The 54,887-nt window shown below is 67.8% G+C and carries 63 protein-coding genes and 1 pseudogene (2 of these 64 running past the window's edge); 10 read left to right on the forward strand and 54 right to left on the reverse strand.

Going from position 1 to position 54,887, the window contains the following annotated elements; genetic code table 11:
* The 13 genes from sppA to G6N25_RS05705 all read right to left on the reverse strand — a co-directional run.
* Nucleotides 1-884: the 5' end (the start) of a signal peptide peptidase SppA gene (sppA, locus tag G6N25_RS05645; protein ID WP_083073923.1), read on the reverse strand. 907 nt of this gene lie to the left of the window's left edge; the window shows 884 of its 1,791 coding nt (coding positions 1-884); the start codon lies at nucleotides 882-884; its stop codon lies beyond the left edge, outside the window.
* Between the two features lie 123 nt (nucleotides 885-1,007).
* Nucleotides 1,008-1,448 carry a 50S ribosomal protein L15 gene (rplO, locus tag G6N25_RS05650; protein ID WP_083073924.1) on the reverse strand — a complete coding sequence of 147 codons (441 nt, stop codon included), beginning with the start codon at nucleotides 1,446-1,448 and terminating at the stop codon, nucleotides 1,008-1,010.
* Nucleotides 1,445-1,627 carry a 50S ribosomal protein L30 gene (gene rpmD / locus G6N25_RS05655; protein WP_083073925.1) on the reverse strand — a complete coding sequence of 61 codons (183 nt, stop codon included), beginning with the start codon at nucleotides 1,625-1,627 and terminating at the stop codon, nucleotides 1,445-1,447. The genes rplO and rpmD overlap by 4 nt, the downstream gene beginning before the upstream one ends.
* Before the next feature lie 2 nt (nucleotides 1,628-1,629).
* Nucleotides 1,630-2,325 (reverse strand): 30S ribosomal protein S5, encoded by a 696-nt coding sequence (gene rpsE / locus G6N25_RS05660; protein WP_083073926.1) that lies wholly within the window; start codon nucleotides 2,323-2,325, stop codon nucleotides 1,630-1,632.
* A gap of 22 nt (nucleotides 2,326-2,347) precedes the next feature.
* Nucleotides 2,348-2,716 (reverse strand): 50S ribosomal protein L18, encoded by a 369-nt coding sequence (gene rplR, locus G6N25_RS05665; RefSeq protein ID WP_083073927.1) that lies wholly within the window; start codon nucleotides 2,714-2,716, stop codon nucleotides 2,348-2,350.
* A 2-nt stretch (nucleotides 2,717-2,718) separates the two neighbouring features.
* Nucleotides 2,719-3,258, reverse strand: coding sequence for a 50S ribosomal protein L6 (rplF, locus tag G6N25_RS05670; protein WP_083073928.1), 540 nt, complete (start codon nucleotides 3,256-3,258; stop codon nucleotides 2,719-2,721).
* Nucleotides 3,259-3,270: 12 nt separating this feature from the next.
* Entirely contained in the window at nucleotides 3,271-3,669 is a 399-nt protein-coding gene (gene rpsH, locus G6N25_RS05675; protein ID WP_083073929.1) for a 30S ribosomal protein S8, read from the reverse strand.
* A gap of 21 nt (nucleotides 3,670-3,690) precedes the next feature.
* Complete coding sequence (locus tag G6N25_RS05680; RefSeq protein WP_083073930.1) at nucleotides 3,691-3,876, reverse strand: type Z 30S ribosomal protein S14; 186 nt, start codon at nucleotides 3,874-3,876, stop codon at nucleotides 3,691-3,693.
* Nucleotides 3,877-3,880: 4 nt separating this feature from the next.
* Nucleotides 3,881-4,444: a 50S ribosomal protein L5 gene (gene rplE, locus G6N25_RS05685; RefSeq protein ID WP_083073931.1), complete on the reverse strand. Its 564-nt coding sequence runs from the start codon at nucleotides 4,442-4,444 to the stop codon at nucleotides 3,881-3,883.
* Nucleotides 4,444-4,761: a 50S ribosomal protein L24 gene (gene rplX / locus G6N25_RS05690; protein ID WP_083073932.1), complete on the reverse strand. Its 318-nt coding sequence runs from the start codon at nucleotides 4,759-4,761 to the stop codon at nucleotides 4,444-4,446. The genes rplE and rplX overlap by 1 nt, the downstream gene beginning before the upstream one ends.
* Nucleotides 4,762-5,130, reverse strand: coding sequence for a 50S ribosomal protein L14 (gene rplN, locus G6N25_RS05695; protein WP_003403649.1), 369 nt, complete (start codon nucleotides 5,128-5,130; stop codon nucleotides 4,762-4,764). It lies immediately after the preceding gene.
* A 194-nt stretch (nucleotides 5,131-5,324) separates the two neighbouring features.
* Nucleotides 5,325-5,909 carry a DinB family protein gene (locus G6N25_RS05700; RefSeq protein ID WP_083073933.1) on the reverse strand — a complete coding sequence of 195 codons (585 nt, stop codon included), beginning with the start codon at nucleotides 5,907-5,909 and terminating at the stop codon, nucleotides 5,325-5,327.
* 184 nt (nucleotides 5,910-6,093) lie between these two features.
* Nucleotides 6,094-6,360 (reverse strand): ribbon-helix-helix protein, CopG family, encoded by a 267-nt coding sequence (locus G6N25_RS05705; RefSeq protein WP_158084871.1) that lies wholly within the window; start codon nucleotides 6,358-6,360, stop codon nucleotides 6,094-6,096.
* Nucleotides 6,361-6,451: 91 nt separating this feature from the next.
* On the opposite strand from G6N25_RS05705, the gene G6N25_RS05710 reads away from it, so the two are divergent.
* Nucleotides 6,452-6,730 (forward strand): AbrB/MazE/SpoVT family DNA-binding domain-containing protein, encoded by a 279-nt coding sequence (locus G6N25_RS05710; RefSeq protein WP_232065703.1) that lies wholly within the window; start codon nucleotides 6,452-6,454, stop codon nucleotides 6,728-6,730.
* Nucleotides 6,730-7,041 (forward strand): hypothetical protein, encoded by a 312-nt coding sequence (locus G6N25_RS05715; RefSeq protein WP_083073936.1) that lies wholly within the window; start codon nucleotides 6,730-6,732, stop codon nucleotides 7,039-7,041. The genes G6N25_RS05710 and G6N25_RS05715 overlap by 1 nt, the downstream gene beginning before the upstream one ends.
* A 210-nt stretch (nucleotides 7,042-7,251) precedes the next feature.
* On the opposite strand, the gene G6N25_RS05720 is transcribed toward G6N25_RS05715, so the two are convergent.
* Both G6N25_RS05720 and G6N25_RS05725 read right to left on the reverse strand, forming a co-directional pair.
* A complete protein-coding gene (locus G6N25_RS05720) occupies nucleotides 7,252-7,569 on the reverse strand; it encodes a helix-turn-helix domain-containing protein (RefSeq protein ID WP_083073937.1) in 318 nt (105 codons plus the stop codon).
* Nucleotides 7,566-7,913, reverse strand: a complete 348-nt coding sequence (locus G6N25_RS05725) for a type II toxin-antitoxin system RelE/ParE family toxin (RefSeq protein WP_083073938.1) — start codon at nucleotides 7,911-7,913, stop codon at nucleotides 7,566-7,568. Before G6N25_RS05725 ends, G6N25_RS05720 begins: the two co-directional genes overlap by 4 nt.
* A gap of 405 nt (nucleotides 7,914-8,318) precedes the next feature.
* On the opposite strand from G6N25_RS05725, the gene G6N25_RS05730 reads away from it, so the two are divergent.
* The gene (locus G6N25_RS05730) at nucleotides 8,319-8,672 is read left to right on the forward strand and encodes a CopG family transcriptional regulator (protein WP_232065704.1); all 354 of its coding nucleotides are present in this window, start codon (nucleotides 8,319-8,321) and stop codon (nucleotides 8,670-8,672) included.
* 84 nt (nucleotides 8,673-8,756) lie between these two features.
* Here the strand turns inward: G6N25_RS05730 and G6N25_RS05735 are convergent, their stop codons facing one another.
* From G6N25_RS05735 to rpsJ, 14 genes are all read right to left on the reverse strand, one after another.
* Entirely contained in the window at nucleotides 8,757-9,641 is an 885-nt protein-coding gene (locus tag G6N25_RS05735; RefSeq protein WP_083074023.1) for a formylglycine-generating enzyme family protein, read from the reverse strand.
* Between the two features lie 34 nt (nucleotides 9,642-9,675).
* On the reverse strand, nucleotides 9,676-10,599 hold the full coding sequence (locus tag G6N25_RS05740) for a DUF4436 domain-containing protein (RefSeq protein ID WP_083073940.1): 924 nt from the start codon (nucleotides 10,597-10,599) through the stop codon (nucleotides 9,676-9,678).
* Nucleotides 10,600-10,687: 88 nt separating this feature from the next.
* Nucleotides 10,688-13,048 (reverse strand): arylsulfatase, encoded by a 2,361-nt coding sequence (locus tag G6N25_RS05745; protein WP_083073941.1) that lies wholly within the window; start codon nucleotides 13,046-13,048, stop codon nucleotides 10,688-10,690.
* Between the two features lie 157 nt (nucleotides 13,049-13,205).
* On the reverse strand, nucleotides 13,206-13,580 hold the full coding sequence (gene rpsQ / locus G6N25_RS05750; RefSeq protein WP_142272615.1) for a 30S ribosomal protein S17: 375 nt from the start codon (nucleotides 13,578-13,580) through the stop codon (nucleotides 13,206-13,208).
* Nucleotides 13,577-13,822, reverse strand: coding sequence for a 50S ribosomal protein L29 (gene rpmC / locus G6N25_RS05755; RefSeq protein WP_083073943.1), 246 nt, complete (start codon nucleotides 13,820-13,822; stop codon nucleotides 13,577-13,579). Before rpmC ends, rpsQ begins: the two co-directional genes overlap by 4 nt.
* The gene (gene rplP / locus G6N25_RS05760; RefSeq protein ID WP_083073944.1) at nucleotides 13,822-14,238 is read right to left on the reverse strand and encodes a 50S ribosomal protein L16; all 417 of its coding nucleotides are present in this window, start codon (nucleotides 14,236-14,238) and stop codon (nucleotides 13,822-13,824) included. Before rplP ends, rpmC begins: the two co-directional genes overlap by 1 nt.
* Nucleotides 14,239-14,241: 3 nt before the next feature.
* Nucleotides 14,242-15,072, reverse strand: coding sequence for a 30S ribosomal protein S3 (gene rpsC, locus G6N25_RS05765; protein WP_083073945.1), 831 nt, complete (start codon nucleotides 15,070-15,072; stop codon nucleotides 14,242-14,244).
* Complete coding sequence (gene rplV, locus G6N25_RS05770; protein ID WP_083073946.1) at nucleotides 15,072-15,614, reverse strand: 50S ribosomal protein L22; 543 nt, start codon at nucleotides 15,612-15,614, stop codon at nucleotides 15,072-15,074. The genes rpsC and rplV overlap by 1 nt, the downstream gene beginning before the upstream one ends.
* Nucleotides 15,611-15,892, reverse strand: a complete 282-nt coding sequence (gene rpsS, locus G6N25_RS05775) for a 30S ribosomal protein S19 (RefSeq protein ID WP_006245110.1) — start codon at nucleotides 15,890-15,892, stop codon at nucleotides 15,611-15,613. The genes rplV and rpsS overlap by 4 nt, the downstream gene beginning before the upstream one ends.
* Nucleotides 15,893-15,907: 15 nt before the next feature.
* Nucleotides 15,908-16,750, reverse strand: coding sequence for a 50S ribosomal protein L2 (gene rplB / locus G6N25_RS05780; protein WP_083073947.1), 843 nt, complete (start codon nucleotides 16,748-16,750; stop codon nucleotides 15,908-15,910).
* Nucleotides 16,751-16,766: 16 nt separating this feature from the next.
* A complete protein-coding gene (rplW, locus tag G6N25_RS05785) occupies nucleotides 16,767-17,069 on the reverse strand; it encodes a 50S ribosomal protein L23 (RefSeq protein ID WP_083073948.1) in 303 nt (100 codons plus the stop codon).
* On the reverse strand, nucleotides 17,069-17,734 hold the full coding sequence (gene rplD, locus G6N25_RS05790) for a 50S ribosomal protein L4 (protein WP_083073949.1): 666 nt from the start codon (nucleotides 17,732-17,734) through the stop codon (nucleotides 17,069-17,071). Before rplD ends, rplW begins: the two co-directional genes overlap by 1 nt.
* Nucleotides 17,734-18,387: a 50S ribosomal protein L3 gene (gene rplC / locus G6N25_RS05795; RefSeq protein WP_083073950.1), complete on the reverse strand. Its 654-nt coding sequence runs from the start codon at nucleotides 18,385-18,387 to the stop codon at nucleotides 17,734-17,736. The genes rplD and rplC overlap by 1 nt, the downstream gene beginning before the upstream one ends.
* Nucleotides 18,388-18,401: 14 nt before the next feature.
* Nucleotides 18,402-18,707, reverse strand: coding sequence for a 30S ribosomal protein S10 (rpsJ, locus tag G6N25_RS05800; protein WP_003873519.1), 306 nt, complete (start codon nucleotides 18,705-18,707; stop codon nucleotides 18,402-18,404).
* 766 nt (nucleotides 18,708-19,473) lie between these two features.
* Here rpsJ and G6N25_RS24090 point away from each other — a divergent pair.
* The gene (locus G6N25_RS24090) at nucleotides 19,474-20,343 is read left to right on the forward strand and encodes a PE family protein (RefSeq protein ID WP_083073951.1); all 870 of its coding nucleotides are present in this window, start codon (nucleotides 19,474-19,476) and stop codon (nucleotides 20,341-20,343) included.
* Here the strand turns inward: G6N25_RS24090 and mftG are convergent.
* The 3 genes from mftG to mftE are packed head-to-tail and all read right to left on the reverse strand — an operon-like array spanning nucleotide 20,335 to nucleotide 23,932.
* Nucleotides 20,335-21,783 carry a mycofactocin dehydrogenase MftG gene (mftG, locus tag G6N25_RS05810; RefSeq protein ID WP_083073952.1) on the reverse strand — a complete coding sequence of 483 codons (1,449 nt, stop codon included), beginning with the start codon at nucleotides 21,781-21,783 and terminating at the stop codon, nucleotides 20,335-20,337. The genes G6N25_RS24090 and mftG overlap by 9 nt on opposite strands.
* Before the next feature lie 8 nt (nucleotides 21,784-21,791).
* Nucleotides 21,792-23,204 (reverse strand): mycofactocin biosynthesis glycosyltransferase MftF, encoded by a 1,413-nt coding sequence (gene mftF, locus G6N25_RS05815; protein WP_083073953.1) that lies wholly within the window; start codon nucleotides 23,202-23,204, stop codon nucleotides 21,792-21,794.
* Nucleotides 23,201-23,932 carry a mycofactocin biosynthesis peptidyl-dipeptidase MftE gene (gene mftE, locus G6N25_RS05820; protein WP_083073954.1) on the reverse strand — a complete coding sequence of 244 codons (732 nt, stop codon included), beginning with the start codon at nucleotides 23,930-23,932 and terminating at the stop codon, nucleotides 23,201-23,203. Before mftE ends, mftF begins: the two co-directional genes overlap by 4 nt.
* Nucleotides 23,933-24,172: 240 nt before the next feature.
* On the opposite strand from mftE, the gene G6N25_RS05825 reads away from it, so the two are divergent.
* A complete protein-coding gene (locus G6N25_RS05825) occupies nucleotides 24,173-25,750 on the forward strand; it encodes an HNH endonuclease signature motif containing protein (protein ID WP_083073955.1) in 1,578 nt (525 codons plus the stop codon).
* Here the strand turns inward: G6N25_RS05825 and mftD are convergent.
* Genes mftD through mftA form a run of 4 tightly spaced genes read right to left on the reverse strand, consistent with a single transcriptional unit; the run spans nucleotide 25,690 to nucleotide 28,446 of the window.
* Nucleotides 25,690-26,856, reverse strand: a complete 1,167-nt coding sequence (gene mftD / locus G6N25_RS05830; protein ID WP_083073956.1) for a pre-mycofactocin synthase MftD — start codon at nucleotides 26,854-26,856, stop codon at nucleotides 25,690-25,692. The two genes, G6N25_RS05825 and mftD, sit on opposite strands and share 61 nt — an antisense overlap.
* A 2-nt stretch (nucleotides 26,857-26,858) precedes the next feature.
* Nucleotides 26,859-28,052 (reverse strand): mycofactocin radical SAM maturase, encoded by a 1,194-nt coding sequence (mftC, locus tag G6N25_RS05835; protein ID WP_083073957.1) that lies wholly within the window; start codon nucleotides 28,050-28,052, stop codon nucleotides 26,859-26,861.
* Nucleotides 28,049-28,372 carry a mycofactocin biosynthesis chaperone MftB gene (mftB, locus tag G6N25_RS05840; protein WP_197745669.1) on the reverse strand — a complete coding sequence of 108 codons (324 nt, stop codon included), beginning with the start codon at nucleotides 28,370-28,372 and terminating at the stop codon, nucleotides 28,049-28,051. The genes mftC and mftB overlap by 4 nt, the downstream gene beginning before the upstream one ends.
* On the reverse strand, nucleotides 28,357-28,446 hold the full coding sequence (gene mftA, locus G6N25_RS05845; RefSeq protein WP_071509421.1) for a mycofactocin precursor MftA: 90 nt from the start codon (nucleotides 28,444-28,446) through the stop codon (nucleotides 28,357-28,359). The genes mftB and mftA overlap by 16 nt, the downstream gene beginning before the upstream one ends.
* 91 nt (nucleotides 28,447-28,537) lie before the next feature.
* Between mftA and mftR the strand changes: the two genes are divergently transcribed.
* From mftR to G6N25_RS05860, 3 genes are read left to right on the forward strand one after another with little or no spacing between them, the layout of a single operon-like run.
* Nucleotides 28,538-29,134, forward strand: coding sequence for a mycofactocin system transcriptional regulator (mftR, locus tag G6N25_RS05850; RefSeq protein WP_163672580.1), 597 nt, complete (start codon nucleotides 28,538-28,540; stop codon nucleotides 29,132-29,134).
* Nucleotides 29,135-29,171: 37 nt separating this feature from the next.
* Nucleotides 29,172-29,705 carry an RNA polymerase sigma factor gene (locus G6N25_RS05855; protein WP_083073959.1) on the forward strand — a complete coding sequence of 178 codons (534 nt, stop codon included), beginning with the start codon at nucleotides 29,172-29,174 and terminating at the stop codon, nucleotides 29,703-29,705.
* Complete coding sequence (locus G6N25_RS05860) at nucleotides 29,702-30,916, forward strand: VOC family protein (RefSeq protein ID WP_083073960.1); 1,215 nt, start codon at nucleotides 29,702-29,704, stop codon at nucleotides 30,914-30,916. Before G6N25_RS05855 ends, G6N25_RS05860 begins: the two co-directional genes overlap by 4 nt.
* Here G6N25_RS05860 and G6N25_RS05865 read toward each other — a convergent pair.
* The 10 genes and pseudogenes from G6N25_RS05865 to G6N25_RS05910 form a co-directional block, all read right to left on the reverse strand.
* Nucleotides 30,913-31,884 carry a D-2-hydroxyacid dehydrogenase family protein gene (locus tag G6N25_RS05865; protein WP_083073961.1) on the reverse strand — a complete coding sequence of 324 codons (972 nt, stop codon included), beginning with the start codon at nucleotides 31,882-31,884 and terminating at the stop codon, nucleotides 30,913-30,915. The two genes, G6N25_RS05860 and G6N25_RS05865, sit on opposite strands and share 4 nt — an antisense overlap.
* Nucleotides 31,885-31,891: 7 nt before the next feature.
* A complete protein-coding gene (locus G6N25_RS05870) occupies nucleotides 31,892-33,064 on the reverse strand; it encodes an NAD(P)/FAD-dependent oxidoreductase (RefSeq protein WP_083073962.1) in 1,173 nt (390 codons plus the stop codon).
* Between the two features lie 25 nt (nucleotides 33,065-33,089).
* Nucleotides 33,090-33,917 carry a mycofactocin-coupled SDR family oxidoreductase gene (locus tag G6N25_RS05875; protein WP_083073963.1) on the reverse strand — a complete coding sequence of 276 codons (828 nt, stop codon included), beginning with the start codon at nucleotides 33,915-33,917 and terminating at the stop codon, nucleotides 33,090-33,092.
* 101 nt (nucleotides 33,918-34,018) lie between these two features.
* Entirely contained in the window at nucleotides 34,019-34,819 is an 801-nt protein-coding gene (locus tag G6N25_RS05880) for an SHOCT domain-containing protein (RefSeq protein WP_083073964.1), read from the reverse strand.
* Nucleotides 34,820-34,891: 72 nt separating this feature from the next.
* Nucleotides 34,892-35,236: pseudogene (locus G6N25_RS05885) on the reverse strand (PE family protein); the annotation flags it as partial.
* Between the two features lie 164 nt (nucleotides 35,237-35,400).
* Entirely contained in the window at nucleotides 35,401-36,591 is a 1,191-nt protein-coding gene (gene tuf, locus G6N25_RS05890; RefSeq protein ID WP_083073965.1) for an elongation factor Tu, read from the reverse strand.
* 100 nt (nucleotides 36,592-36,691) lie between these two features.
* Entirely contained in the window at nucleotides 36,692-38,797 is a 2,106-nt protein-coding gene (gene fusA / locus G6N25_RS05895) for an elongation factor G (protein WP_083073966.1), read from the reverse strand.
* An 85-nt stretch (nucleotides 38,798-38,882) separates the two neighbouring features.
* Nucleotides 38,883-39,353: a 30S ribosomal protein S7 gene (gene rpsG, locus G6N25_RS05900; protein WP_083073967.1), complete on the reverse strand. Its 471-nt coding sequence runs from the start codon at nucleotides 39,351-39,353 to the stop codon at nucleotides 38,883-38,885.
* Nucleotides 39,353-39,727, reverse strand: coding sequence for a 30S ribosomal protein S12 (rpsL, locus tag G6N25_RS05905; protein WP_003879423.1), 375 nt, complete (start codon nucleotides 39,725-39,727; stop codon nucleotides 39,353-39,355). The genes rpsG and rpsL overlap by 1 nt, the downstream gene beginning before the upstream one ends.
* 200 nt (nucleotides 39,728-39,927) lie before the next feature.
* Nucleotides 39,928-40,581, reverse strand: coding sequence for a TetR/AcrR family transcriptional regulator (locus tag G6N25_RS05910; RefSeq protein WP_083074026.1), 654 nt, complete (start codon nucleotides 40,579-40,581; stop codon nucleotides 39,928-39,930).
* Nucleotides 40,582-40,802: 221 nt separating this feature from the next.
* Between G6N25_RS05910 and G6N25_RS05915 the strand changes: the two genes are divergently transcribed.
* Together G6N25_RS05915 and G6N25_RS05920 are read left to right on the forward strand one after the other, a co-directional pair.
* The gene (locus tag G6N25_RS05915; RefSeq protein WP_083073968.1) at nucleotides 40,803-41,177 is read left to right on the forward strand and encodes a DUF3060 domain-containing protein; all 375 of its coding nucleotides are present in this window, start codon (nucleotides 40,803-40,805) and stop codon (nucleotides 41,175-41,177) included.
* Between the two features lie 42 nt (nucleotides 41,178-41,219).
* A complete protein-coding gene (locus tag G6N25_RS05920; protein ID WP_083073969.1) occupies nucleotides 41,220-41,687 on the forward strand; it encodes a DUF3060 domain-containing protein in 468 nt (155 codons plus the stop codon).
* On the opposite strand, the gene G6N25_RS05925 is transcribed toward G6N25_RS05920, so the two are convergent.
* The 8 genes from G6N25_RS05925 to G6N25_RS05960 form a co-directional block, all read right to left on the reverse strand.
* Nucleotides 41,684-42,451 carry a crotonase/enoyl-CoA hydratase family protein gene (locus tag G6N25_RS05925; RefSeq protein ID WP_083073970.1) on the reverse strand — a complete coding sequence of 256 codons (768 nt, stop codon included), beginning with the start codon at nucleotides 42,449-42,451 and terminating at the stop codon, nucleotides 41,684-41,686. The two genes, G6N25_RS05920 and G6N25_RS05925, sit on opposite strands and share 4 nt — an antisense overlap.
* The gene (locus G6N25_RS05930) at nucleotides 42,448-43,170 is read right to left on the reverse strand and encodes a PaaX family transcriptional regulator C-terminal domain-containing protein (protein ID WP_083073971.1); all 723 of its coding nucleotides are present in this window, start codon (nucleotides 43,168-43,170) and stop codon (nucleotides 42,448-42,450) included. The genes G6N25_RS05925 and G6N25_RS05930 overlap by 4 nt, the downstream gene beginning before the upstream one ends.
* Nucleotides 43,171-43,174: 4 nt before the next feature.
* Nucleotides 43,175-44,113, reverse strand: coding sequence for a crotonase/enoyl-CoA hydratase family protein (locus tag G6N25_RS05935; protein WP_083073972.1), 939 nt, complete (start codon nucleotides 44,111-44,113; stop codon nucleotides 43,175-43,177).
* 8 nt (nucleotides 44,114-44,121) lie between these two features.
* A complete protein-coding gene (locus G6N25_RS05940; protein ID WP_083073973.1) occupies nucleotides 44,122-45,750 on the reverse strand; it encodes an acyl-CoA dehydrogenase family protein in 1,629 nt (542 codons plus the stop codon).
* 65 nt (nucleotides 45,751-45,815) lie between these two features.
* Complete coding sequence (locus G6N25_RS05945; RefSeq protein WP_083073974.1) at nucleotides 45,816-46,571, reverse strand: deoxyribonuclease IV; 756 nt, start codon at nucleotides 46,569-46,571, stop codon at nucleotides 45,816-45,818.
* An 83-nt stretch (nucleotides 46,572-46,654) separates the two neighbouring features.
* Nucleotides 46,655-50,605 (reverse strand): DNA-directed RNA polymerase subunit beta', encoded by a 3,951-nt coding sequence (locus tag G6N25_RS05950; protein ID WP_083073975.1) that lies wholly within the window; start codon nucleotides 50,603-50,605, stop codon nucleotides 46,655-46,657.
* A 69-nt stretch (nucleotides 50,606-50,674) separates the two neighbouring features.
* Nucleotides 50,675-54,214, reverse strand: coding sequence for a DNA-directed RNA polymerase subunit beta (gene rpoB, locus G6N25_RS05955; protein WP_142272617.1), 3,540 nt, complete (start codon nucleotides 54,212-54,214; stop codon nucleotides 50,675-50,677).
* Between the two features lie 432 nt (nucleotides 54,215-54,646).
* Nucleotides 54,647-54,887, reverse strand: partial view of an ABC transporter ATP-binding protein gene (locus G6N25_RS05960; protein WP_083073977.1) — the final stretch only. 770 nt of this gene lie beyond the right edge of the window; only the last 241 of its 1,011 coding nucleotides appear in the window; its start codon lies off the right edge, out of view — the gene reads right to left on this strand; its stop codon occupies nucleotides 54,647-54,649.

Genomic DNA, 54,887 nt, shown 5'->3' on the forward strand with positions numbered 1-54,887 from the left:
CGGCCGGGGATGGACGGCACGGGCGGGGTCAGTCGCGACCGGGCCGCACCGGCGTAGCGCGCCAGGTACAGCCGAGGCGGACGATCGTCCTCGTCCGAAACATCTTCCACGCCAACGAGTTCCGCCATCCGGGCGTAGGCTTGGTCGCGGAATCCGATCCGGTCGATCAAACCGGAGGCCACCGCGTCATCGCGGAGCAGCGGGGCGCGGTCGGCCAGCGCGTCGAGCGCATCCGGATCGATCTTGCGCGACTCGGCGACCGTTCGCCAAACCTGTTCTTGCAGGCTTTCCAGCATCCGGGTGACGGCCTCGCGGTGGGCCTCGGTGAAGCTCGCCTGAGTGAAAAGGTTTGCCGCCGACTTGTATTCGCCGCGCGCGACGAACTGGGCCTCGATCCCCGCCTTGTCGAGCGCGTCGCGCAGGAACGTGGCGTTGCTCGCGAAGCCGATCAGCCCGACGCTTCCCGACGGCTGCATCCAGACCTCGCCGAACGCCGAGGCCAGGTAGTAGGACAGCGTGCCCGGATACGTCTCGGCCCAGGCCAGCGACGGCTTGACGGCGCTGAAGGCCGCGACCGCCTCACGCAGCTCCTGGATCGCCGCGGGCGCCGCCGCCGCAAGCTGCACCCGGGCGATCAGCCCGGCGACCCGGGGGTCCTCGGCGGCGCGGTGGATCGCGGCGACGGTGTCGCGCAGCGACATCGGCCGGCTGCCGCCGGTGATGATCGCCAGCGGGTCGAAGCCCGTCGTCTCCGGCGGGGCCGAGCGCAGGTCGAACTCGAGCACACAGCCGTCGGGTACGCCGTGATGGCGGGCGGTATCGACCCGGCCCGCGAGGGCACGGACGTCGTCGATCCCGGGGAGGGAGGGCAGGAAACCAAACATACTATGCAGGGTACCGAGCGGGCCCCGCTCCCCCTCCGAGCAGACGCAGAATCGCACGAATCCGCGCAGCGGCGTGCGATTCTGCGTCTGCTCGCGGTACTACTGGCGGTGCTGCTCGCGGTACTAGAGCTCGGTGGCCGAGCCGCCCGCGGCGGTGATCTTCTCGCGTGCGCTGCCGCTGAACTTGTGCGCGGACACCTCGACCTTGACGGTCAGCTCGCCGTCGCCGAGGACCTTGACCAACGAGTTCTTGCGGACCGCGCCCTTGGCCACGAGGTCGTCCACCCCGATGGCACCGCCCTGGGGGAACAGCCGGTTGATGTCGCCGACGTTGACGATCTCGTACTCGGTGCGGAACCGGTTCCGGAATCCCTTGAGCTTGGGCAGCCGCATGTGGATCGGCATCTGCCCACCCTCGAAGGTCACCGGCACGTTCTTGCGCGCCTTGGTGCCCTTGGTGCCGCGGCCCGCGGTCTTGCCCTTGGAGCCTTCACCGCGACCGACGCGGGTACGGGGAGTCTTCGACCCGGGCGCGGGCTTCAGGTCGTGCAGTTTGATGGTCACTTGGCCTCCTCCACCTCAACGAGGTGGCTCACCACCGCGATCAGGCCGCGCGTCGCTGCGTTGTCCTCGCGGACCACCGAATGGCGGATCCGCCGCAGGCCCAGGGTGCGCAGGCTCTCGCGCTGCTTCCAGCGTGTGCCGATCGTGCTGCGCACCTGGGTGATCTTGAGCTGACTCATGGCTATGCCGTTCCTTCCCGAGCCGCGGCCCCGGCGGGAAGACTGGCGAGCGCGTCACTTTCGCGCCGCGCCTTCAGCATCCCGGCCGGCGCGACGTCCTCGATCGGCAGCCCGCGGCGAGCGGCCACCTCCTCGGGACGCTGCAGCAGCTTGAGTGCGGCGACGGTGGCGTGCACCACGTTGATCGCGTTGTCGCTGCCCAACGATTTGGCCAGGATGTCATGCACCCCAGCGCATTCCAGCACCGCGCGGGCCGCACCGCCGGCGATCACACCGGTACCCGGGCTGGCGGGGCGCAACAGCACCACGCCGGCGGCCGCCTCGCCCTGGACGGGGTGCGTGATGGTGCCCCCGATCAACGGGACCCGGAAGAAGCCCTTGCGCGCCTCTTCCACGCCCTTGGCGATCGCGGCCGGTACCTCCTTGGCCTTGCCGTAGCCGACGCCGACCATGCCGTTGCCGTCACCCACGATGACCAACGCGGTGAAGCTGAATCGCCGACCGCCCTTGACCACCTTGGAGACGCGGTTGATGGCGACGACCCGCTCCAGGTAGTTGCTCTTCTCGCCGTCCCGGTCCCGATCGCGGCCGCCACGGCCACTGTCGCGCCGGCCGCGGCTGTCGCGGCCGTCACCGCGCGCATCACGGCTGTCGCGGCTGTCCGGGGCGGCCTGGCCGCCGACCGACTGCTCCGCCATTATGCGGTCCTTCCAGTTGTCATCAGAAACTCAATCCGTTCTCGCGTGCGGCATCGGCCAGCGCCGCGATCCGTCCGCCGTAGGTGTATCCGCCACGGTCGAACACCACGGTGTCGATGCCGGCGGCCTTGCCACGCTCGGCGATCAGTTGGCCCACCCGCACGCTGCGGGCTTTCTTGTCGCCCTGCAGGCCGCGCACGTCGTCCTCGATCGACGACGCGGCGGCCAACGTGGTGCCGTTGTCGTCGTTGACCAGTTGCACGTGAATGTGCCGCGCGGACCGGTGCACCACCAGCCGCGGGCGCGCCGCGGTGCCCGCGATCTTCTTGCGCAGCCGCGAGTGCCTCCGCAGCCGGGACACCCGCCGAGTCGCGGAAATTGTTTGCGCCATAACTACTTACCCGTCTTTCCGACCTTGCGGCGGACCTGCTCGCCCTCATAGCGCACGCCCTTGCCCTTGTACGGGTCGGGGCGGCGCAGACGGCGGATGTTCGCCGAGATCTGGCCGACCTGCTGCTTGTCGATCCCGGAGACCGTGAACTTCGTCGGTGACTGGACCGCGAACGTGATGCCCTCGGGCGCCTCGATCACCACGGGATGGCTGTAGCCCAGCGCGAACTCGAGATTGGAGCCCTTGAGCTGGACGCGGTAACCGACCCCGAAGATCTCCATCTTGGTGGTGTAGCCCTGCGTGACGCCGGTGACCAGGTTAGACACCAGGGTGCGCGACAGCCCGTGCAGCGAGCGGTTGTGCCGCTCGTCGTCGGGCCGGGTAACCACGATCGCGCCATCCTCGTTGCGCGCCACCGTGATCGGCTCGGCGACCGTCAAATCCAGCACGCCCTTGGGCCCCTTCACCGAGACCTTCTGGCCGTCGATCGTCACGTCGACTCCGGCGGGAATCGGAATCGGCTGCTTACCAATGCGCGACATGGTTACTTCCTCTCACCAGACATAAGCGAGGACTTCGCCGCCCACGCCCTGCCTGGCCGCCTGACGGTCGGTGAGCAGGCCCGAGGACGTCGAGATGATCGCCACGCCGAGTCCGCCGAGCACCCGCGGCAGATTGGTCGATTTCGCGTACACCCGCAGCCCCGGCTTGGACACCCGGCGCAGGCCGGCGATGCTGCGCTCCCGGCTGGGCCCGTACTTGAGCTGGATGATCAGCGACTTGCCGACCCGAGCGTCTTCGGTTCGGTAGTCGGTGATGTAGCCCTCGCTCTTGAGGATCTCGGCGATGTTGGCCTTGATCTTGGAGTGCGGCAAACTCACCTCGTCGTGGTACGCCGAATTGGCGTTGCGCAGACGCGTCAAGAGGTCTGCGATCGGGTCCGTCATCGTCATGGTGTCTAGTCCTGTGTCCGGTTACCAGCTGCTCTTCTGCACGCCGGGCAGTTCACCCGCGTGGGCCATCTCGCGCAGGCAGATCCTGCACAGGCCGAACTTGCGGTAGACGGCGCGCGGGCGCCCGCACTTGCTGCAGCGCGTGTAGGAACGCACCGCGAACCGTGGTTTCCGAGCCGCCTTGTTGATCAGTGCCTTCTTAGCCATCTAGTCAGTTCTCCTTGAACGGAAAGCCGAGGGCCCGCAACAGCGCTCGCCCTTCGTCGTCGGTCGTCGCCGAGGTGACGACGTTGATGTCCATCCCGCGGACCCGGTCGATCTTGTCCACGTCGATCTCGTGGAATACCGACTGCTCGGCCAGCCCGAAGGTGTAGTTGCCGACACCGTCGAACTGCTTGGGCGAAAGCCCGCGAAAGTCACGGATGCGCGGGAGCGCGATCGACGTGAGCCGGTCGAGGAACTCCCACATCCGGTCCCCGCGCAGGGTGACCCGGACGCCGATCGGCATGCCCTCGCGCAACTTGAACTGCGCGATGGACTTGCGCGCCTTGCGAACCTCGGGTTTCTGCCCGGTGATCAGCGCCAGGTCGTTGACCGCGCCGTTGATCAGCTTGGCGTCGCGGGCCGCTTCACCGACGCCCATGTTGACGACGACCTTCGTCACGGTCGGGATCTGCATAACGTTGCCGTAGCCGAACTGCTGGTGCAACGAATCCCGAATCTCTTTGGCGTAGCGCTCCTTGAGGCGCGGCTGAACCTTTTCTGCAGTGCTCATCAGATGTCCTTGCCATTGCGCTTGGAGACGCGGACCCGCTTGCCGGTCTCCTCGTCGACCCGGTAACCGACGCGGGCGGGCTTGCCGTCCGAGTCGACGACCATCACGTTGGACACGTGGATCGGGGCCTCCTGGGTGACGATGCCGCCCGACTGCGCCCCGCGCTGGTTGGTCGAGATCGCGGTGTGCTTCTTGATCCGGTTGACGCCCTCGACCAGCACCCGGTCGCGTTCCGGGTACGCCTGCAAGACTTTGCCCTTGGCCCCTTTATCCTTGCCGGCGATCACCAGGACGGTGTCGCCCTTGCGGACCTTCATCTACAACACCTCCGGGGCCAGCGAGATGATCTTCATGAATCGCTTCTCACGCAGTTCGCGGCCGACTGGGCCGAAGATGCGCGTCCCGCGCGGGTCGTTGTCGGGCTTGATGATCACCGCGGCGTTTTCGTCGAACTTGATGTAGCTGCCGTCGGGCCGCCTGCGCTCCTTGACGGTGCGCACCACGACGGCCTTGACGACGTCGCCGCGCTTGACGTTGCCGCCGGGGATGGCGTCCTTGACGGTGGCGACGATGACGTCACCGATGCCCGCGTAGCGTCGCGACGAACCGCCGAGCACCCGGATGCACAAGATCTCCTTGGCCCCGGTGTTGTCGGCGACCTTCAGCCGCGATTCCTGCTGAATCACTCGATCTCCTGACCTGGTTCACGTGTGCACGGCAGGAGGGAGGCAAAGCCCACCAAAAACCCTGACATGCGCGGTGTTGAAACTTCTTTGTCGCCCAATTGCACGCGGGGCCGATTACACACCGGCCGAGGTCTGCCCAGGGCAACCCCTGAAGTCTAGGGGACGAGCAGCTCAGCGCCAAATTTCGGGCTTGGTCAGGGGTCTATAGCGGCTCTGCTGAGCCTTTCGCCGATCGTGCGGATATCGCCGAGATGGTGAACGCCCTCGTGCATTGCCTGGCGAACCAGCCAGCGTGCGGTGCGGTGTTCGCCTGGCAACCGGGTTGCGACACGGTCCCAGTCCGGCTCCCCCGTGCGGGCAATTTCTTCACAGAAACCCGCTGCGGCGGTCGCAACCTCGCTAAGCGTGGCGGCGAGGTCGCAGTCGTTGTACCGGAAACGACGCGCCCGCAAATCGTTGAACATTGGCTCCAAGGCGGGCTGGTATTCGGTCCGCGTGCGGTGCAATCGGATAGTGAAGGTGACGTAGACATCGCGGAGATGGCAGACATACTCGGCAACCGTCCACACGGTAGGACCGGGCCGCATCCTGCGCACGTCAGCCGGGATTGAGTGCACCGCCTCCCGGACAGCGCGCGGGATGCCGACGATGGAGTCGACCGCATCGCCGACGCTGATCTGCCGGTAAGTCAGCCCACAGACATCGCAGGTGTGATCCTCAGCGGCCAGCGCCGGTAGCGACTCGCGGCTCGAGTGGTTCTCTGCATCCGACGCGGCCACGGGAATATCCTCCGCCTAAAACGGTGTCGGGGTCGGGTGGGGCCGATCCGCCTCGGGCCAGACTCAGGCGCCGCCACAGCGACTGGCCGGCAGGATCGCGTGCATCGTTCTGACAACAGGCGCAGCTCAACATTTGGCCGCCGGGTAGACACGCTGAGCTTGACCGGGAACCATTGGGCCGCAGTCACTTCGCCGTTCTGACGATGGTGAGGTTGTGATCATGTAGCGCGGTGATAAGTGCGCGGGTCCCGTCGTCGTGTTGTGGCGCCAGTTCATGGGCGATGGCTGTGCGCACCACGGCCGATACCGGTAGGCCGCGTTCTGCGGCAGCGGCGCGTAGCCGGGTCATCTCATCGTCGGTGAGGCGCACGGTAAGGGTTTGGGCCTTTTCGCGGTTGGGTTGGGTGGCCGACGCGGTCGTGTATTCAGAGCTGTCGACGGCTTCCAGCATGTCACACGCCAAAGTCGTACGGGTAGGCCGCATTGCTGTATTACGGCATTCATGGAATGCTGTAACCATGTCATTTCATGGATATGTTGGAGTGCAGGCTCGAGGTGTAGTCGCCCTGCCCGCGGAGGTTCGGCGTCGGCTGCACCTAGATGAACCGGGTGCACAAGTAGAGATCACCGAGCGCGACGACGGTGTGCTCGAGCTGCGCCCATCGCTGCCTGTTCCCGCCGATCAGCGTTGGTTTTGGACCGAGCGCTGGCAGCAGAGTGAACGGGAGGTTGACGACCACGTGGCGGCGGGGCGGGTCACGGTGCACCAAGACGGCGATTCCTTGCTGGAGCACCTCGATCGGCTGGATGCCAGCCAATAGTGAAGTTTGAAACCACACCGGCATTCGACGCCGACTACCGTCGGCTCAAACGCGAGCACCGCGAAGCCTTCCGCCGGGTGCTCAAGACCAAGTTCATCCCGGCATGCGACGTGCTGGCAGTTAATCCATCCGAAACCTGGCCTAAATCGCTTCGCGTCAAGCCGGTCCAGGGGGCGCATGGGGTGCTCGAAATGACCTGGTCGTTCGCCAGCCCTGACGGTCGCGCCACCTTCGAGCTGGTCACGGTGGGCGGGGAACTCCGCTGCCGGTGGCGCCGCATCGGGGACCACTCTGTGTTCGCCTCTCCCTGACCCGCGAGCGAGCTGGTCGCACAAAGACAACAGCAGGTGACAATGTCACGAATATCGTTGCTTTCAGCCAAGATTCGTCGGCAAGCGGCAAACTAACCTGACCTTGGAGACAAGTCGGGAATCTACCTGCATCGGGTGCGCTCGGCCAGGCAGCATAGGGCCGCAAAATGGCGCACGGCGGCCGAGCACCGCGTCGGCCACGGCGTGCCGTCAGCTCCCCGAACCGACCGGGTGCGGTGCATCCGCGTCGGCGGTGATGACCAGCTGGGTGCGCAGCCCCACCCGCGCGGCGAGATTTACCAGTGTGTCCAGGGAGAACTTGCTGATCTTCCCGCAGATGAGATCGGACACACGCGGCTGGGTAATCCCGAGGTTGCGCGCCGCCGTGGTCTGCGACCAGCCGAACTCGGTGAGCCGACTCCCCACGGCGAGGATGAGGTCGGCGCGGGCACGCAGGTTGGCCGCCTCTTCGGGGGTGTCCGCGATAGCGTCCCACACGTTGGTGAAACTCTGCACTTCGTCACTCATGGTCTGTCTCCTTCCGTGTGTGCCGCGTCTTTGCGGGCCGCTTCCAATCGCTTCTTACAGAGGTCTTTCGCCGACTTCGGTGTCTTCTGGGTCTTCTTCGTGAAGCAGTGCAGGACGTAGACGCAGTTACCGATCACCGTCGTATACATGACGCGGAAGATGCCCTCGGCGGTTTTGACTCTGATCTCCCGGACTCCCATGGCGACCGTATTCATCGGCTTCCAGTCCTCCGGGTCCAGCCCCTGCTGTACGCGGTACAGCTCGACGCCGGAGTCATGCCTCGCCTGATCGGGGAACTCCCTCAGCTCATCGAGCGCCCGCCCTACGAACCTGATCTCCTTCACTGCCCAACTATACAGAATTTTGTATAGCGGTATACAGCGTTGCTGTAGCACTGCACGGGCCCCGGAGTCACATTTCCGGGGGGATCTCGATAACCGCGCACCGCCGCGGCGCTCCTCTCATCCTCTTCCGGAATGGCGCCTCAGCAATGCGCGCAGAGCACGCCGGACGGCGGCGGACAGTGAAGCCAGCACCTGAGCTGTAGTACAACTGTGTATTACACTTTGAGGGCATGGCGACCGACTGGTCGAAGCGCGGTGGGCCAAAAAGCGGTCGCCAGGTTCGCACCCTCGGCTACTCGCCCAGCGCTCGAGCTGTCCTGAGTGTCATCACCCTCGACAAGGGAGATGTCGTATGGGGCGTCAACGCATGGCAGTCCAACAGCTACTACCGCCAAGGAGGTCCAGATGAGTAAGAGCCTTGATGATTTGCTGGCCGAAATCGGCGACGAGGCCGAGGCCGCCGAAGCCGACCAGACTGACAGGCCGATTCCCCCGCACGTGAAGATCACCCGCGGCAACCCGCGTAGCAAAGTGCTGCAAGTCCGACTCAACCCAGAGGAACTGGAGTCGCTGGAACATATCGCCCGGCGCCGCGAGCTACCGGTGTCGACGATCGCCCGCGAGCAGTTGCTACGGCTCATCGCTGAAGACCACTTGGGAAGCCCGCACGCGCTGGCGCAACTGCGTGACAGGCTTGCCGGGGCTGCCGACACCATCCTCCAGGTGGCCGACACGATCGCTGGCGCACCTTCGGGTTGACCAGCCACCGACATCCCTTGCCGCGAGCGTGCGTGTCTGTGCAGGGACACGCCGCGGCGGTTGGCATTTTGCGCACGCTCGGAGCTATGCCGGCCCAACCACACACCGAAAGCCGATGTGGGTCGTCGCGGTGTCCTGCGATTGCGGTGACCGCGCGGCCGGCCGGTAGCGGTGGCAGTACTCCGGCGCGCACAGGTGCGAACCACCCTTCAACGTCTGGCTGACGCCCGGATCGGCGGGACCCGATGGGGCGCAACAGGCTTTCGGCGGCCGATCAAGCCGGTGGTGCGCGGAAAACTCGGTGGCGGTCCACTCCCAGACGTTGCCGATCATGTCGACCAGCCCGAACCCGTTGGCCGGAAAGGTGCCCACGGGCGACGTTCCCACCCAGCCGAGCGCGCCGTCGTTCCGATAGGGGAACTTGCCCTGCCAGGTGTTGGCCATCAGTTGACCGTCGGGGGCCGCCTCGTCGCCCCACGAGTAGGTGGTGGTGCTTCCGGCGCGGGCCGCATACTCCCATTCGGCCTCGGTCGGCAGCCGCCGCCCGGCCCAGCGCGCGTAGGCCGCGGCGTCGGGGTATGCCACCTGCACGACGGGGTGATCGGCGCGGTCCGCGACCTCGCTGTCCGGCCCGAACGGATGACGCCAGCTCGCGCCGGGTGCCCAGTCCCACCATTGCCGCCAGTCGCGCAGATCGACCGGGCCCGGCGTCGGGCGGAAGACCATAGCGCCCGGACACAGGCCTTCGGGATCCGCGCCGGGGTACAGCGCCGGGTCGATCGGTTGCTCGGCGACCGTCACATAGCCTGTGGCGGCGACGAATTCGGCGAACTGCGCATTGGTCACCGGGTGCCGCTCTATCGCGAACAGACCCACGGTCGCGGTATGGATCGGCGCCTCTTCCGGGTAGAAGCTCGTCGAACCCATGCGGAACGATCCGCCCGGCAGGTCGACCAACTCGGTAAGCACCACTTCAGGGTATGACGACCCGCGCGGCCCGGTATCAGGCCTTCTTCGGCTGCTTTCGATCTCGGTTTCGCCACCAGGCGACCAGGAACAGGGTCATCGCGGTGACGAGGCCGATCAACACCCACAGCACGACGGCCTGGTCGATCCACGAACCGAACGGCGGGCCGCCCGGGAGGATGTTGCGCAGCGGGACAATGGCGAACAGCATCGCGGCGTACCACGTGATGAACGGCGGCAGGAAGGACGTCCTGCCCAACGCCATCGGAATGGCCACCCACAACGCCAGCACGGGCAGGGCGATGAGGACCAGGCAGATTCCGAAGTCGAAGATCAGCGGGCCCTTGGACCTGTGCAGCGTGATGGTCACGTCGTCCTGGACATCCGGGTTGGAATCCTCGGAGTCGTGGACGCGGTTGACGGTAGCGTCCCAACCATCCAGCTTTCCGGTCACTTCGACGCGGGCGGGCACCTTTTCCCGGCTTTGGCCGGTACCGGTGAACACGTCGGCCGCGATCACCTGCGTTTTGTACGCGTCGAATGGCCAGTTACCGGGATCGCCCTGCGCCTCGATGGTGGTGCTGACTTGGGCCGGCGCCTTTCCGACCGGGTACTGCAGGTCGCCGAGGTCGTTCTCCGGATACAGGCGCACGGCCGCGTCGGTGGTGAGCACGCCGAAGTTCTTGTCGTACAGCGAATCCTTGGGATAGACAAGAACATTCACCGTCAGGCGGTTTGCGACGGTATCCAGCTTCTCGAGGCGCACCTGCACGACGCTGTCGTCGGCCTCGACCTTGCTGAGGTCGACGGCCGGCAGCGGCGGCGCCGACTTGGCCAGCAGGTGTACCGCGATCAGCGACAGGACATAGATGACGACGAGCGCCACTATGATGCCGAACGCGATCGCGATGCGCGGTCCTCGCGCCTCGGGCGGCGCCGGCGGCATAGCCTCGGTAGTCATTGGTCAACCTCCAGGCGTAGTCGGAAGCCTTAACGAAGCTGGGCTTAGATGCTAGCAGCGGGCGGCGGCCGGCAAACGCACCGCCAGCTCAGTCTCGTGAAAAAGCAAGCGCGAGTTCCCGTTCCACGTCTTCATAGGGCCTGCCCGAGAGGTCGATCGTGACCTGCGCGATGGTGCCCCCGGTGAATGTGAACGGGGCCTTATAGCGGCTCGACACTCCCGAACCGCCATTGCGCCCGATGGTGATACCGGCGCCCGCCAGCCCGAACGTTCCGGGATGGGTGGTCACCTCCGCCAGCGTGCCGACCACCGCGTCGTCGACGAACAGCGTGAGGTCACCGAGGGGGGTGTGGCTGTTTTCCACCGTGCCCGTCCGCGCATAGCGAACACCGAACACATGTCGGCCCAGCGGCACCGGGCCGGACGACGAGATCAGCTGCTGGCGCTCGCCGAGGAAGTTGTAGACGTAGTGCAAGCGTCCGTCCTGGATGAACAGTACGTGCCCGCCGTGAGCGCCACCCTGTTTGAACAGCACACCCTCGGCGCCGGTGGTATCCACGGTCACGTCGGCCAGCACGGTGAACGAGCGACCGCGGATCTCGGCGGCGGCGCCGATGCCGACGTCCGCGCAGTCGGGATAGTAAATGTAGCTTGGCCTTTCGCCGACCAGGTACGGCCGCGACCGCGTCAATGTCTCGATGAGGTTCAAGTCCGACAGCGGCAGACCGTTGTACTTGGCGGCCTCGGAAAACCACAGCGCCTTAAGCTCTTCCAGCTTTTCGGGTTGCTCGGCGGCCAAATCATGGCACTGGCTGCGGTCGGCTTCGATGTGGAAGAGCTCCCAGCGATCGGCCTCGAAGTGCGACCAACCCGCCGGCGTGGCCGCATGAATGGTGTTGGCGAACCAGCCCCGGTGCCAGATCCCGCGGGTACCCAGCATGGTGTAGAACTGGGTTTCCTTTCCGGTGTCGGCGCCCGGATCGGCAAGGGCCGCCTTGAAACTCACGCCATCCAGTGGCTTTTGCGCAATACCCTTGACGGTCCGCGGCGGCGTCAGGCCCAGCAGGTCGTAAACGGTCGGAGTGATATCGCAGACGTTGACGTAGTTGTCACGAACCTCGCCGTGCGCCGCAATGCCATTGGGCCACGAAATGATTGCCGTGTCGGCGATCCCGCCCTCGTGCGAGGCATAGCGCTTGTACAGCTTGTAGGGGGTGTTGAAGGCCATCGCCCATCCGATCGGGTAATGGTTGTAGGTCTCCGGACCGCCCAGGTGGTCGAATAGCTTCATGCTCTCTTCGACGGTGTCGATGTAACCGTTGAAGAACTTGCCCTCGTTCACCGATCCGTTGGGCCCGCCCTCGCCGCTGGCGCCGTTGTCGGAGATCACCACGATGATCGTGTCGTCGAGCTGGCCGGACTCCTCGAGATAATCCAGGATTCGGCCGATCTGGGCGTCGGTGTAGCTCAGGAAGCCGGCGAACACCTCGGCCATCCGGGAGAACAGCCTCTTCTCTTCGTCGTTGAGCGAGTCCCAGGGCCGCACGGTGTCCTGCAGGGGCCACGACTCGCCCCGCGGTCCTTTCACGTCCAAATACGGGTTCACCGGCGACAATTCGGTGTCCGGCGGCACGATCCCCAGCGACTTCTGCTTCTCCAGCACGATCTCGCGGTAGCGCTCGTAGCCCATGTCGAACCGGCCCGCGTACTTGTCCGCCCACTCCTTGAAGACGTGGTGCGGGGCATGCCCGGCGCCGGGGCACACGTAGCTGAACCACGGCTTGTCCGGCGCGATGACCTTGGCATCGCGAATGAATTCGATGGTCTTGTCGGCGAGGTCCTTCGACAGGTGATAACCGTCTTCCGGTGTGCCCGGGGGGTTTACGGGGTGGTTGTCGTATACCAGGTCGGGATACCACTGGTCGGTCTCGCCGCCCAGGAAACCGTAGAACCGCTCGAAGCCGCGCGAGGTCGGCCAGTGCCGCTTCGTCGACGCCATGTTCGACTCTTCGAGTGGCGTCAGGTGCCACTTGCCGACGCAGTAAGTGTTGTAACCGTGTTCGGCGAGCGCCTCGGAAATCAGCGCCGTGTCGGCCGGGATCCGCCCGTTGCAGTTCGGGAAACCGTCGGTGAACTCTTCGATGGTGGCCATGCCGACCGTGGTCGCGTTGCGCCCGGTCAGCAGGGACGCCCGGGTCGGCGAGCATAGCGCGGTGGTGTGAAATTGCGACAGTCGCACACCGCGTTCGGCTATCCGCGTCATGGCGGGCATCTCGACCAGGCCGCCGAAGCAATCCCAGGTGGCGATGCCGGTGTCGTCCCAGACCAGGTAGAGGATGTTCGGCGAGTTCTCCGGCGCGGTCGGTGCCGCGTACGGTCCCCAGTCCGGCTCCGAATCGCGGATATCCAGCTCGATCTTGCCCTGAAATTCCGTCGATTCTGCCGCCATCGCCAGCCTTCGTCTCGTCGTGGACGTCCAGCCGAACGTCGCGTGCAGATTACACCCGCGACCAAGGCCAAATAGCAAAATCGCCCGAAACCTCCTGGTTCCGGGCGATTTTTACCGCTCGAGGCTGCTGGCAGGCCACCTGGCCTTTGCTTGGCCTTTACTTGGCCTTTTCGAGGATCTCGACGAGCCGCCAGCGCTTGGTGGCCGACAGCGGGCGCGTTTCCATCAGCGAGACGCGATCGCCGATGCCCGCGGTGCTGTTCTCGTCGTGCGCCTTCACCTTCTTGGTGGTACGGATGATCTTGCCGTACAACGGGTGGCGCATGCGGTCTTCCAGCTCGACCACGATGGTCTTCTGCATCTTGTCACTCACGACATAACCGATGCGCACCTTGCGCCGGCCGCGCGTCGTGGGTGTGCGCGGAGTGTTCTTGGGGCCCTTGTCTTTCGACGCGGCATCCTTCGCGGCGGCCGCCTTGGGGGCGGCTTTCGCGGCCGTTTTCGGAGCTGCCTTCTTGGCTTCTGCCATCACGATTCCTTGTTTCCGTCGGTACCGTCGGGTCCGCTAGCCAGGCCCAGTTCTCGTTCCCGCAGCACGGTGTAGACGCGCGCGATTTCCTGACGCACGGTGCGGAGCCGGCGGTTGTTGTTCAGCTGCCCGGTCGCCATCTGGAAGCGCAGGTTGAACAGCTCCTCCTTGGATTCGCGCAGGCGCTCGGTCAGCTCCTCCTCGGTGAGCTCGCGCAGTTCTCCAGGCGAAATTCCCAGTGCCATCAGAACTGATCCTCTCGCGTCACGATGCGTGCCTTGATCGGCAACTTGTGGATCGCGCGGGTGAGCGCCGCGCGGGCCACCGATTCGTTGGGGTAGCTGAGCTCGAACAGCACCCGGCCCGGCTTGACGTTGACCACCCACCACTCCGGGGAGCCCTTGCCGGAACCCATCCGCGTTTCGGCGGGCTTCTTGGTCAGCGGGCGGTCGGGGAAGACATTGATCCACACCTTGCCGCCACGCTTGATGTGCCGGTTGATGGCGATACGGGCCGACTCGATCTGCCGGTTGGTGACGTAGGCGTGCTCCAGGGCCTGGATGCCGTAGTCACCGAAGTTCACCGCCGTGCCGCCGCTGGCGATTCCGCGCTGGCGGGGGTGGTGCTGCTTGCGGTGTTTAACCTTGCGGGGAATCAACATGATTCAGCTCTCCGTGCTCTGCGCTTCAACGGGCGCCGCGGCTTCCGGCGCGGCGGCCTGCTCCTCGCCACCGGCGGCCCGGCCGGCCTCCGTGCTGGTCGCGGTGGTGCCCGACGCGCCGCTGCGGCGCGGACGGGTGCCCGACGGCCGCTCGCGGCGCGGACGGTCGGCGCCCGCCGGCGCGGCGGCGGCCAATTCGCGCTTGCCGCCGACGATGTCGCCCTTGTAGATCCACACCTTCACGCCGATCCGGCCGAAGGTGGTCTTGGCCTCGTAGAGGCCGTAGTCGATGTCGGCGCGCAGCGTGTGCAGCGGCACCCGGCCCTCGCGGTAGAACTCCGAGCGGCTCATCTCGGCGCCGCCGAGGCGGCCCGAGCACTGCACGCGGATGCCCTTGACGTTGGGCTGACGCATCGCCGACTGGATGGCCTTGCGCATCGCGCGGCGGAACGCCACCCGGTTGCTCAGCTGCTCGGCGACGCCCTGGGCCACCAATTGTGCTTGCGACTCGGGGTTTTTGACCTCGAGGATGTTGAGCTGGACCTGCTTGCCGGTCAGCTTTTCCAGGTCGGCGCGGATCCGGTCGGCCTCGGTGCCACGGCGGCCGATGACGATGCCGGGACGGGCGGTGTGGATATCAACCCGAACCCTGTCCCGGGTCCTTTCGATCTCCACGTCGGCGATCCCGGCGCGCTCAAGGCCGCTGGACAGCAGCCGACGGATCGCGACGTCTTCCTTGACGTAGTCGGCGTACTGCTTGTCCGCGTACCAGCGCGACTTCCAGTCGGTCGTGATGCCCAGCCGGAAGCCGTGCGGATTGATCTTCTGGCCCACTAGTCTGAGCCTCCCTTCGCTTCCGAAGCCTCAGAAGTAGTTGCCTTCTTGGCCGGCGCCTTCTTCGCGGCCGCCGTCTTGGCGGGCGCCTTTTTGGCCGGCGCCTTTTTGGCGGGGGCTTTGGCCGCGGCCTTGCTGGCCTCGGCGCGACGGGCCCGCGCCGACTTCGCCGACCGCTCGTCCTTGGCCGGCCGGCTTTCCACCACGACCGTGATGTGGCTGGTGCGCCTGCGGATCCGGAACGCGCGGCCCTGGGCGCGCGGGCGGATGCGCTTGGCGGTCGGCCCCTCGTCGGCATAGACCGTGGCGACCACCAGGGTCGCCGGGTCCAGGCCGTCGTTGTTCTGGGCGTTGGCCGCGGCGCTGGCGATCACCTTGGCCACCGGCTCGCTGGCGGCCTGCGGCGCCCAGCGCAGGATGTCGAGCGCGTCGGCGACCGAGCGGCCGCGCACCAGGTCGATCACCCGGCGCGCCTTTCTCGGCGACACCCGTACGAACCGCGCCTTGGCGACCGCCGACGGATATTCGGTCGTGGTGGTCATCGCCGCTTGGCCTTCCGGTCGTCCTTGATGTGTCCCTTGAAGGTGCGCGTCGGCGCGAACTCACCGAGCTTGTGACCCACCATCGACTCGGTGACGAACACCGGGACATGCTTGCGCCCGTCGTGCACGGCAAAGGTGTGGCCGATGAAGTCCGGAATGATCGTGGACCTGCGCGACCAGGTCTTGATGACCTGCTTGGTGTTCTTCTCGTTCTGGACGTCGACCTTCTTGAGCAGGTGGTCGTCGACGAACGGGCCCTTCTTCAGGCTGCGTGGCATGGTGGGCTACTCCTCTTACCGCGAGTGCTTCTTGCCGGTGCGCCGGCGCCGGACGATGAGCTTGTTACTGGCCTTGTTGGGATGACGGGTGCGGCCCTCGGGCTTACCCCACGGGCTGACCGGGTGGCGGCCACCCGAGGTCTTACCCTCACCACCGCCGTGCGGGTGATCGACCGGGTTCATGACCACGCCGCGGACCGACGGGCGCTTGCCCTTCCACCGCATCCGACCGGCCTTGCCCCAGTTGATGTTTGCCTGCTCGGCGTTGCCCACCTCGCCGACGGTCGCGCGGCAGCGCACATCGACGCGGCGGATCTCCCCACTGGGCATCCGCAGCGACGCGTAGCTGCCCTCCTTGCCGAGCAGCTGGATGCTCGAGCCGGCCGATCGCGCGAGCTTGGCGCCGCCACCCGGCCGCAGCTCCACGGCGTGCACCAGGGTACCGGCCGGGATGTTGCGCAGCGGCAGGTTGTTGCCCGGCTTGATGTCGGCGTTGGCGCCCGACTCCACCACGTCACCCTGCGAGAGACCAAGCGGGGCAACGATGTAGCGCTTTTCGCCGTCCAGGTAGTGCAGCAGCGCGATGTTGGCGGTGCGGTTCGGGTCGTACTCGATGTGCGCGACCTTGGCGTTGACGCCGTCCTTGTCGTTGCGGCGGAAGTCGATCACCCGGTAGGCGCGCTTGTGCCCACCACCCTTGTGCCGGGTGGTGATCCTGCCGTGCGCGTTGCGCCCACCATGACCGTGCAGCGGGCGCACCAACGACTTCTCCGGTTCCGACCGGGTGATCTCGGCGAAATCGGACACGCTGGCGCCGCGGCGACCCGGGGTCGTCGGCTTGTACTTACGAATTGCCATGTCTAATCAGGTCTTTCTAGCTCGGTGCCCCGAAGAGGTCGATCGGCTTGCTTCCCGGCGCCAGGGTGACGATCGCGCGCTTGGTGCTCTTGCGCTTGCCGAATCCCGTCCGGGTGCGCTTGCGCTTGCCCTGCCGGTTCGCGGTGTTCACCGACGCGACCTTGACGGAGAAGATCTTCTCGACAGCGATCTTGATCTGCGTCTTGTTCGAGTCGGGGTGCACCACGAACGTGTAGACGTTGTCGTCGAGCAGCGCGTAGGACTTCTCGGAGATGACCGGCGCCAGGATGATGTCGCGGGGGTCAGCGATGGTCGCCATCAGGCCGAAACCTCCTCGGCGGTCGTCGTATTGGCCGCTATGTAGGCGCCCAGCGCCTCGACGCTGAACACCACGTCATCGGAGCGCAGCACGTCGTAGGTGTTGAGCTGGTCGGGCGCCAGGACGTGCACGCCGGGCAGGTTGCGCACGCTGTTCGCACCGGTCTCATCGGTGCGGCCGATGACCACCAGCACCTGCTTGCGATCGGTCAGCGTGCCCAGAAACGCCCTGGCGCTCTTGGTCGAAGGGGTCTGACCCGCGACCAACTCGGTAACCGCGTGGATGCGCCCGTTGCGCGCGCGGTCGGACAGCGCCCCACGCAGTGCCGCGGCGATCATCTTCTTCGGCGTGCGCTGGCTGTAGTCGCGCGGCTTGGGGCCGTGCACGACGCCACCGCCGGTGAACTGCGGGGCCCGCGTCGAACCCTGACGGGCGCGTCCGGTTCCCTTCTGCCGGTAGGGCTTGCGTCCGCCGCCGCTGACCTCGCCGCGCGTCTTGGTCGAGTGCGTACCCTGGCGGGCCGCCGCGCGCTGCGCGGTGACCACCTGATGCATCAGCGCGACATTGGCCTCGGCGTCGAACAACTCGGCCGGCAGCTCGATGGAACCGTCGACCTTGCCGTCCGGCGTCTTGACGTCAATCTTGAGGGCGTTCTTGGCTGCCATTACTTCTCACCTCGTTTGACCGCGTTGCGGACCATCACGAGTCCACCGGTGCGCCCGGGGACCGCGCCCTTGATCAGCAGCACGCCGTTCTCGGCATCGACCTTGTGCACCAACAGGTTCTGGACGGTCACCCGGTCGTTGCCCATCCGGCCGGCCATCCGGGTGCCCTTGAAGACCCGCGCCGGAGTGGCGCAGCCGCCGATCGAACCCGGGCGGCGGTGCACCGCCTGCGCGCCGTGGCTGGCGCCCTGCCCGCGAAAGCCGTGCCGCTTCATGGTGCCGGCGAAGCCCTTCCCCTTGGAGGTGCCGGTCACGTCGACATAGCTGCCGTCGGCGAAGATCTCGGCCGTCAGCTCCTGACCGACCTCGTATTCGGCCGCGGCGTCCGGGGTCTCCAGCCGCAACTCGGCCAGGTACCGGCGGGGGTTCACGCCCGCGGCGGCGTACTGGCCGGTCACCGGCTTGTTGACCTTGCGGGGGCTGATCTCGCCGTAGGCCAGCTGCACCGCGCTGTAGCCGTCACGCTCCGGGGTGCGGATGCGCGTCACCACGTTCGGCCCCGCCTTGACCACCGTCACCGGCACAACCCTGTTGTTCTCGTCGAATACCTGCGTCATGCCCAGCTTGGTGCCCAGCAGGCCTTGTCTTGCCATGAGTTCTGGATCTCCTACTGGATGTTGACGTCGACGCTGGCCGGAAGGTCGATGCGCATCAGCGCGTCAACGGTCTTCGGCGTGGGGTCCAGGATGTCGATCAACCGCTTGTGCGTGCGCATCTCGAAGTGCTCCCGCGAGTCCTTGTACTTATGCGGGGAGCGGATGACGCAATACACGTTCTTCTCGGTCGGCAGCGGCACCGGACCCACGACGCTGGCACCCGTGCGGACGACGGTCTCGACGATCTTGCGCGCCGACGCGTCGATGGCCTCATGGTCGTAGGCCTTAAGCCTGATGCGGATCTTCTGTCCCGCCACGCTTTCTCCTACCCTCACTCCTCTTGAAGCCCGGTACCCGGGCTTGGTGCCGCCGGCGCGCTGATCGGCCGGGCCAACCTCGGGCCGGTCGAGCGTCGCGCCGGATACTGCGCCGCTGTTTACCTGTCGTGGTCCACCGGCCCCCGCGGTCGGGCGTGTCACCCTGACGCAGCCTCGGTCGCGGCCGAAATTAGTCGCTCGCCAAGGATGGGACCGGACGCGCCCGTTTGGGCGCTGGTCGTATGCCCGACCAGGCGCAAACCCGGCGCAAGGCAACCTGAACAGTATGCCCTAGATCATGGCCTGAACAAAATTAAGGCCAAATCTCGGGCAAACATCGCCGGCGCGGTTTCGTCGGCCGGCTAATGCCGTGGTCAGGGGACTCCCGAGGCGTCGATCACGAACGCCGGGCCGGATGCCCGGCGGCGCTGAACGTGCAGGAAACCGTCGACCGCCGCGCGCGCACATTCGCGGTAGTCGATGGGGCGATCCCCTGGTCTGGGGCGGTCTCGTCGCCGGAGCGGTCCTCGCCGCGGTGTTCGGGGTATGGGCTACTCGCCCCTGATGACGGCGATGGCGTTCGGCCCTTTCATGGCCCCGGGACGCGACGGGCGGCAGCTGAGGCTGGTGCGGCGGATCGTCTCGAGCCGCTAGGCGAAAGTTCACCTGAAAACGCCTCGGCGGACCCGAGTGGGCGATAACATCCGCTTGAGCGGGGTCCGTCTTGGGGGAGACGGGCGACGTCGAGGCTAGCCGGGGGAGCGGAATGTCATATGTGATCGCAGCGCCGGAGTACGTGGCAGCCGCTGCAACAGATTTGGCGAATATCGGATCCACGATCAGCGCTGCCAATTCCGCCGCGTCGGGACCACTGTCAAGCGTGCTGCCCGCGGGCGCCGACGAGGTGTCGGCCGGCATCGCGACCCTGTTCGACGCGCACGCCCAGGCCTACCAGGCGCTCAGCGCCGCGGCGCAGGCGTTCCACGCCCAGTTTGTCCAGCTGATGAGCGCCGGCGGGGAGCAATATGCCCTCGCCGAGGCCGCCAACGCCTCGCCGCTGCAGACCGTCGGCCAGAGCGTGCTGGGCGGGAGTAATTCCCCCGGCCAGGCGATCGCGACGGCGCAACCGGTGGTGGGCGGCGCGGCATCGGCGGGTTCGGCGGTGGCGGGGGTGCCTGCGGCGACGGGCCTGGCCGGTGGTGCGACGCCGGCGGCGCCGGTCGCGGCGACGGTTGCGCCCGCGGCGACGGCACCCGTTGCCCTGGCACCGGCCGGTGCGCCGATCGCCGCGGCGCCGGCCGTGGCGCCGGCGGCCTCGGCGGCGTTGGCACCGGCCGGCACGCCGGCCGCCGCGGTGCCGGCGGCCGCGGTGCCCGCGGCGGACGTTTCTTCCGCGGCGGCCGTACCCGCATCGGCCGACGCGCCGGTGGCGACAGTTGAGGCGGAAACACCGGAACTCTCCGCAGCCTCGGCGACGCCGGCCATGCCCGTCACCACACCGCTGGCGGCGGCGCCGGCGACATCGGCGGCCTATTCCCCGGCCACGCCGCCCTACTCCCCCGCGACGGCGCCGCCCCCCAGGGAGCAACCCGCGACGGCGGTGGGGATGGACGAAATGGCGTCCTACTCAGGCTGATTCGCCGACGAACGCCGAGGCCCGGTGCCCGATCATCACGATGGTCGCGTGCGGCCCGCGGCTGGTGATCGCGGGCAGGACGGAACCGTCGATCACCCAGAGGTTTTCGATGCCATGGACCCGGCAGCGCGGGTCGACGACGGCGCGCGGGTCGTTGTCGTGGCCCATCGGGGCGGTGCCACACAGGTGCTGCGATGTCGACCACGCCGGCGGCCCGACATACGCTGCGGCACCGGCCAATTCGCAGGCCAATTCGGCGCCCTGACGCAGCGCCGCGACGTCGTCGGGCTCGCTGTCGTAACGGTGCTCGATTCGGGGCGGCACGTCCGGATCCGACGAGACCAGCGTGATGCGCCCGCGCGCCCGCGGCTGCATCAGCGCCACCCCAATGTGCGGCCAGTCGGGATGTCCCGCCGTGCCGTCACCGGTCATCGCGACGAATCCGCCCGTATACGGCCGTATCTCAAGGTTGTCGGCGGTGCTGAGCACCGCCTCCAGCACGGGCCGGGCCGGAGCCACCGTCCAATTCGTCGGCAGCACCCATTCGGGGTGGTCGCTGCAAGACGCCCCGACCGGTAGCGGCGCCAACACGGCGACGCCGGCCGCCCGCAACATCACTTCGTCTCCGACGCCGGACAGCATCAGCAGATGCGCGGACTCGATCGCGCCGGCGCACAACACGATTCGGCCGGCGGCCAGCGTCGTCGGGCCGTGCGGCCCGATCGCGTCGACACCCACCGCCGCGGTGCCGTCGAAACGCAATCGCACCGCCCGCGTCCGCGCCACCAATCTCAGATTCGGACGTTCCAGGGCCGGAATCAGATATCCGGCGCCGGACCCGACGCGCACGCCGTCGACGATGTTGAGCGGCACGGCGCCTATCCCCGAAACCGGCTCGGCGCCGCAGTCATTGAGGTCGGCGATCCACCCGAATCCGGCACGCTCGGCGGCGGCGATGAATCGCTGTGTGGTTCCGGTCATTTCGCGGGTTCGGCGAACCAGGATGGGACCGTCATCGCCATGGGCGGGGCCGTCGAAATCCAGGTCGGTCTCGATGGCACGGAAGCTGCCGATCACATCGGACCATGCCCATCCGGGCAGTGCGGCGCGATCGAAATCGCGCGGCAACGCGCGGCAGAAGTAGCCGCCGTTGATCGCGCCCGAACCACCGACCGTCGCGCCACGCACGATCGGGAACCGGCGGGCGGGCCGTTCGGTGAGCCGGGTCTGATAACGCCGCACCAGCGGGCTGTCGACCCCGATCGGCAATTGCAATCCGTTGGCGGTCAACCCCAGCAATCCCGGATCGGCCAGTGCGGGCCCCGCCTCGAGGACGGTCACGGCGCAGCCGGGGTCGGCGGAAAGACGTTCGGCAACAACCGATCCAGCGCTGCCGGCGCCCACGATCAGCACATCGCTGCGCGGCACGGCTTCGGTCAAGGCGGCGGCTAGCTCCGAATCTGCGGTTTGAGCGCGCGCACGTTGCGCTCGCGCACCACGCCCCGCCACAGCCCGAGGCCGTAGGCCAGGTCGTCGACGCGCTTGAGCACCAGGTAGGTCAGCAGCCCGATCGGCTCGGCATCGTCGCCGGTCGCATCGCGGCGGTGCAGCCAGTCCACCACCCCGTCCATGACGGCCGCCACCAGCACGACCCGTCTGCAGTGACGCGACAGGACGGCCGCGAGCAACGCCAGCGGCCAGTAATGGCGGCAGAGGGCCGACGCCAGCTGCATCGCCGCCGACCATAGACCGCGGGCCGCAATCACGACGACATCCCAGAGTGAGGTTTCGGCGCTTCGCATGGCCTTGGCGATCCGCCGGCCCGTCAGGAGGGCGATCATCAGGGAAGCGAGTCGGCTGAGGCTCGTCCCCAGGGCCACGAGAATCCAGGTCATCAGCGCCCAGCCGGAGATCACCACCGGCGCCGTCTTGTCCGGGTGGCGCGCGGACAGCGGAGCCGCCGAGCCGCCATAGAACGCCTTGCGCGCGAGCCAATCCCGTAATTCGGTGCGGTGGTCGTGGGCGACCTGGGCAATCGGCTCGTAGCGGAGCCGGGCGCCCGCCTCGATGAGCCGCCAGCACAGGTCGACGTCCTCACCGGATGGCATGGTCTCGTCGAACCCGCCGACGTCGCGGATGGCCGAGCAGCGACAGATGATGGCGGCGCTGGGAACGTAGGACACCGTGCTGTGGGGCAACACCGGGGCCTCGCGCTCCCCCAGGTCCAGCGACGAGTGCACCGCCTCATAACGCGCGACCACATTCTCGCTGTGCGACAGGCCGACGATGCGCGGTGCGACGAGGGCGACGGTGGGATCGCAGAAGTGACCGAGCAGGGCCTCGAGCCAGCCCCGGCGCGGCGTGACGTCGGAGTCCAGGAACGCGACGAACCCGGTCGTGCAGGCGGCCAGCCCGGTGTTGCGCGCCGCCCCCGGACCCTTGCTGCGGGAATGGCGCAGCACCTCGATGTCGCAGTGTGCGCCGACGAAGTCGTTGGGTTCAATCGGGGGAGACGAACCGTCGTCCACCACGATGACGCGCAATCCGCGCAGCGAGCTCACCAGCCGCCGCACGCCGGAAACGTTGTCGCGCACCGGGATTACCACGGTCACGTCGCGGTGCGACGGGCCGCCGGCCGGCCGGGGATGAGCCACGGTGGCGTCCAGCAGGGTGCGGGCCAGCTGCGCGCTGACGTCGTCGCGGACCTTCAGCCGGCCGTCGGACAACATGCTCTGGGCGGCGGGAGCCAACTTCAGCAGGCGCGTCGGTGACCCACCCAGCAGGGCCGAGCCGTCGCCGAGCACCCGCACGCGGCGGTCGACCTGGACGGCGAACCCGTCCGGTAGCCGGGGGGCGGTCATGTCAGCATCCCGTCGGGCCCGGGTGACCACCGGGCGACTCGACGGACGCATTCGTCGACCATCCCCGCGACGATGCGCGTGCCCTCGGCGGCGGTCGCGGTGGTCGGGTCTCCCAGCACGCCCACCCGGCTGACCGCCGCGACTCCCCCGCGACGCATCGACGGGAGCAATTCGGCCAACGGCGCCCGATTACCGGGGAGCCATCGATCAGTCAACACATCGGCCGGCGAGATATGCAGCAACACTGATGTTTCGGTATGGCCGGCGTGGGCGTCGCCGCCGGGGGCGACGCAGGGGCACCATCCGGCGTCCCGGCCTTCGGCGCGCAGTCGTCGCACCGCGGTGCCCAACGCGTCGACGTTGCCGCCGTGGCCGTTGACGAAGACCAGGCGCCGGGCCCAGCAGGCCGCCGACCTGCCGTACTCCACCAGGAGCATCGTCAGGGCTTCGGTGCCGATGGAGATCGTTCCGGCGAAGTCGTGGTGCTCGCCGCTGGCCCCGTAGGCGATGGCCGGTGCCACCAACCAGTCGTGCTCAAGGCGGGCCCTCGCCCCGCGGGCGACCGCGGTCGCGATCCGGGTGTCGGTGTCCAACGGCAGGTGCGGACCGTGTTGTTCGGTCGACCCCAGCGGGATCATTATCGACGGCGAGGCACTTGATAACTGGCTCGATGTCGCCGTTCCTAATTCGCCGAGTACGGGCACTGGCTGATGGTAGGACGAATTCACCTGGCGTGCACCAATTGTTGACCCTCCAAAGTAAATTTTTTTCTGGCTTGTTCATCGACGGGTCGAAATGCGGCTCGTCCGTCACGGTTGCCACGCGAGTACCAAATTTTTCCGACGGCTTTGGCGCCGTGACCCGGCACCCGTGACGATCTATCCACAAATCCCATTCCATCCACAGCTTCCCCGCCGGTTCCTCGTCGGGGCGACTGCCGTCATCCGAAAGCCATTAGGGTCGAAAGCATGTTCGAGAAGCTTGACGACGCCGCGATCGTCACGACCATAACCGACTCGGCCCGCGCCGAGAACCGGGCGTGCGCGCACCGGCTGGCGGCGATCGCCGAACTCTACGAACGGCGCCAGATCCCCGTCGAGGACGGTCAGGGCCGCGAGCTGTGGCGAATTGACCCCTGGGAATCGGTAGCCGCCGAAGTCGCGGCGGCACAAGGCATCACCGCCGCGGCGGCCGGTGCGCAGCTGCACAACGCGATCTGCCTGCACGAGCGGCTGCCCAAGGTGGCGGCGCTGTTCGCCACCGGCACGATCAACTACCGCACCGTCAGCATGATCGTGGCCCGCACCTTGCTGGCGCTCGAGCCCGATATCATGGCCGCGATCGACGCCGAACTGGCCGAAGCCCTCCTGACCTGGGGGCCGCTCTCGCTCCACAAGACCGAACAGGCCATCGACGCGCTGGTCGAGCGCCATGATCCGGCCGCCCGCCGGCGCACCGAGTCCGTCGTCCGGTCCCGCTACGTCGACGTCGAACAGCGCGGCGGCATCGCCTCGCTGTCGGGCGAGGTGTACTCCACCGATGCCACGCTGCTGGACCGCCGGCTCACCGCGCTGGCGCACACCGTCTGCGACGACGATCCGCGCACCGTCGATCAACGTCGCGCCGACGCGCTCGGGGCGCTGGCCGCCGGGCACACGACGCTGACCTGCGCCTGCGGCGGGTCCGATTGCCCCGCCGGTCAAACCCCCACGGCGGCATCGGTTGTGGTGCACGTCGTCGCCGAGGCGGCCGCTCTCGACGCCGCCAGCGCAGACCTGCACGGTGAACGACCCGGAGACGGTGGGCCCGAGATCGTGCGTGACCCCGAGCGGCTCGCCGAGCTCATTCGCGAGGCCACCGGTCCGGGGCCCTCTGACCGGCCCGGCCGCCCGCCCACGCGGCCGGTCCCCAACCCGGCCCTGGTGCTGGGCGGGCCGGTCATCCCCGCGCAGGTCCTGGCCGACCTGGCCGCGCGCGGCGCCGTGGACCTGCGGCCGCTGATCCACCCCGGCGACAGTCCACCCGAACCTCGTTACCGGCCCTCGGCGGCGTTGGCCGACTTCATCCGCTGCCGGGACATGACATGCCGGTTCCCGGGCTGCGACCGGCCCGCCGACGTGTCCGACATCGACCACACCATCCCGTATGGCCGCGGTGGCCCGACACATGCCTCCAACCTGAAGTGCCTTTGTCGAAAACACCATCTGCTCAAGACATTTTGGCCCGGCCCCGGCGGTTGGCGCGACGAGCAGCTGCCCGATGGCACGGTGATATGGACCTCGCCATCCGGCCACACCTACCGCACCGTGCCGGGCAGCAGGCTACTCGTGCCTGCGCTGAGCCTGCCCACCGCCGTGCTGCCGCCGCAACGTGGCGCCGGTGTGGGCCACGCCGAGCGCGGCGCGATGATGCCCAAACGCAGACGACCAAGGGCCACCGACCGGCTGCACCGAATCATGGCCGAGCGCAACAGGAACCAGCGCCATCAGCCCATCGGCCGGGTGAATCCGGCCGGCACCAGGATGTCGTCAGGGCTGAGGTCGTGAACCGACGCGCGCCCCAGGCCCATCAGCGCCGAGTCGATGCCCCCGCGCAGGATGTCGAGGACGTTTTCGACGCCGGCTTGGCCCGCCGCGGCCAGCCCCCACAGGTACGCGCGGCCGATCATCACCGCGCGGGCGCCCAGCGCCACCGCCTTGACGACGTCGCTCCCGCGCCGGATGCCACCGTCGAGCAACACCTCGACCTGATCGCCGACCGCCGCGGCCACCGCGGGCAACGCGCGGATCGACGCCGGCGTCCCGTCCAGGTTGTTGCCGCCGTGGTTGGACACCGAGATTGCCGAAACACCGGCGTCCACAGCCCTTTTGGCGTCATCGACGCGCATCACGCCCTTGAGCATGAACGGCCCGCCCCACAGCTCGCGCAGCCAGGCGATGTCGTCCCAGCTCGGCGGCGGCGTGCCCATCCACTCCCCGTACGCGGCGAAGAAGGGCGGGCCCGGCTCGCCGCGGCGGCCCTGGTTCGGCACCCGCAGCTCCGGGGGCCGCAGCGTCTTGCCGAACTTCCACAGCCAGCCCGGCCGGACGATCGCCTCCGGGGACAGCCGCAGGATGGTCCGCAGGTTCATCGCCTCGGGGATCTTGGGGCTACCCCAGTCCCGGCCGTGGGAGAACGTCCAGTCGGTGGTGACGATCAAGCCGACCGCGCCGGCCCGGCGGGCCCGTTCCACCCGCTCGGCGATCGCGTCGCGCCCGCCGAGCCAGTACACCTGGAAGAAGAGCTTGGGGTTCGCGGCGATGACCTCTTCGATCGGCTTGCTGGCGAAGGACGACAGCCCCATCGCCGTTCCCCGCGCCGCCGCGGCCCGCGCGACGGCCACCTCGCCGTCCGGGTCGACCGCCTGGACGCCGGTCGGCGAAATCACCACCGGCAGCGAAATATCCTGTCCCATAATGGTGGTCGACAAATCACGCTTTTCCTGGGCACCGATGACGTGGGGCGCAAAACCGAGTTCGCCGAATGCCTCGACATTGTCGGCGACGGTGATTCCCTTTTCGCTCGCCGAAATCAACGACGAATAGACCGATTTTGGCAGCCTCCGCTTGGCGCGTTGCTGCGCGATGGCGACCGTCTCGAACCACTCGGCCATGACTACACCGGGCTTTCGTTGCACAGGCGCGCGGGCGGCCGCATGCTCAGAGTGAGCGGCACGGGCTGGCGGGCCCGCGTGCCGTGGGAGTGGTCGACGCGGGGCCGCGGCGTCTCGCGATCCCGCGCCAGCGCCGGCGCACCATGACCCTGCACGCACTCGGGGTCCGGGCCGTCGAGCGGCAGGCCGGTGAAGAACTTGGCCGCCATGCAGCCGCCCCGGCAGCTGTCGTAGTGCCCGCAGCTGCCGCACGCTCCCGCGGACTGCGGCTCGCGCAGATCACGAAACAGCGGCGCGTTCTTCCAGACGTTGTCAAAACCGCCGTCGGACAGGACGTTTCCGGCCAGGAAGCGGTCGTGGATGGCGAACGGGCAGGCGTACACGTCGCCCACCGGGTCGATCAGGCACACCACCCGGCCCGCTCCGCACATGTTCAGGCCGGCCAGCGCGCCGGAGGAGCCGAGCGGTGCCAGGTGGAAGAAGGAGTCGCCGGTCAGCACCCGCTCCCCCTTGGCGACCAGCCAGTCGTAGAGCTGTACCTGCTGGGCGGCGGTGGGGTGCAGGTCTTCCCACACGTCCGCGCCCCGCCCCGACGGCCGCAGCCGGGTGATTCGCAGGGTGGCGCCGTAACGGCTTGCCAGCGCGGCGAATTCGTCGAGCTGGTCCACGTTGTGGCGGGTGGCCACGACGGAGATCTTGGCCCCTCCATTTTGAGCGAAGCCCGCACTGGCCAGGTTCTCCAGGGCGCGCACGGCCATGGCGAACGACCCGGCGCCGCGGACGGCGTCGTTGACCTCGGCGGTGGCGCCATCGAGCGAGATCTGAACATCGACGTAGTCGCTGGCGGCCAACCGGGCGGCGACCTCCGGAGTGATCCGGACCCCGTTGGTGGAGAACTTGACGCCGACGTGGTGCGCGGTGGCGTAGTCGACCAGTTCCCAAAAGTCCGGGCGCACCGTGGGCTCCCCGCCGCCGACGTTGACGTAGAACACCTGCATGCGTTCCAGCTCGTCGATGATGTCCATGCATTGGCGGGTGGACAGCTCGCGCGGATCGCGTTTGCCCGATGACGAAAGGCAGTGCACGCAGGCCAGATTGCACGCGTAGGTGAGCTCCCACGTCAGGCAGATGGGCGCGTCCAGGCCGCGCTCGAACTGTTCGACGAGCCGCGGTGTGCGCGCCATTGCGGCGGTCATCTCTCGCCCTCCTGAGGCACCAGCATGTGGGAATCGGCCAGTACGCCCAGCGCGTGCAAGTAGGGTTCCTGCCCCGAATCGTCCACCCCGGCGGCACGGCACGCGGACCGGACGTCGGGGTGGTCGGCCAGCGTCCGCACCACCGCCAGGATGGTCCTGTTCTTCAGGAAGGACAGCTTGCGGGTGCCGAAGTGGTAGAGCAGCGCGCCGAACGGCTCCGGTCGAACCGCCACCTGGGGGTGCAGCCGCCAGCCGCGACCCGGATCGAAGAGCCCCGACTCGGCCGGCGCGGGCGCAGTCACGGTCAGTAGACCCCGCACATGCCGTCGATGGACACCTCTTCGACCAGGGTCTCGGTGACGAGGTCGGTCTCGGTCTCGGTTTCGTGGTCCACGTGGATTACCTTTCGCCATAGGGGCTCGACAACGGGTCACAGCCGTGGCAAGAATATGGCATCGAGTGCCGAAATGGAAGGGCGGGGTCCGATGATGCCGCAGTCGCGGGTGGGCCGGCGCCGCTCGACGACGCCGGAGCACATCACCGACGTAGCCCTCGAGTTATTCACCGCCCGGGGATTCGCCGAGGTCAGCGTCGACGACGTCGCGCAGGCGGCCGGCATCGCCCGCCGCACGCTCTTTCGTTATTACGCGTCCAAGAACGCCATCCTCTGGGGCGATTTCGACGCCCACCTCGCGCACCTGCAGGAACTGCTCGACCGCGTCGACCCGAAGGTTCGGATGGGTGAGGCCCTGCGCGTGGCGCTGCTGGCGTTCAACACCTTCGACGAGTGCGAGACGGTGCGGCACCGTCAACGAATGCGGGTTATCTTGGAAACCGCCGAGCTGCAAGCCTATTCGATGACGATGTACGCCGGCTGGCGCGAGGTGATCGCGGGCTTCGTGGCCCACCGATTGAGCGTCACAACGACCGACCCACTGCCCCGGACCGTCGCCTGGACCATGCTGGGGGTCGCATTGAGCGCCTACGAGCACTGGCTCGGCGACGAATCCGTCACGCTGCCCGAAGCGCTCGGGAACGCATTCGACGTCGTCGGCGCCGGGCTGGGCAGGCTGGACCCGTGAACGTCGGATTTTCGGCCGCCGCGGCGACAATATAAGGGTGAGCGCCCAAGCGGACCACCAATCCGACGCTCGACGCGCGCTGCTGGCTCTCTACGACGGGGCGCTACCCGTGGTGTACGGGTACTTCGTCCGGCGCTGCGGCGATCGCGACACCGCGGAGGACCTGACGTCGGAGACCTTCCTCGCGGCGATGGACGCCGCGCGCAGGAGCGACCCGCCGCCGGTCTCGGTGCCGTGGCTGCTCGGCGTGGCACGCCACAAGCTGGCCGATCACTATCGGCGCGGTCAGCAGCGGTTCACCGTGCCGGTCGCCGAACCGCCGGAGCCGGCCCTCGAAGCGGCCGGGGCGGCCGACGGCTGGGACGCCGAGGTGGATCGCATGGTCGCCGAAGCCGTGCTGGCTCGGCTGGCCGAGCCACATCGCACGGTGCTGGTGCTGCGCTACATGGACGACTGCTCCGTCGGCCAATGCGCGGAGCTGATCGGGCGCAGCGTGCACGCCACCGAAGCGCTGTTGGTCCGGGCCCGCCGCGCCTTCAAACAGCAGTACCCGGAAGGAGGCACGCCATGAGTCGGCAAGACCGCTCGGATCCGCTCAGCGTGCTGCACACCGATGACCTTCCGGTCCAACCCGATCCGGCCTTCGCCGCGCGCCTGCGCCGGCGACTGGAATCCGCGTCCGCCCTCCCGGACGGCGACGACCCGCGGCCGGCGGCGCTGCCCTACCTGAGCGTGGCGAACGCGCGCGCGGCAATCGCCTGGTACGCCGACGCGTTCGACGCCGTGGTGGTCGGCGAGCCAATTGTGATGGCCGACGGCCGAATTGGCCACGCGGAAATCATGATCGCCGACGGCGTGCTGTACCTGGCCGACGAACACCCGGAAATCGGGCTCAGGGCTCCCGCGCCCAACGCCGTCTCGGTCAGCCTGATGCTGCACGTCGCCGACACCGATGCCGCCCTGGGGAAGGCGCGGGCACACGGCGCCACCGTCGAGCGTGAGAGCTACGAAAACTACGGAACCCGGAACGCGACCATCATCGACCCGTTCGGTCACCGCTGGATGCTCAGCGGCCCCACGGCCGCGCCTGCCGGAATACGCCACGGCGACATCGGATACGTGTCGGTGTGGACCCCGGATGCCGGGTGCGCGGCCGCGTTCTACGCCCACGTCCTGGGCTGGACATACGATCGCGTGTCGCATCGGGTCACCAATACCGAACTGCCGACGGGTATTTCGGCCAACGCCGGACCGCCCACGCTGTTCTGCTGCTACGCCGTCGACGACGTGCGGGCGGCTCGCGCCGCGATAGCGGGGGCGGGTGGCGTCCCCGGCGAAATCCGCCACACCGACCACGGCACCCTGCTCGACGCCACCGACCCGCACGGCGTCGCGTTCGCGGTGTTCGAGCCGCCGGCCGGGCGAAAGCGCCCGGAACTCAACGGGTCCGGGCCCGGGGAGCTGTCCTACGTCACCTACTGGGTGCCGGATTCCGCCGGCTTCCGCGATTTCTACGGCCGGGTGCTGGGATGGACCTTTGAGCCCGGCCAGATGGCCGACGGCTGGCAGGTGGTGGGGACCCACCCGATGGCCGGCGCCGCCGGCGGCAGCGAGCGCCCCACGACGGTGCCGATGTGGACCGTGTCGGACATCGACGCGGCCGTGGCGCGGGTCCGCGAGGCCGGCGGCACCGTGGCGGCCGGGCCGGCCCGCCAGCCGTATGGGGTGACCGCCGAATGCGCCGACGATCAGGGCGGGCGGTTCTATCTCGGCGAGTTCTAGGGATTGGCGATCCGGATGGGCGCCCCGTCCAGCCAGGCCACCACGGCCTCGACGGCGTCTTCATAGCAGGCGCTGAGCATTTCGCGGGTGACGTACCCCAGGTGCGGCGACAAGGTGACGTTCGGGAGGCTGCGCAACGGATGGTCGGGCGGAAGCGGTTCGACGTCAAAGACGTCGAGCCCCGCACCGGCGATGCGCCCGGCCCTGAGCGCGTCGATGAGGGCGGCCTCGTCGACGATCGGGCCGCGGGAGGTGTTGATCAGGTAGGCATGCGGCTTCATCAGGGCCAGCTCGGGCCGTCCGACCAGGCCGCGGGTGCGCTCGGAGAGCACCACGTGGACGGAGACCACGTCGGACTCGGAGAACAGCGTCGCCTTCTCGACCCGGCGGGCGCCGGCCGCCGCCGCGGCCTCCTCGGTCAGGTTCTGGCTCCACGCGATGGCGTCCATGCCAAAGGCTTTCGCGTATGCGGCCATGCGCCTGCCGACCCTGCCGAGACCGAGCAGTCCGAGCGTCTTGCCGGACAGCGTCATGCCGGTGGTGGCCTGCCATCCGCCGTCCCGCATCCGGCGGTGCTCTTCGGCCAGGTTGCGCACCGTCGCGATCATCAACCCCCACGCGAATTCCGGGGTGGCGTCGCGGGCCGACCTGAATCGCGGATGGGCGAAGTCCGAGTGGGCGACCAGGACGCCGCGCTCGCTGGCCGCGGCCATGTCCAGGTTCGGCAGGCTCCTGCCGACTATGGTGATCAGCCTCAGGTTCGGTAGCCGCTCGATGAGGGTGCGCGGCAACGCCATTCGCTCGCGCACGGTGCAGATCACATCGAACGGCCGCAGCGCGTCCGCGGCCTCCGCCTCCGACAGGTGGCGGTCGAAGACCGTTACCTCGCAGCGGTCCCGGACCGGCGACCAGTCGGCGAGGTCGAGGGCCGCGCCGGCGTAATCGTCGAGTATCGCCACCTTGGGCATCGAGGCCTCAGCCCAGCACCTCGGCGATGGGCGTGGCGGCGGCGATCTTGGCGCGCAGCTTCATGACCTTGCCGGGCATCCCGCCGCCGACCACGCCGACCAGCACCCCGTCGCGCTCGTAATAGGCCAGGAACTTGCGCCCGTCGTCCTCGACGAGGTGGACGACATCGGTGGCTTCCGGCTCCCCCAGGCACTGGATCTTGACGTCGTATTGGTCGCTCCAGAAGTACGGCACGACCACGGCCGACGGCACGTCCTGCCCGAGCATCGCCGGCACCACCACGCGGGCCTGGTCGGCGACGTTGCTCCAATGTTCCACGCGTGCTTGGTGTCCCGTCGTGTCGCGCCAGGACGCGACGTCGCCCAGCGCCCACACGTTCGGCGCGCTGGTGCGCCCGGCCTCGTCGCAGACGACGCCGTTGTCGACGCCGACGCCGCTGCCCTCGAGCCACCCGGTCGCCGGACGCGATCCGATGCCGATGAGGACCAGGTCGGCGGCCAGCTCGGTGCCGTCGCTCAGCACCACGGTGTCGACGTGCCCCCGGCCGCGAACTTCCGCCACGCCGACGCCCAGCCGGACGTCGACGCCCTCGTCGCGGTGCAGCCGCGCCACCAGCTGACCGATCCGCTCGCCGAGCACCGCGGCCAGCGGCGTGGGCTGCGGCTCGACCAGCACCACCTCCACGCCCAGGCTGCGCAGGCTGGCCGCCACCTCGCAGCCGATGAAGCCGGCGCCGATGACGACGGCTCGCCGCGCGGCGGACGCGTGCTCGCGCAGCGCCATGCTCTCGTCGAACGAGCGCAGCACCCGAATGCCCTCGAGGTCCGGCAACGCCGGAATGCGCCGCGGCACCAGCCCGGTGGCGATGACGAGTTCGTCGTAGCCGAGCTCGGTTCCGTCGTCGAGCATCACTACCTGCCGGGCCGTGTCGAGACCGGTGGCGGCCGAGCCCAGTCGCAGGGTGATGCCCTTCTCGTCGTACCACTCGCGCGGCTTGAGGGCCACGTCGTCGACCTCTTTGCGGAGCACCTCCTTGGACAGCGGCGGGCGGTCGTAGGGCAGATGCACCTCGTCGCTGACGATCGTGATGCGGCCGGCGTATTGCGATCGACGCAGTTGCTCGGCGGTGCGGGCGGCAGCGAGCCCGCCGCCGACGATCACGATGCCTTGTTCGGTCACGTGGTGTTCATACCACGATCGCCGGTCAGTACTTTAGGGCACCCTTATCCACGGGGATCTGCGTGCCCGACAGCGTGCCGGAGGCGTCACCGGCGAGCCAGACCACGACATCGGATACCTCATCGGGTGTCATAAATCCCGTGGGCTGCAACGGCATTGGCGGGAAGCTGTGCACAAAACTGGGGTGCTTGGCGAATATCTCCATCATCGCCTCCGGCTCGATCATCGGCGTGTCGACCGAGTAGGGGTGGATGGAGTTGACCCGGATGTTGTATTCGCCGAGTTCGATCGCCAGCGTGTTGGTGAGCGCGGTGAGCCCGTACTTGCTGGCCGCGTAGTGGCCGTTGCCCGGCGTGGCCTTCAGACCCGCCGACGAGCTGACGACCACGATGGAACCGCCGTTGCCGGCCTCGATCATCGCGGGCACGGCGGCGCGCAGGGTGCGCCAGGTGCCGGTCAGGTTGATCCCCACCACCGTGTCCCACTGCTCGTCGGTGAGCTCCCACACCCGGCCCCAGCCCAACACCCCGGCGTTGGCGACCAGGACGTCCAGCCGGCCGAACTGTTCGACGCCGTCGGCCACCAGCTGCCGCAGCGCGGCGTCGTCGCGGACGTCGGCCTCGCGGGCCAGGATCTTGCGGCCCTCGGCTTCCACCAGGCGCACGGTCTCGCTGAGATCCTCGGACGTGGCCGGCGTGTAGGTCAGGGTGTCGGAGGCCGGCGCGCAGATGTCGAGCGCGATGATGTCGGCGCCTTCCCGGGCGAGGCGCACCGCGTGCGACCGTCCCTGGGCCCGGGCAGCGCCGGTGATGAACGCCACCCGTCCTTGCAATGATCCAGCCTGTCCAGCCACACCGAGCCCCTTCGCCGCGTTATTGACGCCCTGTCGACGAAGCAAGGCTAGCAGCGGAACTGAAACGTGTTCTAACGCGCGGCGACGACGCGGTCCGCCGCCTAGATTTCGGAGATGATTTGGGCCCGTCGGCTGCCGTATTCCTGGTCGGTCAAAGCGCCGCTGGCGCGCAGCGTCTCCAGCTCCTGAAGTCGCTGGGCGATCGACTGCTGCGGCGGCGTGACGACCGGCGCCGGCGCCTGCTGTTCGGCCGCCCGGCGCACCACGGCCTGGATCTGCTGGCGCGGCGCCGGATTCGAGCGGATGTCGACCATCTGGTTGAGCGGAACGTTGTTGGCCTTGAGGATCTGCAGGATCTCCATCAGCGGGCCGGCTTGGCCGCTGAGGTCGTAGGTCTTGTTGTCCTCGGCCAGGGTGAACTGCGCCGGCACCAGCCCGTTGACCAACGCGCTTCGTTCCCAGTCGATTTGGTATTCCTGGGTGGTGGGGTTGACCAGGACCACCAGCTTGCGGGCGGTGAGGTTGCCCAGCCGGGTGACGCTGGCGATGACCCGGTCCTGGCTGTCGAACGGCACCAACCCCACCCCGGCGACGTGCAGGTTCACCTTCACCAGCGGCTGGTCGTTGATCCGGGTGCCCGTCTCGGTCAGCCCCGTGATCTGGGCGAGCGCCAACACCCCGTGCTGCTCGAGCTCGGCCGACTTGGCGGCCGACTTCGCGCCGTAGTTGGCCAGCGCGAGGGCGATCAGGACGTCGGCCACGGTGATCAGCAGGCCGACGTAGAGCATCCACTGCAGCAGGCTGCCGAGCCCCAGGACGAAGTAGACGACCAGGAAGATCGGCCCGACCAGGCCGCCGCACAGCAAAACGACTAACTGAGCCTTCAGGTAGCGTGCGAACACCCGTCTCTCCTCGCCTCACTCCTCGAGAGACTAGGCCGGCTCGGGCATCGCCGGAGAGTACGGCGCCGCCGGTGCCTGACCCGGCGCACCGACCCCGCCGGTCGCGCTTTGCGCCGCGGTCTGCAGCGGGGAGGCGTTCGCCGCCTCGGCGAGGGCATATTGCGTGGAGCCGCCATTCATGAGCTCCACAAACCGCTGATGGAACAACGCCGCCTGGGCGCTGAGTGCCTGATAGGCCTGAGCGTGCGCGCCGAACAGCGCCGCGATGGTGGCCGACACCTCGTCGGCGCCCGCGGCGGGCACGGCTGACGTCGGGGCCAGGGCCGCCGCGTTGGCGGAGGAAATCGACGAGCCGATGTTCGCCAAATCTGTCGCCGCAGCGGTCACATACTCAGGCGTGGCGAATACGAACGACATCCAAACCTCCCGGCCCGACCAGGGGCAGCTGACGTAGCGCCCGGTCATTGAACACAGGCGCAACCAGCTGAAATCGTAACGTGCCGGACGGAGTCCGCCAACACGTTGCCGATGGGGCCCGGGGGGACGCCCCGGGCCCCGCACCGACTCTGCGTCGAAGAGACCTACTTGATGATCTTGACGACCCGGCCGGCGCCGACGGTGCGGCCACCCTCGCGGATCGCGAACCGCAGACCCTCGTCCATGGCGACGGGCTGGATCAGCTTCACCGAGATGTTGGTGTTGTCACCGGGCATCACCATCTCCGTGCCCTCCGGCAGCGTCACCACACCGGTCACGTCGGTGGTGCGGAAGTAGAACTGCGGACGGTAGTTGTTGAAGAACGGCGTGTGCCGGCCGCCCTCGTCCTTGGACAGGATGTAGACCTGGCCCTCGAACTCGGTGTGCGGCGTGGTGGTGCCGGGCTTGACAACGACCTGACCGCGCTCGACGTCCTCGCGCTTGATGCCACGCAGCAGCAGACCGACGTTGTCGCCGGCCTGCCCCTGGTCGAGCAGCTTGCGGAACATCTCCACACCGGTGACTGTGGTCTTGGTGCTGGTGGGCTTGATGCCGACGATCTCGACTTCCTCGTTCACGTTGATCACGCCGCGCTCCACACGACCGGTGACCACGGTGCCGCGGCCGGTGATGGTGAAGACGTCCTCGACGGGCATCAGGAACGGCTTCTCGGTGTCACGGACCGGGTCCGGGATCGACTCGTCGACGGCGTTCATCAGCTCCTCGACGGACTCGACCCACTTCGCGTCGCCCTCGAGCGCCTTCAGGGCCGAGACCCGCACCACCGGGGCGTCCTCGTCGAACTCCTGGGCGGCCAGCAGCTCGCGGACCTCCAGCTCGACGAGCTCCAGCAGCTCCTCGTCGTCCACGGCGTCGGCCTTGTTCAGCGCGACCAGGATGTAGGGCACGCCGACCTGACGGGCGAGCAGCACGTGCTCGCGGGTCTGCGGCATCGGGCCGTCGGTCGCGGCGACCACCAGGATCGCGCCGTCCATCTGGGCCGCGCCGGTGATCATGTTCTTGATGTAGTCGGCGTGACCCGGGGCGTCGACGTGCGCGTAGTGACGCTTCTCGGTCTGGTACTCCACGTGGGAGATGTTGATCGTGATACCGCGCTGACGCTCCTCGGGCGCGTTGTCGATCTGGTCGAAGGCGCGCGACTCGTTCAGGGTGGGGTATTTGTCATGCAGGACCTTGGTAATCGCCGCGGTCAGCGTGGTCTTGCCGTGGTCAACGTGACCAATGGTCCCGATGTTGACGTGCGGCTTCGTCCGCTCGAACTTCGCCTTCGCCACTTCTGTGTCCTCCTGGACTGTTGGTGCTTATGAAAAGCAGTGTTGATGTTTTCAGTTGTGCCGCGGTTAGTGACCGGGCCAGGTTACTCCGGCTTGGTGTTTACTCACCCGTCGCCTTTGCGATGATCTCCTTCGACACGTTCGCCGGAACTTCGGCGTACGAGTCGAACACCATGGAGTAGTTCGCCCGGCCTTGAGTCTTGGACCGCAGGTCGCCGACGTAGCCGAACATCTCCGACAGCGGCACGTGCGCCTTCACGACGCGCGCACCCGCCCGCTCCTCCATGGCCTGGATCTGGCCACGGCGGGAGTTCAGGTCGCCGATCACGTCGCCCATGTAGTCCTCGGGCGTGGTGACCTCGACGGCCATGATGGGTTCCAGGATGACGGGTTGCGCTTGCTGCGCAGCCTTCTTCAGCACCTGGGAACCGGCGATCTTGAACGCCATTTCCGACGAGTCGACCTCGTGGAAGGCCCCGTCGAGCAAAGTCACTTTGAGGTTGACCAGCGGGTAGCCGGCCAGCACGCCGTACTGCATGGCGTCCTGCGCGCCGGCGTCCACCGACGGGATGTACTCCCGCGGGATGCGCCCACCGGTGACCTTGTTCTCGAACTCGTAGGTGGCGCCGTCCTCGCCGTGGAACGGCTCGAGGCTGATCAGCACCTTCGCGAACTGGCCGGAACCACCGGTCTGCTTCTTGTGGGTGAATTCGACCTTTTCCACCGTCCGCTTGATGGTCTCCTTGTAGGCGACCTGCGGCTTGCCGACGTTGGCCTCGACCTTGAACTCGCGGCGCATGCGGTCCACCAGGATGTCCAGATGCAACTCGCCCATGCCGCCGATCACGGTCTGACCCGTCTCCGCGTCCTGGTGAACCTTGAAGGTCGGGTCCTCCTCGGCGAGCTTCTGGATCGACAGGCTCAGCTTTTCCTGATCGCTCTTGGTCTTGGGCTCGATGGCCACCTCGATGACCGGGTCCGGGAAGGTCATCGACTCGAGCACGATCTGGTTGTTCGGGTCGCTCAGGGTGTCACCGGTGGTGGTGTCCTTGAGCCCGATGACCGCGTAGATGTGCCCCGCCGAGGCCGTCTCCACCGGGTTCTCCTTGTTGGAGTGCATCTGGAACAGCTTGCCCAGCCGCTCCTTCTTGCCCTTGGTGGCGTTGATGACCTGGCTGCCGGAGTCGACCTTGCCCGAATACACCCGGACGTAGGTCAGCTTCCCGAAGAACGGGTGCGTCGCGACCTTGAACGCCAGCGCGGAGAACGGCTCGTCGGTCGACGGCTTACGGGTGATCTCCTCGCCCTCCTTGCCCGGCGCGTGGCCGACGGCCGGCGGCACGTCCAGCGGCGAGGGCAGGTAGTCGATGACGGCGTCCAGCATCGGCTGCACGCCCTTGTTCTTGAACGCGCTGCCGCACAGCACCGGATACGCCTCCGAGCTGATGGTCAGCTTGCGGATCGCGGCCTTGATCTCGGCAACGGTGAGTTCCTCACCGCCGAGGTACTTCTCCAGCAGCGCCTCGTCGGTCTCCGCGACGGCCTCGAGCAGCTTGGTGCGGTACTCGGCCGCCTTCTCCTGCAGGTCGGCGGGGATCTCGATGGTGTCGTAGGTTTCGCCCAGCTTCGTCTCGCCGCGCCACACCTTGGCGTTCATCTCGACCAGGTCCACGACGCCCTCGAAGTCGCCTTCGAACCCGACGGGCAGCTGGATCGGAATGGCGTTGGCGCCCAAGCGCTCCTCCATGGTCTTCACGGAGAAGTAAAAGTCGGCGCCGATCTTGTCCATCTTGTTGACGAAGCAGATCCGCGGCACGTCGTACTTGTCGGCCTGCCGCCAGACCTGCTCGGACTGCGGCTCGACGCCTTCCTTGCCGTCGAACACCGCGACGGCGCCGTCCAGCACGCGCAGGCTGCGCTCCACCTCGACGGTGAAATCAACATGGCCAGGCGTGTCGATGATGTTGATCTGGTTGTCTTTCCAGAAGCAGGTCGTCGCCGCGGAGGTGATGGTGATCCCGCGCTCCTGCTCCTGCTCCATCCAGTCCATGGTTGCGGCGCCGTCGTGCACCTCACCGATCTTGTAGCTGATGCCGGTGTAGTAGAGGATGCGCTCGGTCGTCGTCGTCTTGCCGGCGTCGATGTGCGCCATGATGCCGATATTGCGGACCTTGGTGAGGTCGGTCAGCACGTCCTTCTGTGCCACAGAACTCTTCCCACTCTTTCGGTTGCGTAGTTAGTTCGCTGTCAGTCCGTGCCCGGCGCTCTGCCAGTTTGGCGCCGGGGCGCCTCTACCAGCGATAGTGCGCAAAGGCGCGGTTCGCCTCGGCCATCTTGTGGGTGTCCTCACGCCGCTTGACGGAGGCCCCGAGGCCGTTGCTGGCATCCAGAATCTCGTTTGCCAGCCGCTCGATCATGGTCTTCTCCCGGCGCTGCCGCGAGAAGCTGACAAGCCAGCGCAGCGCCAGCGTGGTGGACCGGTCCGGACGCACCTCGACGGGCACCTGGTAGGTCGCACCGCCGACGCGGCGGCTGCGCACTTCCAGGGCGGGCTTGACGTTGTCGAGAGCGCGCTTGAGCGTGATCACGGGGTCGGTACCCGTCTTTTCCCGGGCTTGCTCGAGCGCACCATAAACAATGCGTTCGGCGAGGGATTTCTTCCCCTTGAGCAGGATCTTGTTCACCAGCTGGGTGACGAGCTGCGATCCGTAGACAGGGTCGTTGACCAGCGGACGCTTGGGCGCGGGCCCCTTGCGCGGCATTAACTCTTCTCCTTCTTGGCGCCGTAACGGCTGCGAGCCTGCTTGCGGTTTTTGACGCCCTGGGTGTCGAGCGAACCGCGGATGATCTTGTAGCGCACACCGGGCAGGTCCTTGACCCGGCCGCCGCGCACCAGCACCATCGAGTGCTCCTGCAGGTTGTGACCCTCGCCGGGGATGTAGGCCGTGACCTCGACCTGGCTCGTCAGCTTCACGCGCGCGACCTTCCGAAGCGCCGAATTCGGCTTCTTCGGGGTGGTGGTGTACACGCGGGTGCATACGCCACGGCGCTGCGGGCTGCCCTTCAGAGCCGCGGTCTTGACCTTGCCGATCTTGTCCCGACGACCCTTGCGGACCAGCTGCTGAATGGTTGGCATCTACCGGCTTTCTGTGTTGGCGTTATGTGTCAAGTCTCTGGCGTGTCGCATGCGCCCGACACGGGATTCGATCCCGTTGCGTCGTGGACATGCGAATTAGCCCGGCATCCACTTCCTTACGTCAGGCGCCGTAAGCCGCCAGGCACGAGCTACCACGATACCCGTCGCCGGTCTCGCAGGTCAAAGCGGCCGCCGGTCGCCTAATTCGGCACGACACCGCCGGGGGCAGTGCGCCTGTTCAGACCCTCCAAACCCCGAGCCAGCCGCAGCACCATGTCGGTGAACAGCGCGTCGGTGTCGACGTCGTCCATGACGCCGGTCATCTCCAGCAACACGAAGCCGTGCAGCGCGGACCAGAATTCCAGCGCGGCGTGGAAGGCGTCCTCGCCGCCGAGGCCATAGGACGACAGCACCGAGATCACCGGCCGGGCCGCGCCCCTGGTGGCGGCGGCGTACTCGGGGTCGTCACCGCCCAGCGGCATCCGGGTGAACGCCGAGTACCGACCGGGATGGTGATGCGCGTAGCTGCGGTAGGCGCCGGCCATGACGAGCACCGCGTCGTCACGGGCGCGACCCTCGCCGACCCTGTTCAGCATCGTGATGATGTCGTCGATGACCCGGATCCGCACCGCGCGGCGCAGGTCCTCCAGGCTGTCGACGTGGTTGTACAACGACGGTCCCTTGGTCCCCAGCTGCGTGGCCAGCGCGTTGATGGTCAGCGAGTCCCAGCCCTCGCGGTCCAGGAACGTCAGCGCGCCGTCGACGATGCCGTCGCGGCTCAGTTTGCCCGGGCGGGAGGCGGATTTCCCCGCGCGCTGGCGCCCGATCGTCGGCGGCGGTCCCGGAGCTGCCATGGCGATTCGCCCTTCGATGATCGGGTTTTGCCACCGCGGCTTCGCGGTGGACATAGCGGTTAACTAATGACTCTAGTTGACGGGGGCCGCGAAACTACTGCACTATCGCGAGGCATTCGGGCCCGGTAATTACAAATAGGTCTGTCATCGGGCGGGCAAATGCACGTAGTCTCTTCCAAGGCTTATGCGAGCACATTCGCCCGTCTACAAGGAGGCGCGCAGTGAACTGGACAACCGTCGCCGGGCCGCTGGCAACCTGTGCCATCGTCATCGCTGCTACCGCCGCCGCCCCGCCGCCGTCCGCGCACGCCAAGAACGGCGACACCCACATCACCGGCCAGGGCATCGAGCAAACGCTGGACTGCAACGATGCGACCCTGATCGTCAACGGCACCGCGAACGTCATCACCGCCAAGGGCAACTGCTGGGCGGTGACGGTCATGGGCTCGTCCAACACCGTCATCGCCGACGCGGTCACGCACGACATCACGGCTTACGGCTGGGATCAGACCGTGTTCTACCGCGGCGGTTCGCCGTTCATCTGGGACCGCGGCCGTGAACTGGGCATGACCAACCGGCTCCAGCAGGTGGGCTGAGACGCGGGGACCGGCCACGACCGACCGAGGGGATCAGGAGCAATGCGCGCCCACATCACCGACCACCCGTCCCGGCTGACCGCGGTCGCCCTCGCGGCCCTGGTGCTGGCGGGCTGCAGTTCGACGGCCAACCCACCCGGCGGGTCGACGGCGACGACGAGCGGCACGACCGCGACCACGAGCGCCGGGGCCGCGCCAACGAGCACGGGCGGCGCCAGCACCACCGCGTCCGTCGAGATCGGGAACACGCTGAACTACGGGTCGATGGGAACCACGGCCACCCTTGATTGCGCCAACGGCAAATCGCTGAACGTGGGCGGCTCCAACAACACGCTGACCGTCACCGGCACCTGCGCGACGGCGACCATCGGCGGCGCGAACAACAAGATCACCTTCGACAAGGTCGACACGCGCATCAGCGTGGTGGGGCTCGACAACACCATCACCTACAAGGACGGCGACCCCAAGGTCGACAACCTCGGCTCGGGCAACACCATCAACAAGGGCTAATTCGCGGGCGCGCCGTGGCGGCCGGCGCCCGCGGCGAACCGCCCCGCCCCTTCCTGCGCCTCGGCGGCGACCCGTGAAATGCTGGCGAATTCGGCGTCGATGGCCTCCGGTTCCGGCATCCCCCACTGCCTTAGCGCCGACAGCCGATCCGACCGCATGCACTGCTGCGGCAGCGCCGCGAGCTGGGCCGCCAATTCCTCCGCCGCCTGGCGGGCTTGCCCTTTGGGCACCACCCGATTCGCCAGCCCCATCGCCAACGCCTCGTCGGCCGCCACGGCACGGCCGGTGAGAATCATGTCCATCGCGCGGCTCTGCCCGATCAGCCGCGGCAGCCGCACCGTGCCGCCGTCGATGAGCGGCACCCCCCAGCGGCGGCAGAACACCCCGAACACGGCGTCCTGTTCGGCGACTCGCAGATCGCACCACAACGCCAACTCCAGACCGCCCGCGACGGCGTGGCCGCTGACCGCGGCGATCACCGGTTTGGACAGCACCATCCGCGTCGGCCCCATCGGACCCGGGCCCGTCCGGTACACGGCGTTGGCATCGGGTGTGCCGAAGGCCTTCAAATCGGCTCCGGCGCAAAAGGTTCCGCCATCACCCCACAGCACGGCCACCGAGGCGCCGTCGTCGCGGTCGAACTCCTCGAACGCGGCGTACAGCGCCGCGGCCGTCGGGCCGTTGACGGCGTTGCGCGCCGCGGGCCGGTCGAGGATCACCGTGGTCACCGGGCCGTTGCGCTCCACACGCACCGGATCGCTCATGTCGCCTCCACGAGTCGGGTTGGTTCGCGTCGTTCGAGCAGTTCGGTCGCGAAGCCATGGTAGGCGGCGCGCAGCCGGGCGCCGGGCCAGTCGGCGGGCAACAGTTCGTCGGGCAGCACGGGGTCGGCGAGCAGGTGGCGCACCATCGCCGCGGCCACCACAAACCGGCCGGGAACGTCGGGGGCGGCCGGCATCTCGTCGAGCAGGCGGTGCCCGGTCTCGGCCCACGCCCGCAGATCCCAGAGCTCGCCGGCCAGCTGAGCGGGCGCCTCGTCGCGAGCCTTGAGCACCCGCACGCGGTCCGCGATGTCGGGGCCCAGGCCCGGGTCGAGGTTGTCGGGCCGCATCCACACGCCCTCGCGTAGCTCGCCAAAGCGCTTGTCGTGCAGGGTGGTTCGCAGTGCGGCCCGGGTACGGGCGTCGGTGCCCACGCTGGTGACGATCAGCACGATCCAGTCGCCGCGCCAGGCCCGGGTTCGCGGGTGCATGGCATCGTCCTGCCGACGCTGGCGCGCCAGCAGCCGGTCCGAGAGCCGGTAGCCGTCGGCGGAGCGGATCAGGTCGCCGGCACTGACCATGCGGGTCAGCGCGACCCGCAGCGCCGTTTCCTTGATGCCGAAATCGGCGGTCAGCCTGATCAATTCGCCGGCGGTGGCCCATGCCGGGTGGGCGCCGAGCAGCACGCTGAGCACCACCGACCGCGCCGTCATGCTGGGCATCGGTTTATACCTCCGACGCCCGGCGGCCGTAATCGCCGAACGGCTCGTCGCGGTGCCGGACCGCCTCCCGGAAGCCGTGCTCGACGGCGTCGGCGACGAAGGCGTGCCCCTCGGGCGTGTGCCGGGCGACACCGTCGAACAGGGTGCCGACCATCCTGCTGGTGGCCACGCCCTGTTGCAGCAGAGCGGAATTCAGCGCGAGCTTGACCATGATCAGCTGGTTGACCGGCACCGCCGCGATGCGCTGCACCAGCCGCTCGGTGCGCTCGTCGAGGTCCTCCGGGTCCGGCGCCTCGACCGCCAGGCCCCATTCGGCGGCCTGCGCGCCGGTGATGCAATCCCCGGTCAGCAGCAGGCGTTTGGCGCGCTGGTCGCCGAGCCGGTGCGCCCACAGCCCCGCCGCCGGGACGCCCCACACCCGGGTCGGCGGGTAGCCGATCTTGGCGTCGGCGGCGGCGATCACCTGGTCGGCGTGCAGCGCGATGTCGGTGCCGCCGGCCACGCAGTAGCCGTGGATCTTGACCACCGTCGGCTTGTCGGCGTGCATCAGGCTGGAGAACCCGCGCACGAACCGGCTCATCATCTGGTAGTCGATCATCGGGTCCCACGGCTGATTCGCGAAGTGGTTGATGGCCTGGGTCTTACCGTCCAGCACGGTGCCCTTGTATGCCCCGGTACCGCCGGCCGAGCCGGAGCCGTCGGCGTAGGCGGACAGGTCGAAGCCCGCGCAGAATCCCTCGCCACGGCCGGACACCAGGATGACGTGCACGTTGGGATCGAGGTCGGCACGCTCCACCAGCGCCGAGAGCTCCAGCGGGGTGTCCGCGACGATCGCGTTGCCCTTCTCCGGCCGGTTGAAAGTGATCCGCGCAACCCGGTCGGTGACCTCGTAGGTCATCGTTTTCAGGTTGTCGAAATCGACGGGCCTGATCGCGTGAGTCACGTTGGCGCTCAGCCCTTTACCAGGGCACGCTCGAGGATGGGCGCCAAGTCCAGCCCGGTCGGCATGGTGCCGAACGCCCCACCCCACCGGCCGTCGAGGCGGGTGGTCAGGAAGGCCTCGGCGACGGCGGGATGCCCGTGACGCACCAGCAGCGCTCCCTGCAGCGCCAGGCTGATGTCCTCGGCGACCTTGCGCGCGCGGTAGGCGATAGTGTCCAGGTCGGCCAGGTCGCGCCGCAGCCGCTCGACGTGTCCGCCCAGCCGCGGATCCTGGCCCGCGGCCTCGGCCAGCTCATCGAACAGCACGTCGACGCATTCGGGGCGAGTTGCCATGGCGCGCAAGGTATCCAGCGCGCTGACATTGCCCGAACCCTCCCAGATGCCCATCAGCGGCGCCTCGCGGAACAGCCGCGGCATGCCCGAGTCCTCGACATAGCCGTTGCCGCCCAGGCATTCCAGCGCCTCGGCGGCGTGCGGGGTGGCGCGCTTGCACACCCAGTACTTGCTGGCCGCCAGGCCGATGCGGCGCAGCAGCGCCTCCTTCTGGTCTCCGCGCAGCGCGTTGTCGGTGGCGCCGGCCATCCGCATCGCGACGATGGTCGCCGCCTCGGCCTCGACCGCCAGGTCGGCCAGCACGTTGCGCATCAGCGGCTGGTCGATCAGGTAGGCGCCGAAGGCCTTTCGGTGCTGGGCGTGGTGGATGGCGCGGGTCAGGCCGGTGCGCATGCTGGTGGCGCTGCCCAGGGTGCAGTCCAGCCGGGTGAGGTTGACCATCTCGATGATGGTCGGGACGCCGCGGCCCTCCTCGCCGACCAACCACGCTGTGGCGCCGTCGTATTCGACCTCGCTGGAGGCGTTGGCGTGGTTGCCGAGCTTGTCCTTGAGCCGCTGCAGGAACATTCGGTTGCGGGTGCCGTCGGGCAGGATCCGCGGCAGCAGGAAACAGGACAGCCCGCCCGGCGCCTGGGCGAGCACCAGGAAGATGTCGCACATCGGCGCCGAGGTGAACCACTTGTGGCCGGTCAGGCTGTAGCTGCCATCAGCGTTCGGGGTCGCCTGCGTGGTGCCGGCGCGCACGTCGGAGCCGCCCTGCTTCTCGGTCATCGACATGCCCGCGGTGATGCCGGCCTTCGCGGTGGCCGGCTTCAGCTCCGGGTCGTAGGTGCGGCTGGTCAGCAGCGGCTCGTAGACCTTTGCCAGTTCGGGGTTGAAGCGCAGCGCCGGGACGACGGCGTACGTCATCGAGATGGGGCAGGTGTGCCCGGGCTCGACGTTCCAGACCGACATCTTGGCGGCCCGCACCACGTGCGCACCCGGCCGGTCGTCGGCCCACGGCGCCGCGTGGATGCCATGGGCGATCGCCGCGCGCATCAGCTCGTGGTAGGCCGGGTCGTACTCCACCTCGTCGATGCGATGCCCGTAGCGGTCATGGGTGTGCAGGATGGGCCGGTTGCGGTCGGCGAGCTCACCCCACCGCTGGGCTTCGCGGGTGCCCGCAAGCGCCCCAACCTCATTCACCTCTTCGAGGCCCCACTGCCCGCCCTCGCGGATCAGGGCCTCGACGAGCACGGCGGATGTCGCGGGGTTGTAGTTCTCCAGCGGCGGAACCTGGTTGGTGACGACATGTGTATCTGGCATGGTGTCAATGTTACATTTTTTCGACAACCGCACAAGAGCTGTAACGCCGGTGCGGGTGCCCGGCCTCAGCCGCCGGTCTTTTCGCGCAGAAACGCGATGTCGTCCTTGCGGCCCTCGTCGGCGGTTTCGCAGATGACGGGCGCGTCGGCGGCCTCGACGACCGCGACGAGCAGCTCCGGATCGATCTGACCGGTGCCGAAGTTGGCGTGCCGGTCGGCGCCCGAGCCCGCCGCGTCCCTCGAGTCGTTGCAGTGCACCAGGTCGATGCGGCCGGTCAGGGCCTTGATCCGGTCGACCGCGTCGATCAGCTCCTCGCCCGCGGCCCACGCGTGGCAGGTGTCCAGGCAGAAGCCAATTCCCTTGTCGCCGATGTGATCCCAGAGCCTGCCGATGGTGTCGAAGTGGCGGGCCATCGCGTGGTCGCCGCCCGCGGTGTTCTCCAGATACACCCGCACATCGGTGTCGAGGTAGTCCAGCGCCTTGACCCAGCGTTCGAAGCCGGCGTCCATGTCGTTGTCGTCGGCGTGGCCGCCGTGCACGATCACCGCCGTCGCGGCGATGGCCGCGGCGGCGTCGCAGGTGTCCTGCAGGATCTTGCGCGACGGGATGCGGATGCGGTTGTTGGCCGACGCCACGTTGATCAGGTACGGCGCGTGGACGTACAGCGGCAGGGTCGCGGCCTTCAGCGTCTCGGCGTCGTCGCGCGGCTTCGGCTTCTTCCAGCTCTGCGGATTGCCGAGGAAGAACTGCACCGCATCGGCGCCGTCCGCCTGGGCGGCGGCCAGGGGATCGTCGTTGCGGACGTGGGAACCGATGAGCACGTCGGCCAGTCTAGTGCGGCGAGCAGACGCAGACTCGCACCGCCAGGGCACCTGGCGTGCGAGTCTGCGTCTGCTCGCGCTACTTAGCGGTAGTCGGAATACCCGTAGTCGTCCAGCGGGACCGCGGCCCCGGTGGCCTGGCCGAAGTCCGGGCTGTAGTAGTGATCCTCGTACGACGGGATCGTGTACGCCGCGGCGCGGGCCTCCTCGGTGGGCTGCACCTGGATGTTGCGGTAGCGGTTGATCCCGGTGCCGGCCGGGATCAGCTTGCCGATGATCACGTTCTCCTTCAGACCGTTGAGCTTGTCGCTGCGGCAGTTGATCGCCGCATCGGTCAGCACGCGTGTGGTCTCCTGGAACGACGCCGCCGAGAGCCACGAGTCGGTGGCCAGCGACGCCTTCGTGATACCCATCAGCACCGGACGACCGGCGGCGGGCTCGCCGCCCTCGGCCACCACCCGGCGGTTCTCCGACTCGAACCCCGCACGCTCGATCAGCGAGCCGGGCAGGAACTCCGTCGCGCCCGAGTCGATGATGGTGACGCGGCGCAGCATCTGGCGAACGATCACCTCGATGTGCTTGTCGTGGATCGACACACCCTGGGCGCGGTAGACCTCCTGGACCTCGCGGACCAGGTGGATCTGCACCTCGCGGGGGCCCTGCACGCGCAGCACCTCGTGCGGGTCGGCCGAGCCCTCCATCAGCTGCTGGCCCACCTCGACGTGGTCGCCGTCGGACAGCACCCCCTCGGAGCCGTCGTCGTGCTTGAACACGCGGAGCCGCTGCCGCTTGGAGAGCTTGTCGTACACGACCTCCTCGCCCCCGTCGTCGGGAACGATGGTGATCTTGTAGAAGCGCTCGCCCTCCTCGAGACGGACCCGCCCGGTGACGTCGGCGATCGGCGCCTTGCCGCGCGGGACGCGGGCCTCGAACAGCTCCTGCACCCGCGGCAGACCGCCGGTGATGTCCTCACCGACACCACCCTGGTGGAAGGTCCGCATGGTCAGCTGCGTGCCGGGCTCACCGATGGACTGCGCGGCCACGATGCCGACGGCCTCGCCGATGTCGACCAGCTTGCCGGTGGCCATGGACCGCCCGTAGCAGGTGGCGCACACGCCCGTGCCGGTGGCGCACGTCAGCACCGAGCGCACCTTGACCTGCGTGATGCCCGCCGCCAGCAGGGCGTCGATCTCCGGGTCGCCCAGGTCCTCGCCGCGAGCGACGACGACGTTGCCGGCCTCGTCGACCGCGTCGGTGCCCAAAGTCCGCGCGTACGCCGAGGTTTCGATGTACGGGTCGCGGATCAGCGTGCCGTCTGGCGCGCGCTCGGCCAGCTCGACGACGATGCCGCGCTCGGTCTGGCAGTCGTGTTCGCGGACGATGACGTCCTGCGACACGTCCACCAGACGGCGGGTCAGGTACCCGGAGTCGGCGGTGCGCAACGCGGTGTCCGCCAAGCCCTTTCGGGCGCCGTGGGTGTTGATGAAGTACTCCAGCACGGTCAGGCCCTCGCGGAACGACGACTTGACCGGGCGCGGGATGAACTCACCCTTCGGGTTGGTCACCAGGCCCTTCATGCCGGCCAGCGTCCGGGTCTGGGTGAAGTTACCCGTGGCACCCGAGTCGACGATCGTGATGATCGGGTTGTCGCTGGGGTAGTGCTCGCGCAGCGCCTGACCGACCTCGTCGGTGGCTTCCTTCCAAATCTCCACCAAGGCCTCGTTGCGCTCCTCGTGGTTCAAAGCGCCACGCTGGAACTGCTTTTCGACCTTGTCGGCCCGGTCCTCGTACTGGTCGAGGATCTCCTTCTTGCGCGGCGGAACCAACACGTCGGCCATGGAGACCGTCACACCACTGCGGGTCGCCCAGTAGAAGCCGGCGTCCTTGAGCTTGTCGACGGTCTGCGCGACGACGATCATCGGGTAGCGCTCGGCCAGGTCGTTGATGATGGCGGCCTGCACCTTCTTGTGCATCTGCTTGTTCACGAACGGATAGCCGTGCGGCAGCAGCTCGTTGAACAACACCCGGCCCAGCGTGGTCTCGGCCATCCACGGCTCGCCCGGCTGCCAGCCGTTGGCGCCGAACAGCTCGGCCTCGATCGCGGCGGGCGGACGCAGCTGCGTCAGCCGGACCTTGATCTTGGCCCGCACCGAGAGCACGCCGCGGTCGGCCGCCATGATCGCCTCGGCCGGCGAGGAGTACACGCCCGTCTCCGGGGTGTCCTTCGCCGCCGCAACGTATTCGCCCTTGTCGCCCTCGACCTCGGTCGTCAGGTAGTACAGCCCGGTCACCATGTCCAGTCGCGGCATGGCCAACGGGCGGCCGGACGCCGGCGACAGGATGTTGTTGGAAGACAGCATCAGGATGCGGGCCTCGGCCTGCGCCTCCGCCGAAAGCGGCAGGTGCACGGCCATCTGGTCGCCGTCGAAGTCGGCGTTGAACGCCTCACACACCAGCGGGTGCAGCTGAATCGCCTTGCCCTCCACCAGCATCGGCTCGAAGGCCTGGATGCCCAATCTGTGGAGCGTCGGTGCCCTGTTCAATAGCACCGGGTGCTCGGCGATGACCTCTTCGAGCACGTCCCACACCTGGGGACGCTGGCGCTCCACCATGCGCTTGGCGCTCTTGATGTTCTGCGCGTGGTTGAGGTCGACCAGCCGCTTCATCACGAACGGCTTGAACAGCTCCAGCGCCATCAGCTTCGGCAGGCCGCACTGGTGCAGCTTGAGCTGCGGACCGACCACGATGACGCTGCGGCCGGAGTAGTCGACGCGCTTGCCGAGCAGGTTCTGGCGGAACCGGCCCTGCTTGCCCTTGAGCAGATCCGACAGCGACTTCAGCGGGCGGTTGCCCGGCCCGGTCACCGGGCGACCCCGGCGTCCATTATCGAACAGCGCGTCCACGGACTCCTGCAGCATCCGCTTCTCGTTGTTGACGATGATCTCGGGCGCGCCGAGGTCGATCAGCCTCTTGAGCCGGTTGTTGCGGTTGATCACCCGGCGGTACAGGTCGTTGAGGTCGCTGGTCGCGAACCGGCCACCGTCGAGCTGCACCATCGGGCGCAGCTCCGGCGGGATCACCGGGACGGCGTTGAGCACCATGCCCATCGGCGAGTTGCCGGACTGCTGGAAGGCGGCGACCACCTTGAGCCGCTTGAGGGCGCGAAGCTTCTTCTGCCCCTTGCCGTTTCGGATGACGTCCCGCAACGAGTCGGCCTCGGCGTCGATGTCGAAGTTCTCGATCAGCTTCTGGATCGACTCCGCGCCCATGGCGCCGGTGAAGTACTCGCCGTAGCGGTCGACGAGCTCGCGGTACAGGTTCTCGTCGACGATCAGCTGCTTGGGGGCCAGCTTGGTGAACGTGGTCCAGATGTCCTCCAGCCGGTCCAGCTCGCGCTGCGCGCGGTCGCGGAGCTGGCGCATCTCCCGCTCGCCGCCGTCCCGAACCTTCCGCCGGGCGTCCGCCTTCGCGCCCTCGGCCTCCAGCTCGGCCAGGTCGGCCTCCAGCTTCTGCGCGCGGGCCTCCAGCTCGGCGTCGCGCTGATCCTCAACGCCCTTGCGCTCCACCATCATCTCGGCCTCGAGCGTCGACAGCTCGTTGTGCCGCATCTCGTCGTCAACCGACGTGATCACGTACGCGGCGAAGTAGATGATCTTCTCGAGGTCCTTCGGGGCGAGGTCGAGCAGGTATCCCAGCCGCGACGGCACGCCCTTGAAGTACCAGATGTGCGTGACGGGCGCGGCCAGCTCGATGTGGCCCATCCGCTCGCGGCGCACCTTGGCGCGGGTCACCTCGACGCCGCACCGCTCGCAGATGATGCCCTTGAAGCGGACGCGCTTGTACTTGCCGCAGTAGCACTCCCAGTCGCGAGTCGGTCCGAAGATCTTCTCGCAGAACAGGCCGTCCTTCTCCGGCTTCAGCGTGCGGTAGTTGATCGTCTCCGGCTTCTTGACCTCGCCGTAAGACCATTGCCTGATGTCCTCCGCGGTCGCCAGGCCGATGCGGAGTTCATCGAAGAAGTTGACGTCGAGCACGTAACTCCCTTTCCCCTTGCGGGTTTAGTTACCAATAAGACGCTTGGTTGAGCTGCGGTGGGTGTGCGGCTAAGCCAGGTCCTCAACGGACGCGGATTCATTGCGGGACAAGTTGATTCCCAGGTTGGCCGCGGCCCGCTCCAGGTCCTCGTCCTCGCCCTCGCGCAGCTCGATCGCCGCGCCGTCGCTGGACAGCACCTCGACGTTGAGGCACAGCGACTGCAGCTCCTTGAGCAGCACCTTGAACGACTCGGGGATACCCGGCTCCGGGATGTTCTCGCCCTTGACGATCGCCTCGTACACCTTGACGCGGCCGACCGTGTCGTCGGACTTGATGGTCAACAGCTCCTGCAGCGTGTAGGCGGCGCCGTAGGCCTGCATGGCCCAGCACTCCATCTCGCCGAACCGCTGGCCACCGAACTGCGCCTTACCGCCCAGCGGCTGCTGGGTGATCATCGAGTACGGGCCGGTGGAGCGGGCGTGGATCTTGTCGTCCACCAGGTGGTGCAGCTTCATGATGTACATGTAGCCAACGGTCACCGGGTACGGGAACGGCTCACCGCTGCGGCCGTCGAAGAGCACCGCCTTGCCGTCCCCGTTGACCAGCACGTCGCCGTCGCGGTTGGGCAGCGTGGCCGACAGCAGGCCCTGCAGCTCGCCCTCCTGGGCGCCGTCGAACACCGGTGTCGACACGATGGCGTCGGCCTCCGCGTGCAGCAGCTCCTCGGGCAGGTTGGCCGCCCAGTCCGGAACCCCCTTGCCGGTGTCGACCTTCCAGCCGGACTTGGCCACCCAGCCGAGATGGGTTTCCAGGATCTGGCCGATGTTCATCCGTCGCGGCACACCGTGGGTGTTCAGGATGATGTCCACCGGGGTGCCGTCCGGGAGGAACGGCATGTCCTCGACGGGCAGGATCTTGCCGATGACGCCCTTGTTGCCGTGGCGTCCGGCCAGCTTGTCGCCGTCGGAGATCTTGCGCTTCTGGGCCACGTAGACGCGGACCAGCTCGTTGACGCCGGCCGGCAGCTCGTCGTCGTCCTCGCGGGAGAACACCCGGATGCCGATCACCTTGCCGGATTCGCCGTGCGGCACCTTCAGCGAGGTGTCGCGGACCTCGCGGGCCTTCTCACCGAAGATCGCCCGCAGCAGCCGCTCCTCCGGGGTCAGCTCGGTCTCCCCCTTCGGGGTGACCTTGCCGACCAGGATGTCGCCGTCGCGAACCTCGGCGCCGATCCGCACGATGCCGCGGTCGTCCAGGTCGGCCAGGACCTCGTCGGAGACGTTCGGGATGTCCCGGGTGATCTCCTCGGCGCCCAGCTTGGTGTCGCGGGCGTCGATCTCGTGCTCCTCGATGTGGATCGAGGTCAGCACGTCCTCCTCGACGAGGCGGTTGGACAGGATGATCGCGTCCTCGTAGTTGTGGCCCTCCCACGGCATGATCGCCACGAGCAGGTTCTTGCCCAGCGCCATCTCGCCGTTTTCGGTGCACGGACCGTCGGCGATGACCTGGCCGGCCTCGACGCGATCCCCGGAGTCCACGATCGGCGACTGGTTGGCGCACGTGCCGTGGTTGGAGCGGGCGAACTTGCGCATCCGGTAGGTGCGCCGGGTGCCGTCGTCGGCCATCACGGTGATGTAGTCGGCGGACACCTCCTCGATCACCCCGGGCTTCTCCGCGACGATCACGTCGCCGGCGTCGATCGCCGCGCGCAACTCCATGCCGGTGCCCACCAGCGGCGCCTCGCTGCGCACCAACGGAACCGCCTGGCGCTGCATGTTGGCGCCCATCAGGGCACGGTTGGCGTCGTCGTGCTCGAGGAACGGGATCATGGCGGTGGCCACCGACACCATCTGGCGCGGCGAGACGTCCATGTAGTCCACCTCGGACGAGGGCACGTACTCGACCTCGCCCGCCTTGCGGCGGACCAGGACGCGGGGCTCGGCGAACACCAGGCCGGCGGGCGACTCCGTCGTCGGCGAGTTGGCCTGCGCCACGACGTGGCGGTCCTCCTCGTCGGCGGTCAGGTACACGATCTCGTCGGTCACCACACCGTCGACCACCTTGCGGTAGGGCGTCTCGATGAACCCGAACGGGTTGACCCGCGCGTACACCGACAGCGAGCCGATCAGCCCGATGTTCGGACCCTCCGGGGTCTCGATCGGGCACATCCGGCCGTAGTGCGACGGGTGCACGTCGCGGACCTCCAGCCCGGCGCGCTCACGCGACAGGCCGCCCGGGCCCAGCGCCGACAGGCGGCGCTTGTGGGTGAGGCCCGACAGCGGGTTGTTCTGGTCCATGAACTGCGAGAGCTGGCTGGTGCCGAAGAACTCCTTGATCGCGGCAACCACCGGCCGGATGTTGATCAGCGTCTGCGGCGTGATGGCCTCGACGTCCTGCGTGGTCATCCGCTCGCGGACGACGCGCTCCATCCGCGACATGCCGACCCGGATCTGGTTCTGAATCAGCTCGCCGACGGTGCGCAGGCGGCGGTTGCCGAAGTGGTCGATGTCGTCGGTCTCCACCGGCACCTCGACGCCGCCGGGGACGGTCATCGTGGCCTGCCCCTCGTGCAGGCGGACCAGGTATTCGATGGTGGCGACGACGTCCTCTTCGGTCAGCGTCGAGCTCGTGATCGGCTCACCGGCGTGCAGCCCGAGCTTCTTGTTGACCTTGTAGCGACCCACGCGGGCCAGGTCGTAGCGCTTCTCCTTGAAGAACAGGTTCTCCAGCAGGGTCTGCGCCGACTCCTTGGTCGGCGGCTCGCCCGGGCGCAGCTTGCGGTAGATGTCCAGCAGCGCCTCGTCGGTGCCGGCGGTGTTGTCCTTCTCCAGCGTCGACATCATGATCTCGGAGAAGCCGAACCGCTCGGTGATCCGCTCGGTGGTCCAGCCCAGCGCCTTGAGCAGCACGGTGACCGGCTGACGGCGCTTGCGGTCGATGCGCACGCCGACGGTGTCGCGCTTGTCGACGTCGAACTCCAGCCAGGCGCCGCGGCTCGGAATCACCTTGACGCTGTGCAGCGTCTTCTCGGTGGACTTGTCGATGGTCTCGTCGAAGTACACGCCGGGCGAGCGCACCAGCTGGCTGACGACGACGCGCTCGGTCCCGTTGATGATGAAGGTGCCCTTCTCGGTCATCATCGGGAAGTCACCCATGAACACCGTCTGGCTCTTGATCTCACCGGTGTTGTTGTTGATGAACTCCGCGGTGACGAACAGCGGGGCCGCGTAGGTCATGTCCTTGTCTTTGCACTCGTCGACCGGCGCCTTGACCTCGTCGAAGCGGGGGTCGGAGAACGACAGCGACATCGAGCCCGAGAAGTCCTCGATCGGCGACAGCTCGTAGAGGACCTCCTCCAGGCCGCCCACCGGGTTGGCCCCCCCGGCGCCCTCGCCGCGGGCTATGGCGGCCTCGCGCCAGCGCGGCGAGCCGATCAGCCACTCGAACGAGTCGGTCTGCACGTCAAGGAGCCCCGGAACCTCAAGCGGTTCGCGGAGCTTGGCGAACGAGATCCGGTTCGGCGCTCCGGGCACCGAGTTGTTGGTGGAATTTTTGGGGCGGCCCTGCTGAGAAGTAGTGTCCGTCTTGCTCTGGCGGGAATCTGCCAAGATGCATCCTTCCAGCACCTCATGCGACTCACCGGAACCGGGAACACCGGCCTGTTCGCCGCAATAATCTTGTCGGTTAGGCCGGCGAACGATCTGCCCGGATCTCACGCGCGCAACTAAATAGCTGGGCCGCAGAGGGGGCTCAGGCTAAGACCACGGTGTCAAGTGGCGGGTGAGGTGGGCAGGAAGTAGCCAGCGCAACGTCCAACAATAGCGCAGGACCGCGCATTCCTCAACTACCCACAACTTCCTGCCCACGGACGTCGGCGCTGGCTGGCGATCTCGACGTTCCTCGCACTGAGCAGACACATGCTGCCCAACAGATTGACCCGTTTACGCCGTGTCGTCAAGAGGGCGGGGCGGCAAGTTGGGCCAAGTTATCGCAAAATTTTCGGGCCATTGCTTCCTGCGGGGTGGGCGTTCGGCGCGCTACTAGCCGCCGAACTCGTGCGACCGGTACTTGTGGGTGCCCTCGAGGTCGTCGAGGATCGCGGCCTGGGCCTCCTTGGGCAGCGTGTGCAGAATCTGGCGCACCCGGGCCTGGCGCCGAGCGACGGCTTTGCGCTCCGGCATCCCCGGCGTCGCGACGATCTGCGGCGGCACTCCCTCGATTTCCTCGACGCCGCCGTCGCGGTGACCCGCGTCGAGCAGAGCCTGCTCTTCGGCCATGGTC

This window comes from Mycobacterium heidelbergense (assembly GCF_010730745.1).
Lineage (GTDB): Bacteria > Actinomycetota > Actinomycetes > Mycobacteriales > Mycobacteriaceae > Mycobacterium > Mycobacterium heidelbergense.

What these genes read in the sequence shown, in the direction of transcription:
- rpmD (WP_083073925.1), bottom strand. Translation starts at nt 1,627, where the DNA reads ATGAGTCAGCTCAAGATCACCCAGGTGCGCAGCACGATCGGCACACGC.
- rpsE (WP_083073926.1), bottom strand. Translation starts at nt 2,325, where the DNA reads ATGGCGGAGCAGTCGGTCGGCGGCCAGGCCGCCCCGGACAGCCGCGAC.
- rplR (WP_083073927.1), bottom strand. Translation starts at nt 2,716, where the DNA reads ATGGCGCAAACAATTTCCGCGACTCGGCGGGTGTCCCGGCTGCGGAGG.
- rplF (WP_083073928.1), bottom strand. Translation starts at nt 3,258, where the DNA reads ATGTCGCGCATTGGTAAGCAGCCGATTCCGATTCCCGCCGGAGTCGAC.
- rpsH (WP_083073929.1), bottom strand. Translation starts at nt 3,669, where the DNA reads ATGACGATGACGGACCCGATCGCAGACCTCTTGACGCGTCTGCGCAAC.
- G6N25_RS05680 (WP_083073930.1), bottom strand. Translation starts at nt 3,876, where the DNA reads ATGGCTAAGAAGGCACTGATCAACAAGGCGGCTCGGAAACCACGGTTC.
- rplE (WP_083073931.1), bottom strand. Translation starts at nt 4,444, where the DNA reads ATGAGCACTGCAGAAAAGGTTCAGCCGCGCCTCAAGGAGCGCTACGCC.
- rplX (WP_083073932.1), bottom strand. Translation starts at nt 4,761, where the DNA reads ATGAAGGTCCGCAAGGGCGACACCGTCCTGGTGATCGCCGGCAAGGAT.
- G6N25_RS05705 (WP_158084871.1), bottom strand. Translation starts at nt 6,360, where the DNA reads ATGCTGGAAGCCGTCGACAGCTCTGAATACACGACCGCGTCGGCCACC.
- G6N25_RS05720 (WP_083073937.1), bottom strand. Translation starts at nt 7,569, where the DNA reads ATGAGTGACGAAGTGCAGAGTTTCACCAACGTGTGGGACGCTATCGCG.
- G6N25_RS05730 (WP_232065704.1), top strand. Translation starts at nt 8,319, where the DNA reads ATGAGTAAGAGCCTTGATGATTTGCTGGCCGAAATCGGCGACGAGGCC.
- G6N25_RS05740 (WP_083073940.1), bottom strand. Translation starts at nt 10,599, where the DNA reads ATGACTACCGAGGCTATGCCGCCGGCGCCGCCCGAGGCGCGAGGACCG.
- G6N25_RS05745 (WP_083073941.1), bottom strand. Translation starts at nt 13,048, where the DNA reads ATGGCGGCAGAATCGACGGAATTTCAGGGCAAGATCGAGCTGGATATC.
- rpmC (WP_083073943.1), bottom strand. Translation starts at nt 13,822, where the DNA reads ATGGCACTGGGAATTTCGCCTGGAGAACTGCGCGAGCTCACCGAGGAG.
- rplP (WP_083073944.1), bottom strand. Translation starts at nt 14,238, where the DNA reads ATGTTGATTCCCCGCAAGGTTAAACACCGCAAGCAGCACCACCCCCGC.
- rplV (WP_083073946.1), bottom strand. Translation starts at nt 15,614, where the DNA reads ATGACCACCACGACCGAATATCCGTCGGCGGTCGCCAAGGCGCGGTTC.
- rpsS (WP_006245110.1), bottom strand. Translation starts at nt 15,892, where the DNA reads ATGCCACGCAGCCTGAAGAAGGGCCCGTTCGTCGACGACCACCTGCTC.
- rplB (WP_083073947.1), bottom strand. Translation starts at nt 16,750, where the DNA reads ATGGCAATTCGTAAGTACAAGCCGACGACCCCGGGTCGCCGCGGCGCC.
- rplW (WP_083073948.1), bottom strand. Translation starts at nt 17,069, where the DNA reads ATGGCGACCATCGCTGACCCCCGCGACATCATCCTGGCGCCGGTCATC.
- rplD (WP_083073949.1), bottom strand. Translation starts at nt 17,734, where the DNA reads ATGGCAGCCAAGAACGCCCTCAAGATTGACGTCAAGACGCCGGACGGC.
- rplC (WP_083073950.1), bottom strand. Translation starts at nt 18,387, where the DNA reads ATGGCAAGACAAGGCCTGCTGGGCACCAAGCTGGGCATGACGCAGGTA.
- G6N25_RS24090 (WP_083073951.1), top strand. Translation starts at nt 19,474, where the DNA reads ATGTCATATGTGATCGCAGCGCCGGAGTACGTGGCAGCCGCTGCAACA.
- mftF (WP_083073953.1), bottom strand. Translation starts at nt 23,204, where the DNA reads ATGACCGCCCCCCGGCTACCGGACGGGTTCGCCGTCCAGGTCGACCGC.
- G6N25_RS05825 (WP_083073955.1), top strand. Translation starts at nt 24,173, where the DNA reads ATGTTCGAGAAGCTTGACGACGCCGCGATCGTCACGACCATAACCGAC.
- mftD (WP_083073956.1), bottom strand. Translation starts at nt 26,856, where the DNA reads ATGGCCGAGTGGTTCGAGACGGTCGCCATCGCGCAGCAACGCGCCAAG.
- mftC (WP_083073957.1), bottom strand. Translation starts at nt 28,052, where the DNA reads ATGACCGCCGCAATGGCGCGCACACCGCGGCTCGTCGAACAGTTCGAG.
- mftR (WP_163672580.1), top strand. Translation starts at nt 28,538, where the DNA reads ATGATGCCGCAGTCGCGGGTGGGCCGGCGCCGCTCGACGACGCCGGAG.
- G6N25_RS05860 (WP_083073960.1), top strand. Translation starts at nt 29,702, where the DNA reads ATGAGTCGGCAAGACCGCTCGGATCCGCTCAGCGTGCTGCACACCGAT.
- G6N25_RS05865 (WP_083073961.1), bottom strand. Translation starts at nt 31,884, where the DNA reads ATGCCCAAGGTGGCGATACTCGACGATTACGCCGGCGCGGCCCTCGAC.
- rpsG (WP_083073967.1), bottom strand. Translation starts at nt 39,353, where the DNA reads ATGCCGCGCAAGGGGCCCGCGCCCAAGCGTCCGCTGGTCAACGACCCT.
- rpsL (WP_003879423.1), bottom strand. Translation starts at nt 39,727, where the DNA reads ATGCCAACCATTCAGCAGCTGGTCCGCAAGGGTCGTCGGGACAAGATC.
- G6N25_RS05910 (WP_083074026.1), bottom strand. Translation starts at nt 40,581, where the DNA reads ATGGCAGCTCCGGGACCGCCGCCGACGATCGGGCGCCAGCGCGCGGGG.
- G6N25_RS05920 (WP_083073969.1), top strand. Translation starts at nt 41,220, where the DNA reads ATGCGCGCCCACATCACCGACCACCCGTCCCGGCTGACCGCGGTCGCC.
- G6N25_RS05925 (WP_083073970.1), bottom strand. Translation starts at nt 42,451, where the DNA reads ATGAGCGATCCGGTGCGTGTGGAGCGCAACGGCCCGGTGACCACGGTG.
- G6N25_RS05930 (WP_083073971.1), bottom strand. Translation starts at nt 43,170, where the DNA reads ATGCCCAGCATGACGGCGCGGTCGGTGGTGCTCAGCGTGCTGCTCGGC.
- G6N25_RS05940 (WP_083073973.1), bottom strand. Translation starts at nt 45,750, where the DNA reads ATGCCAGATACACATGTCGTCACCAACCAGGTTCCGCCGCTGGAGAAC.